Raw genomic sequence first — 57671 nt, 5'->3', positions numbered from 1 at the left:
TTCTACCTCATCGTCGTGTGCGGGATCACCGCAGGCGCCGTCACGCACGGCTTCGCCTATGCGCGCATCCCGATCGGCTTCATCACGCCGCCGCTTCTGTCGGCGGCGGGTTGCCTGTTCTACGCGGGCGGCTTCGACCGCATATGTTTGGGCGCGACGGTCGTGCTCTATCTCGCCGCCCTCATAAGGGCCTGCCGGGAGGGCGAAGGTCTCATGCGGGAGACCAGCCGGCTGAAGAACGAAGCGACCTCTCTTGCGACGTCGCTCGAAGGCGCGCACGTGGCGGCGACCGAGATCGCCGAGGAGATGACCCGCCGCGCCTCCCGCGACGCGCTGACGGGCCTGCTCAACCGCAGCGGCTTCCTCGAGGAGGCGGAACGCCGGGCGGCGATCGCGCAATCGCCGATGAGCCTGCTGCTGCTCGATCTCGACGGCTTCAAGGCGGTCAACGACACCTACGGCCACAAGGCAGGCGACAACGTGCTGATCGAGGTCGCCCGCCGCCTGCAATTGTCGCTTCCCAGTTCCTTCGCCGTGGCGCGCCTCGGCGGCGACGAGTTCGCCGTGCTGTTCGAGATGGGCCTCGTCGACGTCAATCCGACGCTCCTCGCGCACGAGCTGATCGCCGCCATCGCGATCCCCTTCGCGGCCTTCGACGCGGGCCGCATCGGCGTCAGCATCGGCGTTCATGTGTCGACGGCGCCGGCGATCGACGAGATGCTGATCTCGGCGGACGCCGCGCTCTACGCGGCGAAGCTCGCTGGCCGGAACCGGTGCTACGTGTTCGACGCGGAGCTTGCGCACCATCTCGCGATGCGCCGGGACATCGAGCGAGACCTAGGAAAGGCTCTGGCCGAGGGTGGTCTCGAAGTTTGGTATCAGCCGGTCATGATCGACGGGGGCGCGCGCTTCGGAGGCTTCGAAGCGCTCGCCCGCTGGCGCCACCCGCGCCACGGCTGGATCTCGCCTCCGGACCTGATCGCTTCGGCTTCGCTTGCGGGCTTCGGCGAGCAACTCCTGCGCTTCATCCTGAGCGACGTCTGCGTCACCATTCTCGCCATGCGTGAGATCGGCCTCGCGGACGCTCGCGTCGCCATGAACGTCTCGCCCCGGGAGATGTCGCAGATCGCCGTGGACGAGCTCGTGCTGAAGGGCCTGAAGGCGCGCGGCGTTCCGCCGGCCATGCTCGAGATCGAGATTACGGAGGAGACCGCCCTCGACATCCAGGCGGTGCGCGGCAAGCTCGCCGCCCTGTCGGAGGCCGGCGTCAGCGTGGCGATCGACGACTTCGGCGTGGGTTACTCCTCGCTCGGGGCGCTTCGGCGGCTACGGGTGGACCGGGTGAAGATCGACCGCATCTTCGTCGAGGGCGTCTCCCGGTCCGCCGAGAACCGCAGCCTGGTGCTGGCGATCCTCAGCCTCGCGGGGCCGCTGGGCTTCGAGGTCGTGGCCGAAGGCATCGAGCATCAGGACGATCTCGAGACGATGCGGGACCTGGGCTGCAAGGCGTTCCAGGGCTACCTCATCGCCCGCCCCATGCCACGCAACGAAGCTCTGCGGTGGGCGCGCACGCATGCGAGAGCCCTCCCCGGCCGTCCGGCGCCGCGCCGCTGACGGGGCGCGCCGCTCCCGCCAACTTTGGCGTTGACGGCGTGCGGCGGGGCGCCTAGCGTCGGATCAGGAGCAAAGGGAGCTCCCGCCGGTTCTGCCCGGCGGGAGCTCCCTTTTTTTGTGCTTGAGGCGGAAGAGCATGGCGTTCGACACCACCAAGCCGTTGATCGTCGGGGCGCTGTACTCGGCGACCGGCCCGACGGCCTATCTCGAGCGCACCCAGCTCAACGCGACGCTGCTCGCGCTCGAGGAGATCAACGCCGCCGGCGGCGTGGCGGGCCGGGAGGTCGTTCCTGTGACCTACGACGCCCAGTCCGACCCGGCCCGGTTCGCGAGCCTCGCAGAGCGGATGCTGGACGAGGACGGCGCCGGCCTGCTCGTGGGCTGCTACATGACCAACACGCGTCAGGCGGTGGTGCCGATCGTCGAGCGGCGCGCGGCGGTGCTGGCCTACGCCGCGCCCTACGAGGGCTTCGAATACTCGCCGAACGTGATCTACGGCGGGGCGGTGCCGAACCAGCACATCCTGCTGCTGGCGCGGCACCTGATCCTCAACGCCGGCAAGAGCTTCTACCTCGTCGGCACCCGCTACACCTTCCCGGTCGAATCCAACCGGGTGATGATGACCCTGGTCGCGGAGCAGAAGGGGCAGACGCTGGCCGAGCGCTACGTGCCGCTCGACGCCTCCCGCCGGGAACTCGACCAGATCGTCCAGGACATCAAGAAGAAGAGGCCCGACGTCGTGTTCTGCACGGTCGTCGGCGAAGCCGCCGTGCGCTTCTACGAGCTGTGCGCCGAAGCCGGGCTGACCGACAGCCTGACGATCGCGAGCCTGACCGTCACCGAGGCCGAGATCGCGTCGATGCCGGCCGGTCTCGCCGTCGGGCATCTCACGGGGGCGACCTACTTCCAGTCTATCGACAGCCCCGAAAACCGACGCTTCGTGCGCGCCTACCAGTCCCGCTTCGGCGTACACGAGCGCCTCAACGCTATGGCGGAGACCGCCTACAGCGTGACCCGCATGACGCTCGACGCCGTCGGACGCGCCCGGTCCGTCGACCCCCGGGACATTCGCTCGGCGCTTGGCGAGACCAGCTTTGCGGCGCCCCAGGGGGAAATCCGGATCGACGCCGAGAACGGCCATTCCTACCTCTGGCCGCGGATCGGTCGCGTCGAGGCCGACGGCCAGTTCAAGGTGCTCGAGCAGAGCTCGCAGGCGATCAAGCCCGACCCTTACCTGATCCACCACAGCCTGGCGGACTGGGACCCCGCGCCGAACCTCGTCACCGCCCGCGCGGCCGGGGGCTGACCGGCATGCTGAAGGCCCTCCGCGACCTTCGAAACGTCCGCGTGGTGGTCTACCACCCGAAGGATCGCGAACGCGACGAACTGGTGGATCAGATCCGCCGGATCGGCTGCAACGTCGAAGCCGTGTGGCCGCCGCGGGACGCGATCCCGGCGGACGCGGACATCGTGTTCATGCTGTTCCGGCAAGACGGCTTCACGCACGTCCTGCTGAAGGCGCTGGCGGAACGCGACGCGCGGGTGACCCTGGTCGCGATCGTGGAGTTCGAAAGCCCCGCCGTGATCGAGGCGATCGCCCGCGCCGGCGCCGCCGCGATCGTGACGAAGCCTATCCGCGCTTTCGGTCTTTTGACCAGCATCGTCATCGCCCACACAATTTCTTTAAAGGAGAAAATCCTTCTTGACAGAGTTCGCAAGCTTGAGGCACGGTTAGAGGGCTTCAGGAAGCTTGAGAAGGCGAAGCAGATACTGATGTCCCGCAAGGGATTATCAGAGCAGGAAGCGTATGAAACCATACGCGCTCGCGCAATGACTGCGCGAATTACGATGGATATCGTCTGCGAGACGATCATCAACGCTGAGGAATTAGTGGGTTTCTGACACGTCCGGCGCGGTGCGCGCCGACCTGAAACGCCACGCACAGATAGGTCCGCGCGCGCCAGAGATCGCCGCCAGCGGACGCCGGCCAAGGGAGCCGTCGCCAGCATCACCGCTGGCGGCGGCTTTTTTCGTTTTCACGGCCTGCGGAGCGCTCGGCGCCCGCGGCCCGCCATGAGGAGCCAGAGATGACTCAAGCCATTGACGCCGAGGACCGCCGGGTGCGCGTCGCCTGCGACGTGGGCGGCACGTTCACCGACATCTGCGTGCTGAGCGAGGCCACCGGCCTGATGCATGTGGCGAAGGTGCCGACCACCCCCGACCCGATTGACGGCGTGCTGGCCGGCATCGACGCCGGCGGCGTGAACCTGAACGACCTGCTGCTGTTCAAGCACGGCACCACGCTCGCCACCAACGCCCTGATCACGCGCCGCTTTCCGCCGGCCGTGATGGTCACCACCAAGGGCTTCCGCGACACCATCGAGATCCGCCGCGGCAACCGCGACGACTTGTGGGACACCTACAAGGAGATGGCGAAGCCCTACATCCGGCGTCGCGATCGCCTGGTGGTGACCGAGCGCACCGACTATTCGGGCCAGGTCGTCACGCCGCTCGACGAGGCGGAGGCCGCCGAGCTCGCCCGCGTGATCAAGAAGCGCGGCGTGAAGACCATCGCGATCTGCTTCGCCAACGCCTTCATCAATCCCGCGAACGAGCAGCGCATGCGGGACATCCTGGCGGAGGCCGTGCCCGAGGCCACGATCTCGATCTCCAGCGACATCATGCCGGAGATCTTCGAGCACGAGCGCTTCTCGACGACGGTCGCGAACGCGGTGTTGGCGCCGGTCGTCGGCCAGTACGCCAGCCGCCTCGAAAGCCGCATGAAGGCCGGCGGCTACAAGGAGGACGTGCTGCTTCTGCACTCCGGCGGCGGCGTGATGACCGCGAAGATGTCGGAGCGCTACGCGGCCCGTCTCTCCGCCTCCGGGATCGCGGCGGGCGCGATCGCCAGCCGCTTCGTCGCCGAGCAGGCCGGGTTCAGGAACTCGATCGGCCTCGATATGGGCGGCACCTCGACTGACGTCTCGCTGTGCGACGACGGTGAAATCAACGTCACAAAGGAATGGTTCGTCGAGTACGGCTACCCGATCTGCTTCCCATCGATCGAGGTGCTGACGATCGGCGCGGGCGGCGGGTCGCTGGCCTGGATGGACGCCGCCAACTCGCTGCGCAACGGCCCGCAGTCGGCCGGCTCCACGCCCGGACCCGCCTGCTACGGCCGCGGCGGAGAGAACCCGACGAACTGCGACGCCAACGTCGTGCTCGGCCGCCTCAGCGATCGGCTCGCCGGCGGCAAGGTCGCGCTGGATAAGGGTCTCGCGACAGAGGCTATCCGTAAGGGCGTCGCCGAGCCGCTCGGCATGTCGGTCGAAGAGGCCGCTCTCGCGATCCTGAAGGTCGCGAACGCCAACATGGCGGACGCCGTCCGCCTGCTCTCGATCCGCCGCGGCTACGACCCACGCGACTTCGCGCTGGTCGCCTTCGGCGGCGCGGGGCCTCTCCACGGCGCGGCGCTCGCCAAGGACTTGGCGATACCCGTCGTGCTGGTGCCGCCGAACCCGGGCGTCACCTCGGCGCTCGGCTGCCTGCTGGTGGACATCCAGCACGACATCTCGCGGATGTATCTCGCCAAGGCCGAGGAGGTGAACGTCGCCGACCTCGAGACCACCTTCCGCGAGTTGGAGATCGAAGGCCGGGAGCGCCTCGTCACCGAGGGCGTAACGCCAGAAAACATGGTGTTCCAGCGCAAGATCGACATGCGCTACCACGGCCAGTGGCGCGCGCTGTCGATCAACATCGCCTCGCCTGTCGTCTCGCTCGACGAGTCGATCGCCTACTTCCACGAAGAGCACGGTCGCGAGCACAACTATTCGCGCCCCGGCGCGCCCGTCGAGATCTACCGCGTCAGCGTGATCGCGACCGGCGTCACCTCGAAGGCGAAGTTCGCCGACTTCGACCCCATCGACGCGGAAGCTGCGCCCGTCGGGACCCGTCGCGTCCGCTTCGACGAGTTGCCGGAAGCGATCGACGCGCCGGTCTACGACCGCGCGGCGCTCCAGTCCGGGATGAGGGTGGCCGGCCCCGCTGTCATCGACCAGCTCGACTCCACGACGATCGTGCCGCCCGGCGTCACGGCGGAAGTCGACCGCTCGCTCACCCTCGTCATGCGCATCCCGCTGGCCTGACCGGCCCGGCCCTCACACCCTAGGAGCTGAACCATGTCCGCTAACATGGACCACGGCCTCGATCCGGTCACCTTCGAGGTCCTCAAGAACGCCTACGTCAACATCGTCGACCAGATGGCGGAGCAGATCTTCCGCACCTGCTACTCCTTCGTGATCTGGTCCCGCGACTTCTCCTCCGCGCTCTGCGACGCCAATGGCGACACGATCATGCAGGGCTCGGGCGACATCGCGGCCCACGTCGGCACGCTGCACTACACCGCGAAGGCCGTAATCAACGCCTTCAAGGGCGACATCCATCCCGGCGACGTGTTCGTGGTGAACGACGTCTACCAGGGCGGCACCCACTTCAACGACACCCGCATCGTGCGGCCGATGTTCTACCAGGGCGAGCTGCTCGGCTTCGCCCAGGCGAACGGTCACTGGGCGGACGTCGGCGGGGCGACGCCGGGCTCGTTCAACGTCAACGCCATCGACCACATGGCCGAAGGGCTGCGCATCACGCCCGTCCGGGTGTGGAGCAAGGGCCAGTGCCTGCACGACGTCTGCAACCTGATCGCGTCCAACACCCGAGCGCCAGCCGACATCATCGGCGACATGGAGGCACAGGCCGAGGCGACGAAGGTCGCCGAACAGGAGATTTGCCGCCTGATCGAGAAGTACGGCCTCGGCGTCATCAAGACCTCCTTCGGCGCGGTGCAGGACTACGTCGAGACGCTGACCCGCCAGCGGGTGTCGGCGCTGCCGGACGGCGTCTGGGAGACCGAGGACTACATCGACCTCGATCCGGGCGTCGGCGAAGGCCTAATCCCGATCCGCGTGCGGATGACGATCAAGGACGACACCGTCCACTACGACCTGTCGAAGTCGCACCCGACCAGCATCCGCTGCTTCCTCAACGCCTGCTTCGGCGGCTCCTTCGCCGCGATCGTCGCGGGCACGAAGATGCAGTTCCCCGAAATTCCGCTCAACTCCGGTTTCTACCGGGTCGTCACGGTGGATCTCGGGCCGGAGGGCTCGGTCGTGAACGCCGCCTGGCCGACCCCGGTGGCGGGCTTCTGCTCGGGTCCGTTCGAGAAGATCATGAACTCGATCTTCGAGCTCTGGGCGGAGGTGATGCCCGAGCGGGCCATGGCCTGCACCTTCAACCTCGACTACCTGCTGATCGGCGGCCAGGACAAGCGCGACGCCTCCGGCGGCCACAAGTACTTCATGTGGTACGACTGGATGGTCGGCGGCTGGGGCGCCCGCAACGGCCGCGACGGATGGGCGGCGACCGGCCCGGTGTTCGGCGTGCAGCTCGGCACCCAGCCGTTCGAGGGCCAGGAGCGGCTCGCACCCGTGCTCACCGCCTGCCACGAACTCCGCGTCGATAGCGGCGGCCCCGGCGAATCCCGCGGCGGCATGGGCGTCGACAAGGGCGTCATCCTCACCAAGGTCGACCGCACGGTCGTCTCCTATTGCTGCGACCGCGAGCGCTCCATCACCTGGGGGCTTTGGGGCGGCCTCCCCTCAATCCCCCACGGGGTGTGGGTGAACGAGGGGCTGGAGAACGAGCGCTACCTCGGCTCGATGTTCTCGAATGAGCCGCTGTCGCCTGGCGACCTCGTCAGCCGCCCGTCGGCCGGCGGCGGCGGTCTCGGCGACCCGCTGGAGCGCGACCCGCAGCTCGTCTGCGAGGACGTAGCGGACGGCTACGTCTCGATCGAGCGGGCCGCGATCGACTACGGCGTCGTGGTCAAGGAGGTCGACGCCGACCTCGCCGAATACGTCGTCGACCGCGAGGGCACGCTCGCCAAGCGCGCCTACATCCGCGCCAACCGCGCCAAATGGCTGGACGAGGACGCCGGCGCGATCGCCGCGAAGTACCGGGCGGGCGAGCTCGGCACGCTCGACCTCATCCGGCAGTATGGGGTGATCGTGAACTGGGGTTCGGGCGAGCTGCTGGAAAAGACCACCCAGCAGTTCCGCTCCATGCTGAAGCGTCGCGCCGCTCCCTACTGGAGCCAGCGCATGCAGCCCGGCCAGGACGCAACCGTCTCCCTCAAGGTGGCCTGACCACGCGGAGAGGAGCGGCCTCAAGCGCCGCTCCTCTCCGCGCCGTGCGTTCGAGGCGGCGAAGACCGCCCGGACTGCGAGAGGAACGCTTCCCAGCCAACGCGGTACGGCGCCGGCCGATCCCGGCGAGCGAAAACGTCACGTCGCGTCGCACGACGGTCTCAGGGGACGACCATGACCGATTTCAGCCGCAGAACGCTTCTCAAGACCGCCGCCGCGGGGGCGGCGCTGGGCCTTGCCCCCGCTTACCTCCGCCAAGCCTCGGCCGCCGAGCCGATACAGGTGGCCGGCATCCACGACGCCTCGGGCGGCATCGACATCTACGGCCGGCCGATGATCAACAGCCTCACCCTCGCGGTCGAGGAGATCAACGCGGCGGGCGGCGTGCTGGGCCGCCCGATCGCGCTGAAGAACTACGACCCGCAGTCCAACATGCAGCTCTACACGCAGTACGCCACCGAGGCGGCCACGAAGCAGAAGGCCTCGGTGGTGTTCGGCGGGATCATCTCAGCCTCGCGGGAGGCCATGCGCCCGACGCTCCGCAGGTTCCGCACGCCTTATTTCTACAACATGCTCTACGAGGGCGGCGTCTGCGACCGCAACGTGTTCTGCATGGGCTCGACCCCCGCGCAGACGCTCCAGAAGTTCACCCCTTTCGTGATGAAGCGCTTCAACGCCAAGACGATCTACGTGCTGGCGGCGGACTACAACTACGGCCAAATCACCACGAAGTGGATCCGCAAGTTCGCTTCCGAGAACGGCGGCGAGGTCGCGCAGGCCGACTTCTTCCCGCTCGACGTCAACGACTTCGGCCCGACGATCCGCAAGATCCAGGCGGCGAAGCCCGACATGATCATGTCGGTGCTCGTCGGCGCCGCGCACAACTCGTTCTACCGTCAATGGGTCGCCGCCGGCATGAAGGACAAGATCCCGATGGCCTCAACCACCTTCGGCATCGGCAACGAACAGGTCCTGACTTCGCCCGACGAGCACGACGGCATCGTGGTGTCCTACGCTTACTTCGACGGCCTCAAGACGCCCGAGAACGAAGCCTTCCTGAAGAAGTACACCGACCGCTTCGGCGACAAGGCGGACGCGGTGACCGAGGCTTCGGCGATGACCTACCACGCGGTCAACCTCTGGGCCGCCGCGGCCGCCAAGGCCGGCAGCGTGGACCGCGACAAGATCATCCCGGCGCTGGAGGGCGGCCTGTCGTTCACGGGCCCCGCGGGCAAGACCACGATCGATCCCAAGACCCACCACGACACGCTGGACACCTACATCGCCGAGGTGCGGGACCGCGCCTACCACGTGCTGGAAAGCTTCCCGCAACAGCCGCCGGCCGACACCGCCGCCGTCTGCGACCTGGCGGCGAACCCAAACGAGACCAAGCAGTTCGTCATAGACGTGAAGAGTTGAGACGAAGCCAGCGGCGGAAGCGGCTGCGCGTGTCGAGAGGGCTCTTAGGGCCTCCTCTGCATGAGGAGCCTTCGGTGGCGGAGAGGCTCCCCCTCCTCATGCTGAGACGCCTCGCGCACCGCGAGGCGTCTCGAAGCACGCATCAGGCTGACGCGGTTCGCCCCTGTCGCTTGCGTTGAAGTTCCGCCGCCTTCTGGAGACTACCCTTGGACTACGCGCTCATCGTCATCCTGCAGCTCGTCGTGACCATCGCCAACCTCGCGCTCATCAGCGCGGGGCTCGCGGTGATCTTCGGCATGATGCGGATCATCAACATGGCCCACGGCGAGTTCCTGATGCTCGGGGGCTACGCGGCGCTGGTCTCGCATCAGGCGGGCCTCAATCTTTGGCTCGCGATCTTCGTGGCGGCGCCGGTGACGGTCGGCCTGATCGGCGCCGTGCTGGAGCGCCTCGTCATCCGGCGGCTCTACGGCCGGATGATCGACACCATGCTCGCGACCTGGGGCGTTAGCCTTGCGCTGGTCGGCGTGGTCACGGTGATCTTCGGCAACCGCGTCTCCGGCATCTCGCCGCCGCTCGGAAGCGTCCCGATCGGCGGCTACGCTATCGGCCTCTACGAGCTGCTCACCGCCGGCGTGACCTCACTTCTGTTCCTCGGCGGGTGGTTCGTGCTGCGGCGAACCCCGGTGGGGCTGATCGCCCGCGGCGCCATGCAGAACCGCGACATGGCGGCGGCGCTCGGCGTCGATCCCGCCAAGGTCTACGCCACGACCTTCGTGACGGGGGCCGCCATCTCAGGGCTCGCGGGCGCGCTGATCGCGCCGATCACGGGCGTCGCCCCTTCCATCGGCGCGGTCTACATCGCCAAGGCCTTCATCACCGTGATCTCGGGCGGGACCGCGATCCTGACGGGCGCCCTCAGCGCCTCGGCGCTGCTCGGATCGGTCAACACCGCCTTCTCCTTCGTCATGACGCCGGTGCTCGGCGAGGTCGCGCTGCTCGCGGCCGCCGTCCTCCTGCTGCGAGTGCTGCCGCAGGGAATTACGGGCCGCTTTTTTCGGAGGTCGCTGTGACCCTTCGCGACGCTCTTGGCTGGCTGCTCGTGGGGGCCGCCGCCCTCTACGCCCTCGTGGCCGTTCCGGCGGGAGGCGAACTGACGACCATGATCAACGGCTCGATCTACGCGAGCTACGCGATCCTGGCGCTCTCGCTCGCGCTCATCTGGGGCTACGCCGGCATTCTTAGCTTCGGGCAGGCGGCGTTCTTCGGCCTCGCGGGCTACGTCTACGCGGTCGCCGGGCTGAACCTCGAAAGCACGCCGCTTGCGGCCGTGATCGCCGTCGCGGCCGCCGCGGGCTTCGCCGCCCTGCTCGGCTACTTCATGTTCTGGGGGCGGATCTCGGACGTCTATCTCGGGGTGATCACCCTCACCGTCTCGCTGATCCTCTACCGCTTCATCAACCAGACCGCGGGCGAGGAATGGACGATCGGCGCGGCCCCACTCGGCGGCTTCAACGGCATCCCCTCCACCCCGATCCTCGCGCCGCCGGGCCATCCCGACGAGCCCTTCCTGCCGGAGCAGATCTACATGCTCGCGGTCGCCGCGCTGTTCGCCTGTTACGTCATCTGCAAACTCGCGATGGCGACCCGCTTCGGCCGGGCGGTGATCGCGATCCGCGAAAACGAAGGCCGCGCCGAACTGCTCGGCTACGACACCCGCCTCTACAAGCTCGGGATCTTCACGCTTGGCGGCGCGATCGCGGGCGTTGGGGGGGTGCTGTTCGCCAACAGCGTCTTCGTCAGCCCCAACATGTTCAGCCTCCAGACCAACGGGCAGGTGATCATCTGGGTGATCGTCGGCGGGCTCGGCACCTTCGCAGGCCCCGTGATCGGATGCTTCCTGCTGATGGCGCTGTCGACCGGGCTCGGCTCGCTCGACGCGGGACCGAGTTTCGCCGTCCTCGATCCGAACCTGGTCATGGGCGTCGTCCTGACGCTCTGCGTGCTCGGTCTTCGTCAGGGCCTTCTGCCGACGGCGCTCGCCTTCGGAGGACGCTTGGTCGCCAAGGCTCGCGCGACGCGCGGGCGCGGCGCGGCGGAGCTTCGGCGCCCGGCGGAGGAACGGCCATGATCGGCGCTCCCCTCCTCGAAGCCGAGGGCCTCATCATGCGTTTCGGCGGCGTGACGGCCGTCGCCGGCGTCGATTTCTCGCTCGGCGAAGGCGAACTGCACTGCCTCGTCGGACCCAACGGAGCCGGCAAGAGCACCTTCTTCAAGATGCTCTGCGGCCAGTTGAAGCCAACCGCCGGGGACGTGCGGCTGCGCGGCCGCAGCATCGCGGGCCTGCCCGCCGCGCGCATCGCCCGGCTGGGCGTGGGCGTGAAGACGCAGGTGCCGAGCCTGTTCGACGGGCTGACGGCGATGGCGAGCGTCCGCGTGGCGACCGACGCCGTGCTGCCGCCGACCTTGTCGAGGCGGCGCGCGGAGGAGGCGCTGGAGCGCATGGGCGTCTCCCGCCTCGCCGGCCACGTCGTCGGCAGGCTCGCGCACGGCCAGCGGCAGCTCGTCGAGCTGGCGATGGTGATCGCCCAGAAGCCGGACCTGATCCTGCTCGACGAGCCGGCGGCGGGCATGACCGGCGCCGAGGTGGACCGCCTTGGCGATCTGATCGTCGAGCTGGCGCGGTCGAGCTCCGTGATCGTGGTGGAGCATGACATGGCCTTCATCCGCCGCATCGCCCGCACCGTGACGGTGTTTAGCCAGGGCCGCGTGCTGGCGCAGGGGCCAGCGGCCGAGGTGCTGGCCGACGCCCGCGTGCGGGATGTCTACCTCGGAAAGGAGGCGGCATGAGCCTGCTCACGGTCTCCGACCTCGCCGCCGGCTACGGCCAGATCGGCATCCTTCGCGACGTCGCCTTGACCGTCGACAAGGGCGAGATCCTCGGCGTGCTCGGCCACAACGGCATGGGCAAGAGCACGCTGCTCAAGGCGCTGAGCGGCGCGATCCCTGCGACTCGGGGGTCGATCGTGTTCGAGGGCGTCGACGTCGCGGGTGAGCCGCCGTTCCGCCGGGCCCGACGCGGCCTCGGCTACGTGTCCCAGGGGCGGCAGATCTTCCCGGCGCTGACCGCGCGGGAGAACATGGAGTACGCCGCGCGCGCCGCTGGTCAGCCGCTCGAGATCGTCGACGACATGATCGAGCGGTTTCCGCGCCTGACGCCGATCCTCGACCGCGCCGGCGGCGTGCTCTCGGGCGGCGAGCAGCAGATCCTCGCGCTCGCGCGCTGCCTGTGCGGACGGCCGTCGCTGATCCTGCTGGACGAGCCGACCGAGGGCATCCAGCCGTCGATCCGCGACGAGATCGTGGAGACGCTGCTGCGGCTGCGTCGATCGCTCGGGCTGTCGATCCTGCTCGTCGAGCAGAACGTCAAGTTCATGGGCGATCTCGCCGACCGCGTGCTGCACATGGAGAAGGGGCGGCTCTCCGCCGACGCGGCGCTCGAGACCGCGTCGATGGCCTGACCAGGCGGCCAAGCGGACGTTCGTCAGCGCGCGGCCTTGGCGTCGCCGATCGCCGAGACCCGGACGGTCGCGAAGCGGCCGAGACCGAGGCCATGCATCTCGCGGGCTCCAAGGTCGGCCTGCCGGGCGCCCGGCGCGCGCGGGCGAGGATCCACGTCGCGGGGGGCGCCGATGATCGCGGACTTCTGCGCCAGCAACCGTCGCAGCTCCTGGTTCTCCAGACTAAGCGCCCTCAGCCGCCGCACGCCCGCAGGCGCGAGGCCCGCGAACTTCTGCTTCCAGCGGTAGAACGTGCGGATCGAGACGTGGGCGCTTGCGCAGACGGCCTCGAGCGGAGCGCCGTTCTCGACCTCCTGCAACAGCCCGGCGATCTCTTCGTCGGTCAAACGCGAACGGCTCATGGTCTCAAGCCTCCGTTCCGGCGTCTCAGGGCGGCGGCGATGGTCATGCGCAGCCCTTGGGCCTGCTCAACTGAAAGGCAGCATGATCCTGCCGCCCGCGCGGCGCAATCCCGGATCGCACGAGTCCGGCGCCTTTCTCGATCTACGCGCACGGTCCGTATCTGGGGAAAACTGAGAGGGAGCGGAAGGCGGCGCCGCTCACGCCCACCTGCTCCGGACGCGACGCCGCATGTCACTTTTGACATCGGGCGCGGTCGGCCGCGCGGATGCTCATTTCGGCGGCGGACGCCGTTTTTATTTGATCTTGTCGATGCTTGCCTGACGTCGCCAAATTCACGGCGACCGGATCCATCCCGTCGTCGCGAGGCCAGTCCGATGAGCATCTTCACCCGCCGCACCTTCCTCCAGACCTCCGGCGCGCTCGCCGCGGGCGCGGCGCTGCCGCTCGGCGCCCCCGCGTTCATCCGCTCCGCCAACGCCGCCGACACCGTCAAGCTGGGCTGCCTGTTCTCCTCCTCCGGCACGATGGCGAACCTCGAGGGCCGGCTGAACTACGTGGCCAAGATGGCGGCCGCCGAAATCAACGCAGCCGGCGGCGTGAACGGCAAGACGGTCGAGGTCGTGGCGTCGGACCCCGCCTCCGACTGGCCGCTCTATGCGCAGGTCGGTCGTCAGATGCTGACGGAGACCAAGGTCGCGGCGCTGTTCGGCTGCTGGACCAGCGTGTCGCGCAAGACCGTGCTGCCGGTCGTCGAGCAGAACGACGGCCTTCTGTTCTACCCTCTGCACTTCGAGGGCGACGAGAACTCCAAGAACGTCGTCTACGTGAACTCGCCGCCGGCGAGCTCCGTGCTTCCCGCTGTTGACTACCTCATGAGCCCGGACGGCGTGGAGGCCAAGCGCTTCTTCATGATCGGCTCGGACTACGTCTGGCCGCGCACCATCAACAAGCAGCTCAAGGGCTACTGGAAGTCCAAGGGCATCGACGAGAGCGCGTGGAAGGAGGAGTACGTCCCGTTCTCCTTCTCGAACTTCCAGACCCTGGTGAACCAGGTGCGCGCCTTCGCCGACGCTCCGGGCGGCAAGTGCGTCGTGGTGCTGACCGTGGTCGGCTCCTCGATCCCCGACTTCCTCCGCGAGTTCGCGAACCAGGGCATCACCGCGACCGACGTGCCGATCCTCGGCCTCGACATGGTCGAGGCCGACCTCGAAGGCCTCGACACCAAGAAGCTCGTCGGCCACCTCAACTGCTGGGCCTACCTGCAGCAGGCGAAGGGCGAGGCCAACGTCAAGTTCCTGTCCGGCTGGAAGGACTTCGTCGCCAAGGAAAAGGTGCCCTTCTCTCCCGACGTCGCCATCGATCCGATGGTCTCGACCTACGACGCCGTCCACCTCTGGGCGATGGCCGCGAAAAAGGCGGGCTCCTTCGACGTGCCGGAGGTCCGCAAGGCCTTTGCCGGGCTCAGCTTCGACTGCCCCTCGGGCTACAAGATCGGGATGACCGCAGAGAACAACTACGTCTCGCGCGGGGTCTTCATCGGCTCGGTCAACGAAGCGCAGGGCTTCGACGTGCTGTGGCAGTCCAAGGACACGCCGAAGCCCGTGCCGATGAGCCCGTTCGGCTGAGCGAGGCCGTCCGCATGCGCATGGGCCGGCGCCTCGGTCTGCTGCTTCTGGCGCTCGCCGCGGCGTGGCACTCCCCCGCCCTCGCCCACGACCGGGCGCAGATCGCGACCCAGGCGTGCTCCGGCGCGGCGGGCCTGAGCGAAGCGGCGGCGACCCTCACCGCCGGCGCCTCTTCCGCAACGCCCGAAGACGCAGCCTGGGCGGCGACGCTGACCGGCGCCCTGCTCGACAAGACGATCCGGTGCGGGGCCCGCGCCTCGACGATCGAAAGCCCCTCCGGCTTCATCGACGCGGCCACGCTCGCCAAGGCCGCGCCGGCGGACGGCTCCGCGCCGGTGCTCAGCCTCAAGAACCGCCCCCTGGTCGAGACCGCCCGCGCCGCAGCGACCCTGTTCGCGGGCGCGACGGCGGGTGAACGTGCGGCCGCGCTGCGCGCCCTCGAACGCCGCGCCGCGAGCCTTCCGCCGGAGCTGTTCGAGACCGCAGCCGCCCGCGAGCCGGACGCAGGCCTGAAGGAGCAGATCCTCGGCGTCGGCCAGAGCGCGCTGCTCAATTCGTCCGACGTCGCCAAGCGGATCGCCGCGATCGAACGCATCGCCGCCCAGCCCAGCCGGCGCGCCGAGACCCAGATCGCGGCGCTCAAGAGCGATCCGGCCTACGCGAAGGAGCCTGTGTTCGCCGCGGCGGTCGACGCCGGCCTCGCCTCGATCGACCGCTGGCTGCGCGTCTCGTCCGTCGCGAACACGCTCTACAACGGCCTGTCCTTCGCCTCGATTTTGTTCATGGCGGCGGTCGGCCTAGCCATCATCTTCGGGCTCATGGGCGTGATCAACCTCGCCCAGGGCGAGTTCATCATGCTGGGCGCCTACGTCGCCTACGCCGTGCAGGAGACGCTGCGCGCGGTCGCCCCCGGTCTGCTCGACTGGTACCTGATCCTCGCCATCCCCGTCGTGTTCCTGGCAATCGCCGCGGTCGGCGTGGCGCTCGAGGCGACGCTCGTCCGGCGGCTCTACACTCGGCCGCTGATGACGCTGCTCGCGACCTGGGCGGTAAGCCTGCTGATCGTGAACCTCGTGCGGGTCGGCGTCGGCACGCAGAACCTTCAGTTCGTCACCCCGAGCTGGCTCGCCGGCGGCAAGCTGCTCGTCGGCGATTTCATCGTCACCTGGAACCGGCTGTTCGCAATCGTCTTCGCGGGCGTCACGCTGGTCGCCACCTGGGCCGTGCTGAAGCGCACGCCGCTTGGCCTGAACATCCGCGCCGTGACCCAGAACCGCGCCATGGCGGGCTGCATCGGCGTGCCGACGCGGCGGGTCGACATGATGGCCTTCGGCCTCGGTTCGGGGCTCGCCGGCCTGGCCGGCCTCGCGCTTTGCCCGATCTACAACGTGAACCCGCAGATGGGCTCCAACTTCGTCATCGACAGCTTCATGGTCGTAGTGCTCGGCGGCGTCGGCACGCTGGCCGGCACTGTGGTGGCCGCGCTCGGCGTCGGCCAGATCAACGTCCTGATCGAGCCGCTCTACGGCGCGGTCGCCGCCAAGGTCATCGTCCTGCTGATGATCGTCGGCTTCCTGCAGTGGCGCCCCGAGGGCCTCTACGCCGTGAAGGGGCGCCGCAAGTGAGCGCGGCGATCGCGCCAAAGCGCAGCCTCCTCGCCCGGGCGGCGGACGACCGGATGGTCGTCGCCGTGGCGCTGGCGCTCGTCGCGACCGCCGCGGTTGTGGCCGGGGGCGGCCTGTCCGGCTACCGCGTCAACACGATCGGCCAACTCGCCTGCTTCGCGCTGCTCGCGCTCGCGCTCGACCTGATCTGGGGCTACGCCGGCATCCTGAGCCTAGGTCATGGCCTGTTCTTCGCGATCGGCGGCTACGTCGTCGGCATGCACCTCCTGGAGCGCTCGGTCGCGGAGACCGGCGTCACGCCCGACATCGTGCAGTTCATGGGCTGGAAGGCGCTCCCCGGCTGGTGGGGGCCGCTCGAGAGCTTTCCCGTCGCGCTGCTCGCCGCAATGGGCGTCAGCTTCGCGGTCGCCTTCGTGTTCGGCTGGGCCTCGTTCCGCTCGCGGGTCAGCGGGGTCTACTTCGCGATCATCACGCAGGCGCTGGTCTACGTCGCGATGCTGCTGATGTTCCGCAATGACACCGGCTTTGGCGGCAACAACGGCATGACCGGGTTTCAGGTCGTGTTCGGAGTTCCCATCCAGGACCCGGCGGTGACGAAGGGCCTCGCGCTCGCTTCCGTTCTCGTGCTCCTCGCGGCGCTGGTCGCCTGCCGGCTGTTGATGATAGGCCGGTTCGGCCGCCTGCTGGTCGCGACGCGCGACGACGAGGTGCGGTTGCGGTCGCTCGGCTACGAGACGCTGCGGCTGAAGCTCAAGGTGTGGTGCCTCTCCGCCGTGCTGGCCGCGCTCGCGGGTCTCCTCTACGTGCCGCAGGTCGGCATCATCAATCCGCGGGTGCTCTCGCCGGAGCTCTCGATCGAGATCGCGGTCTGGTGCGCGATCGGAGGTCGCGGCCGCCTCGCCGGCGCGATCATCGGCGCGGTGCTGGTCAACGCGGTGAAGTTCGCGCTGTCGGCGAGCCTGCCGGAGCTCTGGCCCTTCGTGCTCGCGGCGCTTGTCGTCGTGGTCGCGTTGATCTTCCCCAACGGGCTGCTCGACCTCGGCAAATGGAAGCCCACGCTGCTGTCCCGCTCGCGGGCCCTCGAAGCGAGGGACGCGACGCCATGAGCATGACGCCATGACCGTAGCGGTGTTGATCGAGGGGCTCACCGTCGAGTTCGGGCGCTTCCGCGCGCTGAACGACCTGTCGCTCGCGATCGACTACGGCGAAGTGCGCGGCGTCGTAGGGCCGAACGGCGCGGGCAAGACCACGCTGCTCGACGTGATCTCGGGCGTGAGCCGCGCCAAGGCCGGCCGCGTGCTGTTCGACGAGACCATGGAGCTGACGCGCGCGAGCGAGGCGGAGATCGCCCGGTCCGGCGTCCGGCGCAAATTCCAGAAGCCCAGCGTGTTCGAGGCTTTGACCGTCCGCGACAACGTCGCGATTGGCCTCGGAGCCAAGCCCGCTCCCGACGGGCCGGAGAAGGTGGCTCGGATGCTGGAGACGGTGGGGCTCGCCGGCGACGCCGACCGGCTCGCAGGCGAACTCGCCCATGGCCAGAAGCAGTGGCTGGAGATCGCGATGGTGGTGGTCGCAGAGCCGAAGGTGCTGATGCTGGACGAGCCGGTGGCCGGCCTGACCGACGAGGAGACGGAGCGCACCGCGGCGCTCGTGAAGGCGCTGCGCAGCCCCGGGCGCGCGATCATCGTGGTCGAGCACGACATGGACTTCGTCGAGCGGATTTCGGATCGGGTGACGGTGCTGCACGAGGGCCGCACGCTGTTCGAGGGCTCCATGGCCCGCGCCCGCGCCGACGCCGCCGTCGTCGACGTCTATCTGGGGCGCTAGAGGGCGATGAAGCTCACCGTCGCCGGACTCGATCAGCATTACGGCAGCGCCCAGGCGCTGCGGGGCGTCTCCTTCGAGGTCGAGCCGGGCCAGTGCCTTGCGGTGCTCGGCCGCAACGGCGCGGGCAAGTCGACCTTGCTCAAGTGCCTCGCGGGGGTGCTGCCGGTCACGCGCGGGCGCATCGCGCTGGACGGGCTGGACGTGACGCGGGCCGCGAACCACCGCCGTTCCCTCGCGGGCGTCGCCTATGTTCCGCAAGGCCGCGAGATCTTCGCCGAGCTCACGGTGCGGGAGAACGTCCTGGTCGCCGCCCGCGCCCACGGTCGGCCGACGCAGGCCGCCTTCGACGAAATGGTCGCGCTCTTCCCCGTGCTCGGCGAAATGGCCGAGCGACGCGGGGGCGCCCTGTCCGGCGGCCAGCAGCAGCAGCTGGCGCTCGCCCGCGCGCTGGCGACGAAGCCGAAGCTCCTCATCCTCGACGAGCCGACCGAGGGCATTCAGCCCTCGATCGTCCAGCTCATCGAGGACGTGTTGAAGCGCCTCAAGGGCGCGCTCTCGATCCTGCTGGTTGAACAGTATCTCGATTTCGCCGCCGCGGTCGCCGACGGCTTCGTCGTGCTGTCGCGCGGCCAGGTCGTCGACCAGGGCCCCCAGTCCGCGATGAGCCGCGAGCGGCTCTCCCGCTTCATGTCCGTCTGATTTCAAGCATCCGAGGCACGCATGTCCAAGCACCACGTCATCTCGTCCGCGCCCGAAAACATGGTCTGGGGCTATCTCGACTCGGCGCTGAAGCCCGTCGTGAAGATCGCGTCGGGCGATACGGTGACGCTGACGTCGTTCCCGGCAGGCGGCAAGGAATGCCTCCCGCCCGACGCCTCGCGCGTGCCGGCCGACTACATGGCGGCGCTCGACACGCTGACCCAGGGCGGCGGACCGCACTTCATCACCGGGCCAGTCTATGTCGAAGGCGCTCAGCCCGGCGACACGCTGCAGGTGGAGATCCTCTCGGCGAAGCCGACGATGGACTGGGGCTTCGTCGCCATCCTGCCGCTGCTGGGCACGCTGCCGGACGAGTTCACCGACTATGAGACCATCCACCCGACGATCGACCCGGCGAAGAACGTCTGCACCCTGCCCTGGGGCGTGGACGTGCCGCTCGATCCGTTCTTCGGGATTCTGGGCGTCGCCCCGCCGCCGGCCTGGGGCCGCTGCGGCTCGCCCGTGCCGCGCGCCTTCGGCGGCAACATGGACAACAAGGAGCTGAAGGAGGGCACGACGCTCTACCTCCCCGTCTTCAACGAGGGCGCGCTGTTCTTCGCCGGCGACGGCCACGGCGTGCAGGGCGATGGCGAGGTCTGCATCACGGCGCTCGAAATGGGCATCGAGGGCACGTTCCGGCTCACCGTCCGGAAGGACATGGCGATCGACTTCCCCTTCGCCGAGACCGAGACCCACCTGATGTCGATCGGCCTCGACGAGGACCTGGACGACGCGGCCAAGCAGGCCGTGCGCGAGATGGTGCACCACGTCTGCCTGCGCTCGAACCTGTCCCGCAACCAGGCCTACATGCTGTGTTCGCTGGCCGGAAACCTGCGGGTGACGCAGCTCGTCGACGGCAACAAGGGCATACACATGATGCTCCCGAAATCCGTCATCTGAGGGCGCGGCCATGGACCTGAAGCTCAAGGGCCTCAACGCCTTGGTCTCCGGCGGCACCAAGGGCATCGGCCGCGCCATCGCCGAGACGCTCGCCGCCGAGGGCGCCAACGTCTCGATCTGCGCGCGCAACGCCGCCGAGGTCGAGACCGCCGCGGCGGAGCTCACCCGGACGGGCGTGAAGACGCTCGGCCGGGCGCTCGACGTCGCCGACGGCGCAGCGGTCGCCGCCTGGGTGGAGGCGACGGCGGCGGAATTCGGAGGGGTCGACATCGTGGTCGCGAACGTCAGCGCGCTCGCGATCGGGAACGACGAGGCGAGCTGGCAGGCGTCGTTCGCGACCGACATGATGGGGACGGTGCGGCTCGTGGACGCCGCCCTGCCCCATCTGGAGGCGAGCTCCGCCGCGGCGATCGTCACGATCTCGAGCGTTTCGGGCCGCGAAATCGACTTCGCGGCGGGTCCCTACGGCACGTTCAAGGCGGCGCTGATCCACTACACGCAAGGCGTCGCCTACCAGCTCGCGGCCAAGAACATCAGGGCGAACAGCGTCTCGCCGGGCAACACCTACTTCAAGGGCGGCGTCTGGGAGCAGATCGAGACCGGCAATCCGGAGCTGTTCGCGACCGCGCTTGCGCTGAACCCGACCGGCCGGATGGGAACTCCGCAGGAGATGGCGAACGCCGCGGTCTTCCTCGCGAGCCCCGCGGCGAGCTTCATCACCGGCTCCAACCTTGTGGTCGACGGCGCGTTGACGCGCGGCGTCCAGTTCTGACGCCGAGCCGAGCCGGCGGGTTAACGCCGGGGTAACCGCCGGTTGACGCGCCGGGCGTGATCACCCCTCCGCTCGGCGCCTGCCCGCCCAGCGGTCGATCGCCAGCGCCGCCAGCAGCGACCCGCCCGCCAGCGGGAACGCGACGCCGAGCGCGAGCGTGATCAGCGCGACCGTCCGCGTGCGGGCGGGCGCCAGCGGACGCGGCGCGCCGAGGCCGCCCGCCGGCCGGCGGCGCCACCACATGACGGGACCCGTGATCGAAAGCGCGGCCGCGCCGAGGCAGGCGAACAGCATCACGATCTGGTTCGCCCGGCCGAAGTAGTTCCCCATGTGCAGCTGGACGCCAAGCTCCACCGCCTTCGCCGCCAGCCCGTAATCCTGGAAGCCCACGTCGTTGAGGATGCGGCCGGAGTACTGGTCGATCTGGATCGTGCGCTGCCCCTCCGGCTGGTCGGGGTAGGTGTAGGCGGAGAACACGCCGGTCGGGCCGTTCGGCAGCGACAGCCGGTAGGGATGCGCCATGCCGGCCCCGGCCAGAACTTCCGCGGCGCGATCGACGCCGATCGGCCGCGCCCCAGGCTCCGTCGGCGCGGCATGGGCCGCGCCGTGGTGGGCGGCGTGGTCGCCGGAGGACGGCATTGGCGCGTTTTCGAGGGTCCAGGGCGTCTCGCCGGTCGCCTGCTTCAGGGTCTGGCCGGAGGCCGGCACGGAGCCGTGGCTGCGGTGGCTGGTGGGATAGCCCACGCCTGCGACGTCGGTCCCCGCCCTAAGCAGCGTTCCCCAGACGTTGGCCCAGGGCAGGCCGGTGAGGATGAGAAACAGGATCAGCCCCGCGGTCCAAACGCCGATCACCGCGTGCAGGCTCTTCCAGAACGGGCGGCCGCGCGCGCGGAGCCGCGGCGTCAGCGCCTCCGCGAAGCCGCGGACGCCCCGCGGCCACCAGAGGTAAAGGCCGGTCACGATCAGCACGACGCCCCAGCAGGCGGCGAGCTCCACCACGCCGTCGCCGACGGTCCCCAACATGAGCGAACCGTGGAAGCGGTCGGCGAAGCCGACGAGCGTGCGCTCGTAGACGTAGGACCCGAGCGCCGCTCCTGTCCCGGGATCGACGAAGACCCGCCGCTGGGGTCCCTCCGTGCCGGTCACGAAGACCTCGGCGCTCCGGTCAGGCGCGCTCCAGGTGTCGATGCGCGTCGCCTTCCCCCCCGGCACGCTCGCCTCGGCGGCTGCGATCAGGCGGCTCAGCGGCAAGGACGACGCATGTGGCGCCACGATGCGCTTCTCCGCATGGAGAACGTCGTTGATCTCGTCGTTGAAGAGGTAGATCGCGCCCGTCACGCTGAGGATCAGGAGGAACGGAGCGACGATGAGCCCCGCGTAGAAATGCCAGCGCCAGACGGCGCGGTAGGTCGCGGGGTGCGAGAGCCAGCCCATCGTCGCCTCCCTCAGAACTTCACGCTGTAGGTGACGTCGAAGCTGCGCGGCGCGCCGACGTAGACCTGGGTGGAGCTGTAGCCGGACCACTCGGCGTAGAACTTGTTGGTCAGGTTGCGGCCGCGCAGGGTGAGCGTGCCGCCGACGGGCACGTCGTAGGCGATCGAGGCGTCCAGCAACGTGCGGCCGTCCACGCGGATGGTGTTGGCGTTGTCGGTGTAGAAATCGCCGACATGCCGCACCCCGGCGCCGAAGGTGACGGGGATCGAGGCCAGCCGGTAGGTCGTCCAGAGGTTGAACGTCTGCTCCAACACGTTGAGCGGACGGTTGCCCTTGCGGTCCGCGCCGCCCTCTTCGAGCTTGGTGAACTCGGCCTGCAGGATCGAGGCGTTGGCGTTGACCCTCCACTGCTCGGTCACGGCGAAGGAGACGTCGAATTCGACGCCGCGGGAGCGCTGGTCGCCGCCCTGCTCGGTTCGTCCGCCGGCGTAGGTCCGAACGATGTCGTGCTGCTCGATCTGGTAGACAGATGCGGTCGCAACGAGCCGCCCCCCCAGCAGCGAGGTCTTCACGCCGGCCTCGATCGACTTGCCCGTCGTCAGGTCCAGCCCTGCGCGCGTGGCGTTGCTCAGCACCAGCGCGGAGGCCGGCGTGATGGCGGTGGTGTACTGCGCGAACAGGCTGACCTCCGGCGTCAGGTCGTACACCGTCCCGAGCCGCCATGTGGTGGACGAATAGTCGTTGCCGAAGTGGGTCGCATTCCCCGTTTTGAGATCGTCGACCTTCCGATGGAGATCGATCCAGTCGTGCCGCAGGCCGGCGACAACGATCCATTCCGGCGTGATGTTCAGCGCGTTTTCGAGGAACACCGCCGTGTTGTCGACCGTGCTGTCGAAATTCTGACGCGTGCCGAAGCCGACCGTGCTGTCAGGGAAGTCGCCCCGGTCCGGATCGTAGGGGTCGACCGGGGTCGTCGAGCCGAACCGGCGGCGGGAGCCGAACTCGGTCCGCATGTATTCAAAGCCTGCGGAGAAGCGGTTGCGCCGCCCGCCGATCTCGCCGTCGAAGTTCGCCGAGGTGCGGTTCGTCCAGGACTGCTGATCGTGGCTGATCAGCGTCAGCTCGCGGTTTATCTTTTTCGTGGTCGGGTCGTAGGTGTAATCCTCCGAGTTCCGCCACAGCCGGTTCGCGTTGTAGAAGGCGAAATCGTTCTTCAGCGTCCACTGGTCGGTGAGTTGGAACGCCGCGCCGGTCCGGGCCCAGATCGCGTCAGACTTCATGACGCCGTCGTCGACGTTGTAGTTCTTCTTCCAGATCGACTTGTCGAGGACGTACTCGACGTCGTCGACCTTCCCGGACACCACGCCGCTCGGGTTCTTGGCGTCGTCCCGCGGCACCAGCGGCGTGCCGAAGTAGGCGGTCGAGAAATCATCCCGGAAGTAGTCGAAGGCGGCGGTGATGGTCAGGCGGTCCGTCGGCGTCAGCGTAAGGCCGGTGGTGACCTGCACGTTCTCGCTGTCGGTGTCGTTCACGTAGCCGCCGGAGCGGCCGTAGAGCACGCTCGCGCTCGCGGCCGCATTCTGGGAAATCGGCGCATTGAACGAAGCGCCGGCGCGGAGGGTGTCGAACGAGCCGTAGCTCAGCAGGGCGTCGGCCTTGGTCACGCCCAGTTCCGGCTTGCGGGTGACGAGGTTGATCGTGCCGGCCAGCGCCCCGGAGCCGCTCACCACCGAGGCCGGCCCCTTCAGGATCTCGATGCGGTCGAAGCTGTAAGCGTCGTAGTTGCGCGAGGCGATCAGAGGGTCGATCGAGCGGACGCCATCGATCGAGTAGCCCACCGCGCCGCGGGAGAAGCCGCGGATGGCGGTGACGCCGGGCTCGCCCGGCAGGTTGCCGGCGACGACGCCCGGCGCCGACTGGTAGGCCTCGATCAGGGAGCGGCTGCCCTGCTCCTGCAGGCGGTCCTGGGTAATGACGCTCACGGTCGCGGGCGTCTCGCGCACGGTGAGGCCCAGCCGGCTCGCGGCCTCCGTGGTCCGTTTGAGGATCTGGGCGGGCGAGCCGTCGTCGACGGCGGCGCCTTGGCCTTGGACGCTGATTTCGTCGAGGGCGATCGTCCCGGCGTCTTCGGCGGAGGCGGCGGAGATCGAGGCGGCGCCGAGGGTTGCGAGCACAACCGCGCAGCAGGCGGTCGAGGACATGAAGGCGGGTCGCCGGGCGCCGAAGGGCGCCGGTGGGGACATGAGACAAGGCACGGGAAGCTCCACGCGAACACGAGGCCGCGGACGGTCGTGTCGCGCGGCTGGGCTGACGGCTGGCAGGAGACGCGGCGGAACCGCGCGTCAGGCCAGGGCCGGCGGGCCTCGCGTGCTGCGGGGGGAGCGTTCGGGGCTGACGGGCGCCGCGGCGCGAGCCTCGGCGGGCGTTCGGACGAGTTGGTCGTCGCCGGAGATCGGCGTCGCGGGGAAGGACGGCGGCGGCGCCATGGCGCCGCCCTGCATCAGGCAGCCGGCGACGCAGCACCCGGGGAGCGTGGCGTGGCCCTTCCCCGACCCTTCAATGGGTCCGCTGAAGGATCCGCAATGGACGTCCGTTCGGGGAGCGGCGACCACGGGCTGCGAGCCCAGGGCGAGACCGCCCAGCGCCGCCTGGAGGACGAGCAGATACGCGAGCAGCAGCCCGCGCAACGCGCCCCCCGTCTTCCGCCAAGCCGCCACGACTTCGCCCCCTGTCAGCCGTAATCCAGCCCTAGCACGAACGCGCGGCGAGGCCAAAAGCGAACGGCGCGGCTGCGGTTGGGCATGGCGACGCGGCGAAGACACTGCGCAGGAGGCGTGCGCGCCTCAGATCTCGCTGTGCGGCTCGACCCTATCCCGTCCGGTTTCCTTGGCGCGGAAAAGCGCGACGTCGGCCGCGTTGACGAGGTCCCTCGCCGATGTCCCGACGCTCGGAACCATGGCGGCGACCCCGACGCTGATCGTGACCAGACCCTCCACGTGAGGGATGCCGAGCGCGCGCACGCTCTCGACCAGACGCTCCGCCACCGCGCAGGCCCCCGCGATCGTCGCCCCCGGCAGCACCACGATAAACTCCTCGCCGCCGAAGCGCGCCGCGAGGTCGCTGGCGCGGCTCGCGCCGGTGTTGATGACGGCGGCGAGCCGCTTCAGGACCTCGTCGCCCGCGAGGTGGCCGTAGGCGTCATTGTAGCCCTTGAAGCGGTCGACATCGATCATCAGCACCGCGATCGACGTTTCGCTGCGCAGCGCGCGGCGCCATTCCGCCTGCATGTATTCGTTGAAGTAGCGCCGGTTGCCGAGGTTGGTCAGGCCGTCGATCTGGGTCAGCCTCTGAAGCTCCAGATTGGCGTTCATCAGCTGGCGCTGGCTCTCGCGCAGCGCGCTGTAGGCCGCGTCGCGCTGGACGTGGTCGAGGTAGGCCCGGGTCTGGTGACGGATGCGGGCGATCAGCTCGATCCGGTCGGGGAGCTTGACGAGATAGTCGTTCGCGCCGGCTCGGAACGCCTCGCTCTTGGTGCTCGCCTCGTCCTTCGCGGAGAGGACGATGACCGGCACGGCCTGCAGCGACGGCGTCGTGCGATAGGTTCGGAGCAGATCGAGCCCGTCGATTCCCGGCATGACGAGGTCCTGCAGGATCACCGTCGGCTTCAGGTCCTGGGCGGTGCGGACCGCGTCCCGGGAATTGGTGCAGTAGTGGAGATCCATGTCCGGCTCGTCGGCCAGCGCGCGCCGCACGGCTTCGCAGATGAGCACCTGGTCGTCCACCAGCAGCACCATCGAGAGATAGTTGTCCGCCGCCGGCGGCACGACCATCGCGATGGGATCTTGCTCCTGGGTCATACGGCGGCCTTTCAGGCTTTCAGCGCGCAGGCCGCAACCAGCCGCGGGGCGATCGCGCCGAGCGGCAGGATCTCGACGGCGGCCCCAAGCGCGACCGCGGCCTTCGGCATGCCGTAGACCGCGCTGGTGGCCTGATCCTGCGCAATAGTGAGATGATTTTTGTCACGGAGAGATTTCAGCCCGCGCGCCCCGTCCCGGCCCATGCCGGTAAGCAATACGCCAAACACTTGGCCTTGCCATTTGGTTGCAGCGCTTTCGAAGAACACGTCAACGGACGGTCGATACGGATAATCGCGCGGCTCTGCAACGTAGCTTAGTTCGGACGACGACTTGAATACAAGGTGGTCGCTTGTCGCGGCGACGAGCACAACTCCCGTTTTGGGACAATCGCCTTCCCGCGCCGGCCGGACCTTCAGCTTGGTGTGCAGCCCCAGCCAGTCGGCGAGCCCCGAGGCGAATTTGGCGTCGACGTGCTGCACCAGCACCAAGGCGGCAGGAAAATCTTCAGGCAAGCCTCCCAGGAGAGTCGCGACCGCGGCGGGGCCGCCGGCGGAGGCGCCGATGACGACGAGCTTGCGCGCCGAGCGCGCGGGGACGCCCTCGCCCTCCGTCCGCCGCTTCGGCCGGAGAGGCTCGCCCGTCAGCTTGCCGATCGTCGTGATCTTCGCCAGCAGCAGGGAGACCTGCGCCCCGAAGGCCTCGCCCGGCCCGATCGACGGCAGATCGACCGCGTCGAGAGCGCCGTGGCCCATGGCTTCGAACACGCCCGGCACATTGGCGTCGACGCTGGCGGTGACCAGGAGGATCGGGCACGGCGTCTCAGCCATGATCTGGCGCGTCGCCTCGACGCCGCCCATCTCCGGCATCGTCAGGTCCATCAGCACGAGGTCCGGTCGGTCGCGCCGGCAGGCCTCCACCGCCTCGCGTCCGTTGGCCGCGGTCCAGGCGAGCTGGAGGCTGGGCGCCGAGGCGACGATCCGGCGGAGAAGCTCCACCGCCATCGGCAGGTCGTTGACGACGCCGATCCTCATGCCCTGTCCTCTGAGACCACGGTCCCCCGTCCCCGCCGCGCGCTCACCCCGACGCCGGTCCGACCAGGTCGACCACGGCGTGGATCAGCGTGTCGTCGTGGAAGCTGCCTTTGGTGAGGTAGTAGTCCGCGCCCGCGTCCAGGCCGCGCCGGCGGTCCTCCTCGCGGTCCTTGTAGGAGACGATCATCACGGGCACGCTCCGCAGCCGCGCGTCGCGCTTGATCAGCGTGACGAGTTCGATGCCGTCCATGCGGGGCATGTCGATGTCGGTCACCACCAGATCGAACGGCTCGGAGCGCACGACGTTCCAGCCGTCCATGCCGTCGACCGCCACCTCCACCTCGTAGCCGTGGTGGTCGAGGATCTTCCGTTCGAGTTCGCGGACCGTGAGCGAGTCGTCCACGACCAGCACGCGCTTGCGCCGCGCGCGGTCCGTCGCGGTCGCGGCGCGCTGCAGCGTGCGGAGCCGGCCGGAGGACGCGATCTTCTCCGCCGAGCGCAGCAGGTCCTCGACGTCGATGATAAGCACCGGAGAGCCGTCCTCGATCAGCGCGGCCGCGCTGATGTCCTTGACCTTCGCGAGCCTCGGGTCGAGCGGCCGCACGACGAGCTCCCGCTCCCCAAGGAAGCGGTCCACGATCAGGCCATAGGAGGTCTCGCCGTCGCCGAGCACGACGACGGGCAATTCGGCTGCGTCCGATCGGGCCTCGCCGCGGCCCAGGATCTCGTGCGCGGTGATCAGCCCGACCTGCCGGTCCCCGAAGCGGAAATGCGGCCGGCCCTCCAGCAGCTCGATGTCCGCGCGGGGAAGCTTCAGCGTGCGGGTGATCCCCGCGAGCGGGAGCGCGTAGGGCTCGTCGGCGATCTCCACCAGAAGGGTCCGGATCACCGAAAGCGTCAGCGGAAGCTGCAGCTGAAACTGGGCGCCCTCGCCGGGAGTGGACGACACCGTGGTCAGTCCCCGGACCTGCTTGACCATGCTCTGCACGGCGTCGAGCCCTACGCCGCGGCCGGAGACGTCGCTGACCGTCGTCTTCATGGAGAAGCCGGGCAGGAACAGAAACTCGAGCAGCTCCGCTTCGCCGAGGTCGCCGACCGTCTCCTCGGTCACCAGGCTGTTCGCCAGAACGGCGGCCCTCACCCGCTCGACGTCGACGCCCTGGCCGTCGTCGGCGACGATCACCTGGAGCAGTCCGGCGTGGTGCCGGGCCTCGAGCCGGATCACGCCCTCCCGGGGCTTGCCCGCCGCGACGCGCTCCTCCGGAGTCTCGAGGCCGTGGTCGACGGCGTTGCGCAAGAGGTGGCCGAGAGGCGCGTCGAGCTGGTCGAGGATGTCGCGGTCGATGCCGGCGCCGCCGCCGACGATCTCCAGCCGCGCCTCCTTGCCCAGCGACCGCGCGAGGTCGCGTACGGCGCGCGAGAAGTGCCGAACTCCGTCCTCGAAGGGACGCATGCGGCTCGACAGGGTCTCGGTGTAGAGCCGGTTCGCGAGATCGGTCGCGCGCCGGTCGATGGAGTCGAGCTCGGCGAGGCGCTCGATGAAGAAGTCCTCGCTCTGCGCGAGCTTGTCCTGCACCTCGGCGAGCGCCCGTCCGGTCCGGTCGTCCGGATCGATCGGCCCGAGCGCCGCGCGCAGCCCGTCCACCGCCTTGGCGAGGTCGCGGTGACGGCGTTTCTGGCGCACCAGGCGGTCTGCGAAGGGGCGCAAACGGCGCGCCTCCATCAGCGATTCGCCCGCAAGCCCCAGCAGTCTGTTCATCGCCTGGGCGGTGATGCGGACCATGCGGTCCGAGCCGGCCGCGCTTTGCGCAGGCTCCAAGACGGAAAGCGCCGGCGGTGTCGGCGCCCTCTGACCTTGAGGCTCGCCGGAGGGCGCGGAGTCCGCCGCCGCTCCCCCGTTCGAGGCCTGCTCCAGCGCCTGCAAAAACAGGGCGATCTGCGGCTCCGCGCCCACTCCTCCGGCCGGCGGCTCGGAGGCTGCGACCGCGAGCACGTCGACGCCCTTCAGCAGCGCGTCGATGTGGTCGCGCGTGAGGCGCAGGCGGCCGTGCTGAGCCGCGACGAGGCATTCCTCCATGGCGTGGGCGACGCGGACGGCCGGATCGAGGTCGATGATGCGCGCGGCCCCCTTCAGCGAATGCGCGGCGCGCATGCAGCTTTCGAGATGATCGGGGGCGACCGGGTCGCGCTCGAGGGCGAGGAGGCCGGACGTCAGCGCCAGCGACTGCGAGTCGAGCTCGGCGCGGAAGAGGTCCAGCATGGAAAACTGGCTGAGATCCTCGCCGCTCACGACATGCTCCGATCGAGGGTCTCGAGGATCAGCGCGTCGTCCAATCGGCCGATCGCGCGGCCGTTCCAGGAGATCAGCTCCACGGCGTAGGAGGAGACGGCCTTGCCGATCGTCGCCGGCAAGGTGACGACGTCGCGCGCGACGTAGCGGTGGACGCCGTGGACCTCGTCCACCGGAAAGGCTACGCGGTGGCCGTCGCGCCCGATCACCACAAGCCGCGGCCCGGCCCTGGACCGTTCGCCGGCCTCGACGGCTCCGGCCGCGGAGATCCCCAACAGGGCCGCCAGCGACACGCAGACGAGCAGTTCGCCGCGAACATTGACGATGCCCAGCACCAGCTCGTCCCGCCGGTGCGGAAGCGAGTGCGTCCGCCGCGGCTGCGCGACCTCGTGAAGGTGATCGGTCGGCAGGGCCAGCCATTCGTCGCCGATGCGGAACAGCAGCGCCGCGCGGGCGTCGCCCTCCTCTTCCGCAGCGCCCTCGCTTGCGCCTTCGGCGAAATGGCGCGCCCATTCCTCGAGGTATCCCGTCGGAAGCGGACGCTCGAGCAGCCCGCCCGCCGTCTCGCCTCCGGCGGTCTTTGGAACGGCGTCTCGCTTGCCGGCTCCGCTCGCGCCGGTCATTGGCTCCGGCTCCTATCGCCAAGGCGGCCGAGGCGATCGGTCAGCACCTTCGCCCCCGCCGCGTCGCCCCGGCGCTCCAGCGCCAGCGCGAGGTGCGCCAGCGTTTCGCGGTGGTCTGGCGAAAGATAGAGCGCCTTTCGATAGTTCTCGATCGCCTCCGGCATCGCCTCGCTGGCGTCGTAGGCCAGTCCGAGGAGGTAGTAGGCGTCGGCGGAGGGTCCGAACGCCGCGAGATGCGCGACGGCCGCCCGCTTGGCTTCGTCCAGTCGACCGGCGTCCGCCGCGCGCTGGATCGCCGTCAGGCTCAGCTCGGCTGCGTCCTTCGCCGCGGCGGGCGTCGCCGCCGTGGCTCCGGGGTTTGAAGACGCTTCGCGTCGGGCCGCCGGCGCCCGAACGCCGCCGGGGCGCACGGCCGCGGCGGGGGGAGGCGCCGCGGGCCGCGGACGCGGCGGGCTGGGCCTCAGCTCCGCAGGGGGCGCTGGATGCTGCTTGTAGAAGGCGAAGGCGAGCGGCATGCGGGCGGACACGAAGCCATGAAGGGTCGGCAGGCTCGACTCCGCCGGGCCGACCAGCAGGAGACCGCCGGGAACCAGCATCTGCCGAAGCCGTCCGATCGAGCGCTGCTGCAGTTCGCGGTCGAAGTAGATCAGGAGGTTCCGGCAGAAGATGACGTCGTAGGCTTCGACCGGCGGCGTCACGGCGGGGTCGAACAGGTTTCCGGCCTTGAACTTGACCTGAGCGAGCACGGCGGCGCTGGGCCGGTGCCCGCCCTCGACCGCCTCGAAGTGGCGGTCCCGAAACGCGAGGTCGGCCCCGCGAAACGAGTTCCGGCCATAGACGGCGCGGGTCGCCGCGGCGATGTTGCGCGTCGAGATGTCGACGCCGTCGATCGTGAAGTCCGACGCCGAGAAGCCCGCGTCGAACATCGCCATCGCCAGCGAATAGGGTTCCTCGCCGGTCGAGCAGGGAAGGCTGAGCATGCGCAGCGGCGATCCCGCCCGGCGGTGCGCCCGCGCATGCCGAACCATGGCGACGAAGGCTTCGCGGTCCCGGAAGAACCAGGTCTCCGGGATGACGACCGCGTTGATCAGCTCCTGCATCTCCTGCCGCGAGCTCGAAAGCCGCTGCAGGTAGTCAAGCGGCTCGGGGGAGCCGCAGGCGGCCATGCGCGTCTTCACGGCATACTGCACCACCGAACCGCCGACGCTCGCGACGTGCAGTCCGATCTCCTCGCGAAGCAGCCGTCCGACCTCGTCCAGGATCATGCGGGCTCTCCCGCCCGTTGGAATAGGATGTCGCGGACCTCGTCCGCGAGCAGCGCTTCGACCCGGATCCACTGGATGAAGCCGTCGGCGTCGGAGGCGACCGGCCCGAGGTGGGCGGGCGAGCCGGCCTCGACGCCGGTGGCGACGAAGTCGGCGGGATCGCGCTGGATCGTCTTGATCACCCGCTCGGCGCAGAGCGCCAGCCGCTCATGGCCCTCCCCCCGCCCGAGATAGCGGGCCAGGATGATGCGCGTGCTCATCACCCGCTCCGACGGCCGCCCCAGCGCGAGCAGGCTGAGGTCGATCAAAGGCGTCGGCGCGCCGCGGTAGTTGATGATCCCGACCACCTCTGGAGGCGCGCCGGGCAGGCTCTTCGCCTCCATCAGCGGCAGCACCCGCTCGACCTGCTCTGCGTCGAGGACGAAGCGATCCCGGCCGATGTGGAACATCAGGAACAGCATCGGCCGGCCCGGGCGCTTACGCGCGCAGCTTGAAGCGGACGATCGAGCTGCGAAGCCCGGTCGAAACAAGATTAAGCTCGTCGATCGCGAGCGTGGACTGCTGCAGCGACTCGACCGTCTGCTGCGCCGCCTCCCCGAGCTGCGACAGCGCATCGCTGATCTGGCTCGCGCCGACCGCCTGGGCCTGCATGCCCTCGTTGGCGATCTCGAACCGCGGCACGAGCCCCTGCACCTGCTGGATGATCTCCGACAGCTGGTCGCCGACCTGCTGCACGTCGAGCATGCCGCGCCGCACCTCCTCCGAGAACTTGTCCATGCCCATCACGCCGCCGGCGACCGCGGACTGGATGTCCTTCACGATCTGCTCGATGTCGTAGGTCGACGCCGCGGTCTGATCCGCCAGCCGGCGGATCTCGGTCGCGACGACCGCGAAGCCGCGCCCATGCTGGCCCGCCTTTTCGGCCTCGATCGCGGCGTTCAGCGACAGCAGGTTGGTCTGGTCGGCGACCTTCGTGATGGTCGTCACCACCTGATTGATGTTGCTGGCCTTCTCGCTCAGCGCCGCGAGCTTGGCGTTGATGGCGCCGGCCGCCTCCATGACGTGGCGCATGGTGGCCTCCATCCGCGACAACCCGGCCTGGCCGCCGCCCGCGAGGTTTGCGGTCTGCTCGGCGACCGCCGAGACCTCGTCCATCGTCCGCACCAGCTCGTTCGAGGTGGCCGAAATCTCCTTCGCCGTCGCGCCGATCTCGGTGGTGGTCGCCGCGATCTCGCTCGCCGTGGCCTGCTGCTCCTTGGACGTGGCGGCGACCTCGGTGATCGAGGTGTTGACCTGGATGCTCGACCGTTGGACCTGGCCGATCAGCGTGGCCAGTTCGTCCGCCATGGCGTTGAAGCCGTCGGCGAGGGTCGCGAACTCGTCGCGGCGGGAGAGCGTCAGACGTTCGCTGAAGTCGCCCTCGCGCATGACGCCGACCATCCGCAGCAGCTTGCCGAGCGGGACCGTGATCGACCGGAAGAGGACATAGCCGCAGAGGATCGAGAGAACGAGCGCGATCAGGAAGCCCACGGCCAGGCCGAGCTCCGCGGCGGACACGGCCGACACGATTCGCCGCGTCTCGTGGTCGGCCTCGCTTTGGTTGAAGCTAATGGTGGTTTCGAGCGCGGCGCGGATCTTCGCGAGCGGCCCCTCCAGCTCCCTCGCGAAAGCCGCGCGCAGGTCCGCGTCCGAGCCGGCGGTCGCCGCCCGGGCCAGCGTCGCGTCCTCCAGCTGGAAGAACCGAGCGGTAAGGTCCCGCAGGGCCTCGTAGTTGCGGCGGTCCTGATCGCTGTCGATCGTCTCCTGATAGGTCGACATCAGGCGCTCGACGTTCGCGCGGTTCTCAAGGATGGCGTCGGCGACGCGGCTTCGCTCCGCAGGCGTCGTCTGCGACGCCAGATCACGCAGCAGCCCTTGCGCCTCCGTCCATGCGGCCATCATGCGAAGGCTTGAAGTGAGCGCGGGAACCGTGTTCCGCTCGACCGCAGTCGCCTGCCGCTTCGTCTCCTCCAGACCGACATAGCCGACAGCCGCCATGCAGGTGAGGACCACCAGCACGGCCAGGAAACTCATCACGATCCGCTGGCGTATGGTCAGATTCGTCATCGAGCGGTTCCGTCATCAAGAGGCGCGGGTCGCCGCGCGCCGCCGGGAGAGACCCAAAGCGCACGATGAAAAGCGATCCGTGAGACAGATTGGTTTCCGCTTCGTTGAGACATTGCCCACGGACAAGATCGCATTTGTGCTATCCGCGGCGTCGGCATGCACGGCGCGCCGACGGCCGCCGGGTCGCCGACGCCTCGCGTCACTCCACCGTGACGGACTTCGCGAGGTTGCGCGGCTGGTCGACGTCGGTGCCCATGAACGTCGCCGTGTGGTAGGCGAGCAGCTGGATCGGCAGCGCGTAGAGCATGGGGCTCACGAAGGCGTAGGCCTTGGGGCAGACCAGCGTGGCGAAGGTTTCGCCGGCGTGGGCCGCGCCCTCCTCGTCGGTCACCAGCACGATCTTGCCGCCGCGCGCCGCGACCTCCTGCATGTTGGAGGCCGTCTTCTCGAACAGGTGGTCGAACGGCGCGAGCACCACGACCGGCATGTTCTCGTCCACCAGCGCGATCGGCCCGTGCTTCAGCTCGCCCGCGGCGTAGCCCTCGGCATGGATGTAGGAAATCTCCTTCAGCTTCAGGGCGCCTTCCAGCGCGATCGGGAAGCTGGTGCCGCGGCCGAGGTAGAGCACGTCCTGGGCTTTCGCGAAGGCCGGCGCGAGCCGCTCGATCTCCGGCTCCAGCCTGAGCGCCTCGACCATCAGCCGCGGCAGCTCGACGAGGGAGGCGACGAGCTTGCTCTCGTCCTCCTCCGACAGCACGCCGCGGTCGCGCCCCGCCTTGACGACGAGCGCGGCGAGCACGCTGAGCTGGCAGGTGAAGGCCTTGGTGGAGGCGACGCCCACCTCGACGCCCGCGACGGTCGGAAACACCAGGTCCGCCTCGCGGGCGATCGTCGAGGTCGGCACGTTGACCACCGCGCCGATGCGCATGCCCTGCGCGCGGCAGTGCCGCAGCGTCGCGAGCGTGTCCGCCGTCTCGCCGGACTGGGAGATCAGGAGGGCGAGGCCGCCCGGCGACATCGGCGGCTCGCGGTAGCGGAACTCCGACGCGATGTCGATGTCGACGGGAAGCCGCGCGAACTTCTCGAACCAGTAGCGGGCCACGAGGCCGGCGTAATAGGCGGTGCCGCAGGCGGAGATCGCGAGACGGTCGAGCTTGGAGAAATCGACGTCGCCGCCTTCGGGCAGCCGGATGCGGCCGTTCGCCATGTCGAGATAGCGGGCGAGCGTGTGGCCGACGACCTCCGGCTGTTCGGCGATCTCCTTCGCCATGAAGTGCCGGTGGTTCCCCTTGTCGACGACGACGGCCGCGGCCGAGGCGCGCGTGCCCGCCCGGAGCACGGTCGCGCCGCTTTCGTCGAAGATCTCGACGGCGTTGCGCGTCAGCGCCACCCAGTCGCCGTCCTCGAGATAGGTCACGCTGTCGGTGAAGGGCGCGAGCGCGATGGCGTCGGAGCCGAGGTAGTTCTCGCCCTCGCCGTGGCCGATCGCGAGCGGGCTGCCGCGGCGCGCGCCGATGATCAGGTCGTCCTCGCCGGCGAAGATGAAGGCGAGCGCGAAGGCCCCCCGCAGCCGCCCGAGCGTCGCCCGCACCGCCTCGCGCGGGCTTGCGCCGGCCGCGAGCGCGCGCGAGGCGAGGTGGGCCACGACCTCGGTGTCGGTCTGGCTCTGGAAGGTCGCGCCTTCGGCCTCCAGCTCGGCGCGCAGCTCGCGAAAATTCTCGATGATGCCGTTGTGGACCACGGCGACGCGGTCGGTCGCATGCGGATGGGCGTTGGCCTCCGTCGGCGCGCCATGCGTCGCCCAGCGGGTGTGGCCGATGCCGACGCGGCCGGGAAGCGGCGTCGCCGTCAGCTTGGCCTCGAGGTTCCGGAGCTTGCCTTCCGCCCGCTCCCGCACGACCCGGCCGTCGTCAAGCGTCGCGACGCCGGCGCTGTCGTAGCCGCGGTACTCGAGCCGCTTGAGGCTGTCGACCAGAAGCGGGGCGACGTCGCCCTTGCCGAGAATTCCGACGATGCCGCACATGCCGTCCGCACGCTCCTTGAACCCGTCCCGCGCCCCGCTTCTATCAGCTTCTCGTTAGCGACGGCTGAAGGCCGCGCGAAATCACGGCTGGTTTCGGGATGTGGCGGAGCGTTTCATCCCGGACGGCCGCAGGCCGAGCTGGGATCGCTGTCCGGACGGCGCACGGAGCGCGCCTTGGTTGGATGACGATCCCGGCTCTTCGGCCGGGACGACGCGCTCTAAGCGCCAGCCTTCTTCTTCGCCTTCTGCGCCGCCCTGAGCGTCGCCGCGCGGCCCTCTTTGGTGACCTGCCGGCCGCGGCCGATGGCGAGGGCGCCGGCGGGCACCTCCTCCACGATCACGCTGCCGGCGCCGACATAGGCGCCGTCGCCGATCGTGACGGGCGCGACCAGCGTCGAGTTCGAGCCGACGAAGGCGTCGGCGCCGATCGCGGTCCGGAACTTGGACACCCCGTCGTAATTGCAGGTGATCGTGCCGGCGCCGAGGTTCGCGCGCGGGCCGACCTCCGCGTCGCCCACGTAGGTGAGGTGGTTGAGCTTGGCGCCCTCGCCGACCTCAGCGTTCTTCACCTCGACGAAGTTGCCGACGCGGGACTTCGCCGCCAGCCGCGCGCCGGGCCGGAGCCGCGCGAAGGGGCCGACGGAGACGCCGGCGCCGACCTCGGCGCCTTCCAGATGGCTGAAGGCGTGAATGACCGCGCCGTCGGCGACCGCCACGCCTGGTCCGAACACCACGTTCGGCTCCACCACCACGTCGCGGCCGAGCCGGGTGTCGTGGGCGAAGAACACGGTCTCGGGCGCGATCAGCGTGGCGCCGCCGGCGAGCGCCGCCGCGCGCAGCCGGCGCTGCAGCTCAGCCTCGACTGCCGCCAGCTGGGCGCGGTCGTTGACGCCCTGCACCTCGGCCTCCGGCGCCGCCTCGACCGCGACCGCGAGGCCGGAACGGACGGCGCCCTCCACCACGTCGGTCAGGTAGAACTCGCCCCTTGCGTTGGCGTTTCCAACGCCCTCGAGCAGCGCCAGCGCGTGGGCGCCGGAGATCGCCATCAGCCCGCCGTTGGAGAGCTTGATCGCGCGCTCCTCGTCGCTCGCGTCCTTCTCCTCGCGGATGGCGACCAGATTTGGTCCGTTGGAGATGAGGCGCCCGTAGCCGGTCGGGTCTCCGGCCTCGAAGCCGAGCACCACGACGCCCGCCCCGTGGGCGAGCGGCGCGCGCAGGCGCTTCAGCGTCTCGGCTCGCACCAGAGGCGTGTCGCCGTAGACGATGAGCACGTCGTCGAAGCCGCCCGCCAGCGCCTCGCGCGCCGCGAGCACCGCATGCGCCGTGCCGCGCCGCTCGGTCTGCACGAACACAGGCGCGCCGGGCGCGAGCGCCGCGACCTCGGCCGCGACGTCCTCGCGGCCGGGCCCCACCACGACGGCGAGCGCGTCGGAGCCGGCGGCGAGCGCCGTCGCGAGCACGTGGCCCAGCAGCGAGCGGCCGGCGACCTTGTGGAGCACCTTGGGGACGTCGGAGCGCATCCGCGTGCCCTCGCCCGCGGCGAGGACGATCGTGAGACAGCTACGGGCGGATGCGGTCATGGAAGGGCTCGGTCGGGCTTGGCGTTTCGGGATGCGCCGGAGATTGAGACGCGCACACATGGAGGGCGTGCTTTGAGACGCCGACCTGCGGTCGGCTGCCCAGCAAGAGAACGTTCTAGAACCGGCATCCTAGAACCGGAAACCCCGTCATGCTGAAGAGCCCGCGTCAGCGGGCGTCTCGAGGCGCGCGCGTCGCGGACGTTCCTATCCAAATCCCGCGCAAAGCTGAATCAGCGGCCGCCGTCTGAGAGTCGGCGCAGCGCGGCTGCAGAGTGGCGGCAAGGCTTCGACGCCGCAACCGGCTATTCCGCGGCGTCGGGCCGAAGATCCTCGTCCAGGGCCTCGACCGCCGGCCTCCGCGGCGCTGGCGCTTCCCCGGCTCCGGCGTCACCGCGCGATGGCCCGTCCTCGCCCATCCGCGCCAGCAGCTCGCGCGCCTGATCGGCCTCGCGCTGGCGGTTCCACAGGCTCGCGTAAAGACCGCCCTTCTCGAGCAGCTCCGCATGGGTCCCGCGTTCTGCGACCCGCCCCGCCTCCAGCACCAGGATCTCGTCGGCCGCGACCACGGTCGACAGCCGGTGCGCGATGACCAGCGTGGTACGCCCGCGGGCGACGCTCTCCAGCGCGTCCTGGATCTCCATCTCGGTTGCGCTGTCCAGCGCCGAGGTCGCCTCGTCGAGGATCAGGATCGGCGGCGCCTTGAGGATGGTGCGGGCGATCGCGACGCGCTGCTTCTCGCCGCCGGAAAGCTTCAGGCCGCGCTCGCCGACCTCCGTCTCGTAGCCCTTCGGCATGGTGCGGATGAAACCGTCGATCTGGGCGAGCCGGGCCGCCTCCTCGACCTCGGCGTCGCTCGCGTCCCAGCGGCCGTAGCGGACGTTGTAGCGGACGGTGTCGTTGAACAGCACCGTGTCCTGCGGGACCATGCCGATCGCGCCGCGCAGGCTCTCCTGCGTCACCCGGCGGATGTCCTGCCCGTCGATGGTGATGCGGCCGGACCCGACCTCGTAGAATCGGTAGAGCAATCGCGAGATCGTGGACTTGCCCGCGCCCGATGGCCCGACGATCGCGATCGTCTTGCCGGCCGGCGCCTCGAACGACACGTCCTTCAGGATCGGCCGTTCCGGATCGTAGGCGAAGGACACGTTCTCGAAGCGGATCGTCCCGCCGGAGACGGCGAGCGGGCGGGCGTCGGGATCGTCCGCGATCTCCGGGTCTTCGCCGAGCACCTTGAACATCTGCTCGAGGTCGGTGACCGACTGTTTGATCTCGCGGTAGATGAACCCCATGAAGTTCAGCGGCACGTAGAGTTGGATCATCATGGCGTTGATCAGCGCGAAGTCGCCGACCGTGTTGCGGCCCGCGCGGATGTCGCCCACCGCCATGACCATGCAGATCGTCAGTCCCGCGGTGAAGATCAGCGCCTGCCCGGTGTTGAGCCAGGCGAGCGAGGTGTAGGCGCGGATCGAGGCGGCCTCGTAGCGGCCCATCGCCCGGTCGTAGCGGGCGGCCTCGCGCTCCTCGTTGCCGAAGTACTTCACCGTCTCGTAATTGAGCAGGCTGTCGATCGCCTTGGCGCTGGCGTCGGTGTCGTTCTCGTTCAGCGCCCGGCGAATGCCCAGCCGCCACTCGGTCGCCATGTAGGTGAAGCCGATGTAGACGACGACCATCGCGCCCACGACCGCCGCGTAGACCCAGTCGAACTGGTAGGCGAGCACGCCCAGCACCAGCGCGAGCTCGAGGATCGTCGGGATGACGGTCAGCAGCGCGGTGCGGGTCAGCGTCTCGATGGCGTTGCGGCCGCGGTCGACGATGCGGCTGATGGCGCCGGTGCGCCGGCCGAGATGGAACCGCAGCGACAGGCGGTGGATGTGCCGGAACACCAGCAGCGCAAGCCTGCGAACGGCGTGCATGACGACCGCCCCGGTGATGCCGTCGCGGAGCTGCGCGAGGCCCACCATGGACACGCGGCCGATCCCGTAGGCCACCACCATCACGATCGGCGCGCCGAGCGCGAAGGCGGCGAAGCCATCGCCGGCCGGCGCGGCCTCGCCGTTCGCGATCCGCGTCAAGGCGTCGGTCGCCCATTTGAAGCCGTAGGGCACGATGACGGTGACGAGCTTCGTCAGCACCAGAAGCACGACCGCGAACGCGATGCGCCGTTTCAGGTCCGGCCGGTCGCCGGGCCACATGAAGGGCTGCAGGACGCGCATGGTCCGGAAGAAGGCGAAGCCTTCCGCGCGCACTTTCGTCCCGGCCGGATCCAGCCCGCTCATGCAGAGCGGCCGGAGCGCGACGGCGGCCGGGGGAAAGAGGCGTTTACGAAGGTCATGTGAGGCCGGAGTTAGGGCGCGCGACGCCGAACCGCAAGCGGCCGGTCCGTCTCGCGGTCAGCGGCCCGCCGCCGTCAGGGGCGCGCCGGCGGCGTCTGTCCGTCAGCGGATTCGTTCGGAAGTACGAAGACTTGGCCAGGATAGATCAAATTCGGATTGCGGATCTGGCCGTCGTTCGCCTGATAGATGACGGTGTAGCGCGCGCCGGCGCCGTAGTTCGAGCGCGAGATGCGCCAGAGGCTGTCGCCGCGCTCGACCTTCACCGCGCCAATGGCGCCGACCACTGGGTTCGCGGCGTCGGAGGCAGGGGGAGCCGGCGTCGCCGCCGCCGTCTGGGGAGCCTCCGAGGTCGCAGCGCCGGGGGCTGCGCCTGCTGACGGCTGGGCTTCAGAACGCTGGGCTCCCGAGGGCTGGCCCGCCGGGGCGGCGTTGGCGAGGGGCGCGCCCGCCGTGGGCGGTCCGGCGTAAGTGAAGGTCGCCTCGGCGCGGGCGACGACCCGCGCGCTCTTCGGATCGAGCTGGTCGGCGCGGACGACGTAGGAGCCTGGCGCCAGGCCGCGCTCGACGCGGAGCGACCAGCGGCCGTCGCCGCCGATGGTGGCCGACGCGACGGGCGCATTGTTGAGGTAGAGCCGCAGGCGGCCGTCCGCCGGCCCGGAGCCCTGCGCGAAGAACCGGCCGTTCTCGGTCTCGACCGCGATGATCGCGAGCTTGCCCCCGGCTGACGCGCGGGGGCCGTCCGTCAGCGCCGCGGACGGCGTCGAAGCCGGCGCGCGGGCGGGGTCGGCTGCGGCGGCCACCTTCGGTTCGGCCGGAGGCGCTTCCGGGCGTTGCAGGATCTGCGACGGCGCGCCGGGCTTGTTCAGCACCACCACGACGTCCTTCGACGGCGGCTTCGGCACCGACACGGTGAGGGTCTGATCCGAGACGATGGTCTTCCCGTCCGGCTGCGTCACCGTCAGGCCGATCTGGTAATCGCCGGGCGGCAAAGGCGCCGGCGTCATGGCGAACTGGCCCTGCGCGTCGGCCTTGGCGCTCTCGTGCGTCTTGCCGTTCGCGGTGAGCGCGACCGCGCAGTTCGCGACGCAGCGCCCGGCCACCACCATCTCGCCCGACGGCTCCACACGCACCACGTCGAACGAGGGCTTGGCGGGATCCGCCGGCGCGCGGGCCGCCGGAGCGGTCGGCGACGGGGCGGCCGCGGTCCCGCCCGGCGGCGTCACAAGCGCTGGAATCTCCGGAACCTTCGGCGCGGCGGCCGGCGCGTCAGGCTGCGGCTTGAGCGCGGCGGAGGGGGCGCCGGGCGCGGGCGCAGGACCGGGATCGGCCGGCCGCTCGGCCTGCCGGGCCGGAGGGGTCGGAGCGGAGGCGCGCTGCCAGCCATAGACGGCGACCGCCACCGCCACCACGACGAAGCCGGCCGCAAAGCCCCGTTTCACCGCCTGATCCATCGTCCCCACACGTCCCCGACGTCCCGCGGGCGGCCGCTGCACCCCGCCGGACCGTCACACAGACTTCAATCGCACTGTCCTACAACGGCTTAGTTCTGCGTGCACGACTCTTTGGTCTCGCTGATCAAGCGATGAAACAGCGGCGCGATCCTCGCCGGATCGTCTTGACCCCGCCATGGTCCAACCCCCAAATCCAAAGCATGAACCGAATCCAGACTGTCTGCGTCTATTGCGGCTCCAGCCCCGGCGCCCGCCCCGAACACATCGAAAACGCCACGGCGCTGGGGGTTGCGCTGGCCAAAGCCGGGGTCCGGCTGGTCTACGGCGGCGGAAACATCGGCCTGATGGGGGCCGTCGCGCGCGCCACGCTCGCCAATGGCGGCCACGTCACGGGGATCATTCCGCAGTTCCTGGTCGATCGCGAGGTGATGCTCGGCGACGTCCAGGAGCTCGTGGTGACGGCTGACATGCATGAGCGGAAGCGCCTGATGTTCGAGCGCTCCGACGCCTTTGTGGCGCTGCCCGGCGGCGTCGGCACGCTCGAGGAGCTGGTCGAGCAGCTCACCTGGGCGCAGCTCGGCCGCCACGACAAGCCGATCCTGATCGCCGACCTCGACGGCTTCTGGACGCCGCTGCTGACGCTGATCGAGCACATGCAGACCGAAGGCTTCATCCGCCAGGGCCTCGATGTGCCGTATGTCGTCGCGAGCAAGATCGAGGACATTCTCCCGATGCTCGAGGCCGCTGTTCCGGTGCTCGAGGCGCTCGGCCCGGAAGAGGACGAAGAAGCGCTCGAGCGGCTGTAAGGCGGTTCGTCAGAACGGCCGCGCGCGTTTGCTCGCCCGCCACAGGCGGAGCAGCCTGAGCCAGATCGCCGGCCGCGCGCGGGGGGCGAACGGCTGGTCGGCCCGGCGGTCGAGGGCTTTCAGATCGCCTTCGATCAGGGCGAGCGGGAGAAAGGCCGGCGCCGCGACGGGCTCCAGCGAGTCGAAGGCGGCCCGGGCGCTCGCGAGATGACCGCGGGCGAGGCTGGACAGCTCCCGGAGCAAGGCCGCGAGGCCAGGGCTTGCGCGCCAGGCGATCACGTCCTCCCGCCGCACGCCATGCGCCGCCATGCGGTCGGTCGGCAGCAGCAGCTGTCCGCGCGCGGCCTGCGCCGGGAGCCCCGACAGCAGCCGCGTGAGGCCGAGCGCCACCCCGCCATGGCCGGCGACGTCGGCGCCGCCGGGGTCCTTGCCGCCCGCGAGGATCAACGTCGCGAGGCGAAGCGGGACGGAGTGGGTCTCGCCGAGGCGGGCGGTCAGTTCGTCGACCGAAGCGATCGGATCGTCGTAGAGATCCGCGATGCGGGCTTCGGCCAGCCCGTCCAAAGCCTGCCGCGGCAGGGCGCCGTGGCGGATGGCGGCTTCGAGCGCGCGCATGACCGGGTCCGCCATGGCGTCGGCGCGCTCAGGTTCGGCCAGCGCGTCGCGCCGCCACTGCAGACGGATTTCGCCCGGCATAGGATCGGAGACGACGTCGCGCACCCGGGCGAGTTCGAGGTCGTAGGCCGCAAGCGCGACGAGATGCGGCCGGGCGGCGGCGGGCGCGAACAGGCTCGCCGCGTAGCGGTCGAAGTCCAGATCGCGGACGAGGCTCCCCACCGGGTCCTTCGACAGGTCTTGGGACGGCTCGGTCAAAGGCGGCTCTCCGGCCCCAGCCCGCGTCAGGCGACGGCGATCAGCGCCGCGGCCACGCGGCGCTTCTCCGCGATCAGGATGTTCCAGGTCCGCGCCGCGGCGCCGGTCGCCATGGTCTCGACCACCAGCCCGGCGGCGCGCAGCGCCTCGCGCACGGGCTTACGCAACGGCGCGATGTCGCCCCCGGTTCCGACGAGCAGCGTGTCGATCCCATCGGCCTCCGCGATGACCCGCGCGAAGGCCGCCTCGTCGAGCTCGGACGCGTGGGCGACGGGCCAAGCCCACATGCCGGACGGCAGCGCCAGCAGCGAGCCCCGATGGGACAGGTCGGCGAACCGGAAGCCGCCGCCGCCGTAGGCGTCGATCAGATGCGCGCCAGGCAGATGGCGACCGTCGTCGGAGGCCGCCATCGACTCAGGCGCGAACCTGCGCCGCCTTGGCGTCGGCCTCCGCCTTTGCGTCCGCGGCTGCGCGCGCCGAGGTCTTCACCCCGAGATAGATCAGCATCGGGGTCGAGACGAAGATCGCCGAGTAGGTGCAGATCAGGACGCCGAACAGCATCACGTTGGCGAAGCCCTGGATCGCCTGGCCGCCGAACAGCACCAGCGCGAGCAGCGACAGCGCCGTCGTCGTTGCGGTCATCACGGTGCGCGACATGGTCGAGTTGATCGACAGGTCGAGCAGCTCCTCCGTCGGGATGTTCTTGTACTTCCGCAGCAGCTCGCGCGTGCGGTCGAACACCACCACCGTCTCGTTCAGCGAGTAGCCCACGATGGTGAGGATCGCCGCGATCGAGGTCATGTTGAACTCTTCCCGCGTGATCAGGAAGAAGCCCACCGTGAGCACGATGTCGTGCAGCGTGCCGATGACCGCGCCGATGGCGAGGTTCAGCTCGAACCGGAACCAGAGGTAGACCAGCACCGAGACGATCGAGAGCACCACGCCGAGCGTGCCGGACTGCACCAGCTCGCCCGACACGCGGGGGCCGACGGTCTCGACCCGGCGGATCTCGTAGTCGTTCTGGAACGCCGCGCGGGCCTTCTGGACGAGCGCGCTTTGCGCTCCCTCGCCGCCAGGCTGGGTGCGAAAGCGCACCGAGACCTGCCCGCCCTGGCCGAACTCCTGCACCTCGACTTCGCCGACCTCGAACGAATGCGCGGTGGAGCGCACGGCCGCCAGGTCGGCCTGGCCGGACTTCGCCTGCATCTCCATCAGCGTGCCGCCGGTGAAGTCGATGCCGAAGTTGAGGCCGACGGTCAGGAACAGGACCACCGTCGTGACGGTGATGAAGGCCGAGAACGGGAAGCTCAGCACCCGCCAGCGGACGAAGCGGAACTTGCTGTCGTCGGGGAACAGTCGGATCAAACGCATGACCGGGCGCCCCTCAGAACGGCATCGTGGTGGGACGGGTGCGGCGGTACCACAGCGCGATCATCAGGCGCGTCATGGTGACGGCGGTGATCACGGTCGTGAGGATACCGAGCAGGAACACCACCGCGAAGCCGCGGACGGGGCCCGATCCCAGCAGGAACAGGATGATGGCCGCGATCGCCATGGTGGAGTTCGAGTCCACGATGACCGCGAAGGCGTGCTTGAAGCCGCTCTCGATCGCCGAGACCATGCTGCGCCCGGCGCGGAACTCCTCGCGGATGCGCTCGTAGATCAGCACGTTGGAATCGACCGCCGTGCCGATGGTCAGCACGATGCCGGCGATGCCGGGCAGGGTCAGCGTGGCCCCGAGCAGCGACATCAGCGCGAAGATGAACACCACGTGCACGACGAGCGCGATGTTCGCGAAGAAGCCGAACACGCCGTAGGTCGCGAACATGAACACGATCACAAAGATCGCGGCGACCCAGGTGGCGCGGGTGCCCGCGGTGATCGAGTCCTGGCCGAGGCCGGGGCCGACGGTGCGCTCCTCGACCACGTTCAGCGGAGCCGGCAGCGCGCCGGCGCGCAGCAGCACCGCGAGGTCGTTCGCGCTCTCCACGGTGAAGTTGCCCGAGATCTGCCCGGAGCCGCCGGTGATCGGCTCGTTGATCCGCGGCGCGGAGATCACCTTGTTGTCCAGCACGATCGCGAAGGGTCGCCCGACGTTCTCGCGCGTCACCTGGGCGAAGGCCTGGGCGCCGCGGGTGTTGAACTTGAAGGAGACGATCGGCTGCCGGTTGTTCTGGTCGAAGCCCGGCTGGGCGTCGGTCAGGTCCTCGCCGGAGACGATGACGCGGCGCTCGACCACCACGGGGATTCCCGGATTGCCCTCGCTCCCGCCCTCGTACATCAGCTCCGAACCCGCCGGCAGCGGTCCCGACGGCGGCTGGCCGATGGGGAAGTTCGGGTCGACGAGCCGGAACTCGAGCTTGGCGGTCTGGCCGAGGATGTCCTTCAGCCGCTGGGGATCGGCGAGGCCCGGCACCTGCACGAGCACGCGGTCGGCGCCCTGGCGCTGGATCGAAGGCTCGACCGTGCCGAGTTGGTCGACGCGGCGGCGGATGACCTCGAGCGACTGGTCGACCGCCTGACGGACGCGGGCTTGGAGCCCCTGATCGGTCAGCGTCGCGGTCGCGACGTTCGCGTTGCGCTGTCCGACCTCGAGGTCGAGCTGACCGGTCCCCGGCGAGAACGCCGAGCTTCCGATCGGCTGGGCGAGCGTGCGGAGCCGCTCCTGCGCCTTCGCCAGATCGTTGGGATCGCGCAGCGTGACGGCGACCGTCATGCCGTTGAGGTCGATCCCGGTCGTGCCGATGCGGGCTTCCCGCATCACGCGCCGCGCCTCTTCCTGGAGGCCGATCGCGCGGCTCTTCCTCAGAGCTTCGCCGTCGACTTCGAGAAGCAGTTGCGAGCCGCCCTGCAGGTCCAGGCCCAGCACGATGGTGCGGGCCGGGAACCAGCTGGGGTAGCTATCGCGCACGGACTGCGGCAGCACGTTCGGCAGCGCGAAGATGACGCCGAGCAGGCAGAGGGCGCCGATGGCGGCCGTCTTCCAGGTGGAGAAGTGGAGCATGCTGTCGCGCGGCCTCGCCGTCTCAAGCCCGATCGATGACGATCAGGCCGCGTCGGTCTTCACGGGTTCGCCCTTGGCGCGGACTTCGGCGATCATCGCGCGGGACAAGCGGACGCGCACGTTGTCGGCGATCTCGACCTGCACCTCGGAATCGTCAGTGACCTTAATCACTTTTCCGATCAGCCCGCCGGAGGTCACGATCGTATCGCCGCGGCGAACGTTCTTGATCATCTCCTGATGCGCCTTCACCCGCTTCTGCTGCGGACGCAGAATCAGGAAGTACATGATCACGAAGATCAGCAGGAAGGGCAGGATCTGGATCAGGAAGTCCGTGCCGCCGGGAGCCCCCGTGGCGGCCTGGGCGAAAGCGGGAGTGCTGAACATCTTAGGCTCCGGTGGCGGGGTTTTGCGCCTCGCTCAGGGGAGCCGGCTTCAACCTTCGCGGAAAAGCCGGAGCGCGCGCCCCGGCGAAAGCGCGCGGACTATAGCCACGGGCCTTACGAAATCAAATCACGGGTCGGATGGGACGCGCCTGCGCCCTTCGTCGAACAGGCGGCGGCCGGGGAGCCGCCATGCCCGCGCCGTTGTGGACGCGTCTCCCGCCCCGCGATAACGACGGCCGCAGGCTTCGCGCCCCGTAACCCAGAGGCAAGCTCCGTGTCCGATCCGTTCTACTCCATGCCCGCGACCGACACCCGCGACGCGCTGCTGCTGCGCATCGCCGAGGCGCTCGACCGGCTGTCGCCGCCGAAGGCGCAGACGCCGGACTTCGACGCCGCGGACGCCTTCGTGTGGAACGCAGGCGAAACGCGGCTGCAGCCGGTGCCGGCGGTCTCGCGCGTCGACCTCGTGCTGCTGAAGGGCATCGACCGGGTCCGCGACCAGCTTCTCGACAACACCCTGCGCTTCGCGCGGGGGCGGCCGGCGAACAACGCCCTGCTGTGGGGCGCGCGCGGCATGGGCAAGAGCTCGCTGGTGAAGGCCGCGCATGCGACCGTCTCCGCCACGCTGGTCGCCGAGGGCAAGGCGCCGCTGAAGCTCGTCGAGATCCACCGCGAGGACATCGAATCGCTCCCGGTCCTGATGGGCCTGCTGCGGCCGGCGCCCTACCCCTTTCTTCTGTTCTGCGACGACCTGTCGTTCGACGCCGAGGACACCTCCTACAAGTCGCTGAAGGCCGTGCTCGACGGCGGCGTCGAGGGCCGGCCGGCGAACGTGCTGCTCTACGCGACCTCGAACCGCCGCCACCTGCTGGCGCGCGAGATGATCGAGAACGAGCGCTCGACCGCGATCAACCCGGGCGAGGCGGTGGAGGAGAAGGTCTCTCTCTCGGACCGCTTCGGCCTCTGGCTCGGCTTCCACCGCTGCAGCCAGGACGAGTACCTCTCCATGGTGAAGGGCTACGTCGACCATCTCGGGCTGACCGCCGATCCGGAGCAGCTCAGGCGCGAGGCGCTGGAATGGTCCACCACCCGCGGCTCCCGCTCCGGCCGCGTGGCGTGGCAGTTCGTCCAGGATCTTGCGGGGCGGCTGGGGGACTGACGCGCGGGGCCACCGGGACTCCCGGCGGAGCGGGGTATCCACGATCGGGCCCTCTAGCGCGCCGCGAGCGCGTCATGGCCACACAAAAGCGCGGGCATGACGGCGCGATCTGAATCAATCCGCGGGCCTGGGCCTTGAAAACGCGAAAACCCGGAGGGCCTCTCGGCCGCCCGGGTTCGCAATGTCGGATCGGAGCGCGGCGTTAGATGCCGGCGAGGTGCTGCATCGGGTCGACCGCCTGGGCGCCCTTGCGGACTTCGAAGTGGAGCTGGGGCGAGGTCACGTTGCCCGTCGAGCCGGACTTCGCGATGACCTGGCCGCGGCGGATGGTTTCGCCGCGCTTCACTTCCAGCGCGCTGTTGTGCGCGTACGCCGTGACCCAGCCGTTGGAGTGGCGGATCAGCACGAGATTGCCGAAGCCTTTCAGCTCGTTGCCGGCGTAGGCCACCACGCCGTCGTCGGAGGCCTTCACGTCGGTGCCTTCCGGCACCGCGAGGTTGATGCCGTCGTTGGTCGCGCCGCTCGCCTTCGAGCCGTAGCCGGAAATCACGCGGCCGCGGACCGGCCAGCGGAAGGACGGGCCCGAGGGCGCCGCTTCGGGGGTGGCGTCGACCTTGATCGACGCGGTCTTGACCTGCTCGGACGGCTCAGGCGCGGCGCTCGGCTTGGTCGGCGCGCCGGCGAAGGCGCGGGCCTGCGGCTCGGCGCCGGGGACGCTCGGCTTCAGCGCCGGCGCGGCCTGGGCCGTGCGGGCCGCCGGGGCCGCGACGGGCGCGACCGGGGCGGCGACGGGAGCCGCGCCCTTGGGCTGGGCGCCCTGGACGAACTGCATCTTCGGCTCGCGGCCGTTGACGGCTGCCGGCGGAGCGACCGGCGCCACCGGCTTCACGGCCGCCATCTGCTGCCCGGCGCCCGGCACCGAGAGCTTCTGGCCGCTGCGGACCATGGTGTCCGAGGAGATGTTGTTGGCCTCGGCCAGAGCCGTGCGGCTGACGTTGTACTGGCGGGCGACGGAGGACAGGGTTTCGCCGGGGGCGACCGTGTGAACGCCGCCGCGGGCCGGAGCCTGCGCCGCCGCCATGCGGGGAGCCTCGACGGTCTGAGGGGCCGCGGCGACGCGGGGAGCCTCGACGACCGGGGCCGATGCGCCCATGCGGGAGCCGCCGCTGGAGTAGACCGGGATCACGACGCGGGAGCCGGGGCCGACGGCGCTGGCGCTCGACAGGCCGTTCGCCTGCATGATGGCGCTCGCCGGCACGCCATAGCGCTGCGACAGGGTGTGGACGCTCTCGCCCTGTGCGAGCGTGACGGTCGATCCGCCCTCGGCGCTCCAGTTGGAGGACGCCGCGGAGACGGACGGCGCCGGGCGGGCGATCGCGGTGCGGGACACCGACGGGATGGAGCCGGTGCTCTGCGGCTCATAGGAGCCGGAGCGGGGCTGGTTGTGGCTCTGCTGGCCGCCGAAGCCGCGCATCGGCGCGGACTGGGCGGGGCTCGGCGCGCCGAGCGGCGCCCGCTCGATGCGGCTGGTGGGAGCCGCCTGGACCGTGCCGGTGTAGCGCGGCTCGGCCGGGGCCCGGTACGTCGGCTCCGAGGACGAGGCCGACGCGAACGGGTTGGAGAACGGGGACTCCCCGAAGCGGCTGGAGTCCGAGCTGCAGGCGGCCACGCCGCTGGCGGCGAAGGCGATGAGAGCGGCCCGCGCCAGCAGCTTGGCGCGGAGGCACGGAACGACATTACGCATGTGGGACACTCGCAACGACTTCGACCAACATGAACGTAGTAAAGAGCCGTTGAGGTAAACATACGGTTAGCTTCAAGGCGAAAAGCCACGAAGGCGCCGCAAGTCTTTTCACAATGGGGCGAGCGATGGAGGGCGGGCGACGGCGCGACGCTCCGCGATGCCGATCGCAGCGCGCCGTCGCGGTCCCCGGCTCCCCCTGCGGAAGAGGGCAAGGGTGGGGTCGTCTGGGACGCCCTCGTCGATGTTTAGGACGCCCCCTCGCCCAGCGCTTCGCGCCGCCTTCTTCCGCAACGGAGAAGGGACGGCGCAAGCTGGCGGATCGCCTTTCAGAGAGCCGCAGCTCGGCCGGGAGTCATGGGAGACGCCCGGACGAAGCCGATGAGGCTGTCCTCGACGTCCCCGTTCGGGCCCTTGCGGAAGCGGGTGAGGCGCAGGCGGGCGCCCTGCCCGATCGGCGCGACCATCACGCCGCCGGGCTTCAACTGGTTGAGCAGCGCCGACGGCGGGGCGAGCACCGCGCCCGAGATCAGGATGCGGTCGAACGGCGCTTCGGGCGCGCGGCCCTGGAGGCCGTCAGCGGCGACGAAGGCCACGTTCGGCGCGCCTCCGAGCCGCTCGAGGCGCTTCTCCGCCGCCTCGACGAGCCCGCGCCAGCGGTCGATCGCGACGACGCGGCTCGCGAGGCTGGCGAGGATCGCCGTCTGGTAGCCGGTGCCGCAGCCGACCTCGAGCACGACGTCGGCCTCCCCGACGCCGAGCGCCTCGGTCGTCGCCGCGATCTGGAACGGCGATTCGAGCGTCTGCCCGCAGGCGATCGGGAGCGCGCGGTCGGCGTAGGCGACGTCGGCGTGCTCGGCCCGCACGAACAGCGTCCGCGGGATCATTTCGATCGCGCGCAGGAGGCGCATGTCGCGGACGCCGCGCGAGCGCAGCTTGAGCACGAGCTCGGCGCGGCGGGTGCGTTCGGCCTCGTCGCGCCCCTCGGTCATCGACTGCTCAAGCGTCGGCGAAGGCGGCGCGCAGGCCGTCGAAGGTGTCGTGGTCCGTCAGATCGATCTTCAGCGGCGTCACCGAAATCCGGCGGTCGCGGATCGCGGCGAGGTCCGTGCCCTCTCCGGCCTCCACCGGCGCCCGGCCGAAGGCGATCCAGAAGTAAGGCTGCCCGCGCCCGTCCTCGCGCTTCTCGATCCGCAGAAGCTCCTGGTTGCGCTTGCCCTGGGACGAGACGGCGACGCCCTGGACCTCCTCCGGCGCGCAGCCGGGGAAGTTGACGTTGACCAGCCGGTCGGGCGCGAAGCCCGCCTTGATGACGCGGCGGACGACCTCGGCGCCGTGGACCCGCGCCGAGGCGTACATGTCCTCGAGGTCGCGGGTGCGGTCGTAGTTCTGCGACAGAGCGATCGACGGCACGCCGAGCAGCGTGCCCTCGATGGCGCCGGCGATGGTGCCGGAATAGGTGACGTCCTCGGCGACGTTCTGGCCGCGGTTGACGCCGGAGAGGATCAGGTCCGGCCGCGCGTCGTAGAGCACGTGCCGCACGCCCATGATCACGCAGTCGCTCGGCGTGCCGCGCACGGCGAAGCGCTTCTCGCCGATCTGGCGCAGCCGCAGCGGGTCGCTGAGCGAGATCGAATGCGAGGCGCCGGACTGGTCGGTCTCCGGCGCGACGACCCAGACGTCGTCGGTCAGCTCGCGCGCGATCTGCTCCAGCGCCTCGAGGCCCTCGGCGTGGATGCCGTCGTCGTTGGTGAGGAGAATTCTCATGCGCAGGCGGCTCTCCGGTCGGTGCGTGCGTCGGCGAGCGCCATCACGCCCGCCCGATCGTCGTCAGCCCGCCCATATAGGGCTGCAGCGCGGCGGGCACGGCGATCGAACCGTCCTCCTGCTGGTAGTTCTCCAGCACCGCGACCAGCGCGCGACCGACGGCGACGCCGGAGCCGTTCAGCGTGTGAACGAAGCGGGGCCCCTTGCTGTCCGCGGGGCGGTAGCGCGCGTTCATGCGCCGCGCCTGGAAGTCGCCGCAGACCGAGCAGCTCGAAATCTCGCGGTAGGTCTTCTGCGCCGGCAGCCAGACCTCGATGTCGTATGTCTTGCGCGAGGAGAAGCCCATGTCGCCGGTGCAGAGCGTGATGGTGCGGAACGGCAGCTCCAGACGCTTCAGCACCTCCTCGGCGCAGGCGAGCATGCGCTCGTGCTCCTCGAGGCTCTTCTCCGGCGTGGTGACCGAGACCAGTTCGACCTTGGTGAACTGGTGCTGGCGGATCAGCCCGCGCGTGTCGCGGCCCGCGGCCCCCGCCTCTGCGCGGAAGCAGGGCGTGCCGGCCGTGACCCGCAGTGGCAGTTCCTCCTCCGACAGGATCTGCTCGCGCACGAGGTTCGTCAGCGAGACCTCGGCGGTCGGGATCAGCCAGAAATCGAAGCTCGTACGGAACTGGTCGTCGGCGAACTTAGGCAGTTGCGCCGTGCCGAACATCGCCTCATCGCGCACCAGCAGCGGCGGCGCGATCTCCGTATAGCCGTGCTCCGTCGTGTGGAGGTCGAGCATGAAGCCCGCGAGCGCCCTCTCGAGCCGCGCCACCTGGCCCTTGAGCACGGCGAAGCGCGCCCCGGACATGCGCGAGGCGGCCTCGAAGTCGATCAGGCCGAGCGCCTCGCCGAGATCGTAGTGCGCCTTGGGGTCGTGGATCTCGCGCGGGGTCCCGACACGACGGAGCTCGACGTTCGCGGTCTCGTCGGGGCCGTCCGGCACCTCGTCGAACGGGATGTTCGGGATTTCGGCCAGCGTCGCCTCGAGCTCCAGCTCGACCGCCTTCTGCTCGGCCTCCGCCGCGGGCGCGTCCAGCTTGAGCTTCGCCACCTCCTCGATCAGCGCGGCGGCGCGAGCTTCGTCCTTCTGCGCCTTGGCCTGGCCGACCTCCTTGGAGGCGGCGTTGCGGCGCTCCTGGATCGCCTGCAGGCGGCCGATGACCTCGCGGCGGCGTTCGTCGAGCGCGATCAGCCGGCCGCTCAGCGGCGTCAGCCCGCGCCGCGCGAGCCCCCGGTCGAAGCTCTCGGGATCGTCGCGGATCAGGCGGATGTCGTGCATGGAGAAACGGACCTAAGGGTTTGAAATCTCAACCAACCGGCGTCATCGCGTCGGAGGCGAGAACGCCCCCGGCCTAGTCCGGCGAACCTTCGGCCTTCTCAGCCTCCGCCCGCTTCTTCTCGACCATTTTCACGACGACGATCGAGGCCTCGTACAAAAGGATCGTCGGCACGGCAAGCGCGACCTGGCTGATCACGTCGGGCGGCGTCAGCACCGCGGCGATCGCGAACACCGCCACGATGGCGTAGCGCCGCTTGTCCTTCAGCCACTGCGAGTCGATGAAGCCGGCGCGGGCGAGCAACGTCAGGATCACCGGCGTCTGGAAGCAGATGCCGAAGGCGAAGATCAGCGTCATGACCAGCGAGAGGTACTCGCTGGTACGGGCGATCAGCTCGATCGAGGCGTGGCCGTCGCCGCCCGCCTGCTGCATCGACAGGAAGAACCGCATCGCAAGCGGCATCGCGGCGAAATACACGAAAGCCGCGCCCATCAGGAACAGCACGGGCGTCGCCACGAGATACGGCAGGAAGGCCGAGCGCTCGTTCTTGTAGAGGCCGGGCGCCACGAACTTGTAGATCTGGTTCGCGACGATCGGGAACGAGATGAAGCCCGCGCCGAACATGGCGAGCTTGATCTGCGTGATGAAGTACTCCTGCGGCGCCGTGTACTGCAGCCGGATCGCCTCGGCCGAGCCGGCGGCGATCTCGTAGGGCACGAGCAGCAGGTTGAAGATGTGCCCTGCGACGGCGAAGCAGACGCCGAAAGCGATCGCGAAGGCGAGAATCGAGCGAATGAGCCGCGAGCGCAGCTCGATCAGGTGCTCGATCAGCGGCGCCTTGGTGGAGTCAATGTCGGCTTGGCTCACGAAGCGGCGCTCGAAGAATGAGGAGGTTCGGCTGGCGCGGGGGACGGCGCGTGAGCAGGCTCGGCGTCCACAGGCCCTGCAGCGTCGGGTCCGGGAGTATGCGGCCCAGCGCCATTCGGCCCGGCGGGGGTCTCGATCCCCGACAGGCCGGACGCGACGACGTCCGGGCCGGTCTCGGCGTCGTCGTTCGTCGGAGCCGGCGCGAGCGCGGAGGGAATCGGCTGATCGTCGACCAGGGAGGACGCGGCCGCCTCGCCCGCCAGCGCCGAGGGCGCGGCCGGCTTTGCGTCGACCGCCTTGCGGATCTCGTCGCGGGCGATCTGGAACGGGTTCGGCGAGGACGTCGCCTTGGACGCAATGTCCTTCAGGCCGCTCACCTCGCGCTTGAGGTCGTCCAGTTCGGCCTCGCGCATGGCGTCGTTGAACTGGGTCTGGAACTCGCCGGCCATGCGCCGCACGGTCGCGACCATGCGCCCGACGTTGCGCAGCAACGCAGGAAGGTCTTTCGGCCCCACGACGACGAGCGCCACGACCGCGACGACCAGAAACTCGGACCAGGCGATGTCGAACATGAGGCTCAGCCCCCGTCAGGGGCGCTCAGCCGAGGCACAGCGCGCGGTGGACGCCGCCGCGGAGACCTCGACGTCAGGACTTGGACGTCAGGACTTGCTGCCGTCGACGCTGCCGACGCCGGGACGAACCTGGGCGTCCGCGCGATGCTCGATCGGCTGCGCCGGCCGGGACTGGGACATGCCCTCGGCGACGTCGTCGTCCTCGGCGAGGCCCTTCTTGAAGCTCTTGATGCCCTTGGCCATGTCGCCCATGAGCTCAGAAATCTTGCCGCGACCGAACAGCAGCATCACCAGCACGGCGACGACCAACCAATGCGTGAGACTCATGACATTTCCTTTCGAAGCGGCAGTCAGGACCTCGCCCGCACGCGAGCGTCCGGCGGCGCGCCGCCTGTCGTGTTCCGGAAACTAGGCGCCGCGTGCAACGAACACAAGACTTTCCGACGTATCGAATGTCACGCCGACGTCAGTTCCCGGCGATGCGTCTCCGCCGGGACGCGCCCGCGCCCTGAGCGGCTTCGTTAGACCATCGACTAAGAGATCGATCTGCTCCGCTTCGCCCAGGAATCGGCGCGCGACGATTCGCGCAGGCGTCCCCTCGCCTCGGACGCCGATGCGCAGACCGTGCGGCCGCACCGCGACCACCGCCGGGCCGTCCGGCACGCCGGCCGCGGGGAGGTCGCCCAGCGCGCAGGCGGCGCGGCCCGCGCGCACGACCGCGGGCAGTTCGTTGAGCTCCGAGAAGAAGCGCGCGACGAAGAGATCCGCGGGCGTCCGGTAAAGCGCCTCCGGGGCGCCGGCCTGCGCCACGCGCCCTTCCCGCATCAGCACGATCTCGTCGGCCATGCGCATCGCCTCCTCCGGATCGTGGGTGACGATCATCGCCGTCGCGCCGGTCTCGCGCAGCACGGCGACGGTCTCGTCGCGCACCGCGTCGCGCAGGCGCTTGTCGAGGCCGGAGAATGGCTCGTCCATCAGCAGCACCCGCGGCCGCGGGGCGATGGCGCGCGCGAGCGCAACGCGCTGCTGCTGCCCGCCGGACAGCTCCGTGGGATAACGGCCGAGATGGGCCGACATCCCGACGCGCGCGAGCGCCGCCCTCGCCCGCGCGTCTCCCTCGGCGCGCGGCAGGGTCTTGAGCCCGAACAGCACGTTGGCAAGCACGGTCATATGGGGGAACAGGGCGTAGTCCTGGAACATCAGCCCGACGCCGCGCCTCTCCGGCGGCAGGTAGTCCGGCCCGGCCGAGACCACCCGCCCGTCCAGCCGCACCGCGCCCCCGCCCGGCCGCTCGACGCCCGCCGCGATGCGCAGCAGCGTGGTCTTGCCGCAGCCGGATTCCCCGAGCAGCGCCACCACCGCGCCGGGTCGGACTTCGAGCGACACGTGGTCGACGGCGACGGCGCGGCCATAGGCGTGGAAGACGTCGTCGAAGGCGAGCGCCGCGGGATCGGCCCGGGGAACGAGCGGACGCGCGGCGGACGCAACGGCGTTCATCGCAGGACCGGCGCCGGTCGCCGCCGCTCGGTCGCCGCGCGTCGTTCGCTTGGGGCCTGCATCGGTCATTCCTCCCCGTCGCCGATCTCGAGCGCGGCGAACGGATCGTCCGCGCCCAGCGGCTCCTCGTCCGGCGCAAGGCCGGGATCGTCCGACGGCTGCGGCATGGCGAGCCCCGGCGGGAGCCGGGCGTCGAGAAGCCCCGCCGCCTTCAGTTCGTCAAGGCCGGGGAGGTCGGAGACCTGTTCAAGGCCGAAGTGATCGAGGAAGCCCGGGGTGGTGCCGAAGGTGACCGGGCGTCCCGGAGAGCGGCGTCGCCCGCGCAGGCGCACGAAGCCGGCCTCCAGCAGCGCGTCGAGCGTGCCCTTGGAGGTCGCGACGCCGCGGATCTCCTCGATCTCGGCCCGCGTCGTCGGCTGGTGGTAGGCGATGATGGCGAGGGTCTCGATCGCGGCGCGCGAGAGCTTCTTCGGCTCGACGATCGCCTCAGACAGCGACGCCGCCACATCCGGCGCGGTGCGGAAGGCCCAGGCCCGATCGACTCTCCTGAGGTTCACGCCGCGGCTGGCGTAGCGATGGGCCAGCACCCGCAGCGCGGCGCGCACGTCCGCGCCCTCGGGGAGACGCGCGGCGAGCGCCGTCTCCTCCACCGGGGCGCGCGCGGCGAACAGCACCGCTTCCAGGATCCGCAGGTGCAGCTCCGGCGCGCGGGCGACGTCGTCCGGGCTCAACGTGCCGCCGAATCCCTCAAGCGGCAGCGGCGGCTCGTTCGCGCCCCTCGGCGCGAAGCGGCTGTTCGGGTCGCGCTCTGTCACGACCGTTCCGGGGGCGTGGGAGCGAGCGGCTTGGCGGAGCGCACGAACAGCGGACCGAAGGCGCGCTCCTGGCGGAGGTCCATGCGTCCCTCCCGCGCCAGCTCGAGCGACGCGCCGAGGCCGGAGGCCAGCACCGAGGCGCGCAGTTCCGGCGTCATGAAGCCAAGCAGCAAGCCGTCGAGACGCGCCCAGTCAGCCGCGGGCCCGACGAGGCGCTCGAGCGCGGCGCGGGCTTCGGCCAGCGTCCAGTGCGGCCGCCGGGCGATGGTGACCGGCGCGGAGAAGGTGCGGGCGCGCTGGCGGGCGTAGGCCGACAGCAGGTCGTAGAGGCTTGCGGTCCACTGCGGGCGGCGCCCGTCGCGCTCCTCCGGCTCCTCCCCGCGTACGAAGACGTCGCGGCCGAGCAGAGGCCGGTCGACCAGCGCCGCGCCCGCCGCGCGCATCGCCTCCAGGCGTCGCAGCCGAAAGGCGAGCGCCGCGGCCACGATCTCCGCGGGAGGCTCGTCGTCATCGGCCGGCGGCTCGGGCAGCAGAAGCCGGGACTTGAGATAGGCGAGCCACGCCGCCATCACGAGGTAGTCGGCCGCGAGATCGAGCCGCTCCGCGCGCGCCGCCTCCACGAAGGCGAGGTACTGCTCGGCGAGGTCCAGGATCGACAGGCGCGCGAGGTCCACCTTCTGCCGGCGCGCGAGATCGAGCAGCAGATCGAGCGGGCCTTCGAAGCCGTCGAGGTCGACCACGAAGGCCGCGCGCGGCGCGTCGGGCCGCTCGTCGGCCTCGAACATGGGGTCAGGCCCTTCCACGCCGGGAACGGCCATGGATCTCGGTCTCCGGCGGCGTCAGGCCGTGGCGCGCTCGAGCAAGCGGTCGCGCTGGTCCGCGAGCGCCACAAGGTCGGTGCCGGCCGGTGTCGCGATCAGGGCGAGCGCCGCCGCCGCCCGTTCGGCCGAGCGGCCTTCGAGCCGCGGCGCCGCAGCCGCGACCTCCCGCATTTCGCCCATGTCCCCGTTGCAATGCAAGGCGAGGTCGCAGCCGGCCGCGAGCGCGCCCGCGGCGCTCTCGCCCACCGGGCCGGACAGGGCCTTCATGGAGAGGTCGTCGCTCATAAGGAGCCCGTCGAAGCCGATATGGCCGCGCACGATCTCGGACAGCACGACCGGGGACAGCGTCGCCGGGCGCTCGGGGTCGATGGCCTCGAACACGAGATGGCCGGTCATCCCCACCGGCGCGTGCTTCAGCGCCCGGAATGGCGCGAAGTCGCGGGCCTCGAGCGTCGCCCGATCCGCCTGAACGCGCGGCAGGTGGTAGTGGCTATCGACGGTGGCGCGGCCGTGGCCGGGCATGTGCTTAATCACCGGCAGCACGCCGGCGGCCAGCATGCCCTCGACCACCGCCTGCCCGAGGGCCGCGACCGTCTCGGGCGAGTCCGCGTAGGCGCGGTCGCCGATCGCCTGGGTCATGCCGTCGACCGGCAGGTCGAGCACGGGCAGGCAGTCGATGGTGATGCCCATGGAAAGGAGCTCGCCGGCCATCAGCTCCGCCCCGATGCGGGCGGCGGCGACGCCGGCCTCCGGATCGCGGGCGTAGAGTTCGCCGTAGCGCGCCGCGGGCGGGTGGGACAGCGCGAGCGGCGGCCGAATGCGCTGGACGCGGCCGCCCTCCTGGTCGATCAGCACCGGCGCGTCGGCGCGGCCGACGGCGTCGCGGAACTCGGCGACGAGAGCGCGGATCTGTCCGGGGGCGCCGACGTTGCGGCCGAACAGGATCAGCCCCCAAGGCTCGGCGTCGCGCAGGAAGGCGCGCTCGTCGGCGGTGAGGGCGAGGCCGGTGCATCCGACGATGAAGGCGCGCGCGGGCATCAGCGGTTCCGCCGTTCAGGCCGCGCGCTAAGCGCGGCCTCCAAAATCCTCCGCACGGGAGGCGTCAGTTGCGGGAGACGACGCAGTCGCCGCCGGCGGAGCGGAGGTTGTTGCAGACGGTCGAGGCCTGGCCGCCGTCGGCGAAGGGCCCGACCCGGACGCGGTAGTACGTGCCACGGTCGCCGACGTTCGCCGACTGGATGTTGGCGCCGTACTGGCCGAGCACGCCGGGGAACTTGCGCTGGAGCGCGGCGTAGGCGGCGCGGGCTTCGGCTTCGGACCGCTGCGAGGTGACCTGCACCACGAAGCCACCGGAGGCCGAGGGACGCGGCGCCGCCGCCGGGACCTGGGC

General features: G+C 69.9%; 51 protein-coding genes (1 of these 51 running past the window's edge). 19 read left to right on the top strand and 32 right to left on the bottom strand.

Going from position 1 to position 57671, the window contains the following annotated elements; translation table 11 throughout:
- The 10 genes from METY_RS06100 to METY_RS06055 all read left to right on the top strand — a co-directional run.
- Nucleotides 1-1614 carry the 3' portion of a putative bifunctional diguanylate cyclase/phosphodiesterase gene (locus tag METY_RS06100; RefSeq protein ID WP_103120503.1) on the top strand. It extends 375 nt beyond the left edge of the window, so only the last 1614 of its 1989 coding nucleotides appear in the window; its start codon lies off the left edge, out of view; the stop codon is at nt 1612-1614.
- A 136-nt stretch (nt 1615-1750) separates the two neighbouring features.
- The gene (locus tag METY_RS06095) at nt 1751-2920 is read left to right on the top strand and encodes a transporter substrate-binding domain-containing protein (RefSeq protein ID WP_103120502.1); all 1170 of its coding nucleotides are present in this window, start codon (nt 1751-1753) and stop codon (nt 2918-2920) included.
- 5 nt (nt 2921-2925) lie between these two features.
- The gene (locus METY_RS06090) at nt 2926-3516 is read left to right on the top strand and encodes an ANTAR domain-containing response regulator (RefSeq protein ID WP_103120501.1); all 591 of its coding nucleotides are present in this window, start codon (nt 2926-2928) and stop codon (nt 3514-3516) included.
- 185 nt (nt 3517-3701) lie between these two features.
- Nucleotides 3702-5759 (top strand): hydantoinase/oxoprolinase family protein, encoded by a 2058-nt coding sequence (locus METY_RS06085; protein ID WP_103120500.1) that lies wholly within the window; start codon nt 3702-3704, stop codon nt 5757-5759.
- Between the two features lie 33 nt (nt 5760-5792).
- Nucleotides 5793-7814, top strand: a complete 2022-nt coding sequence (locus tag METY_RS06080; RefSeq protein WP_244593537.1) for a hydantoinase B/oxoprolinase family protein — start codon at nt 5793-5795, stop codon at nt 7812-7814.
- A 174-nt stretch (nt 7815-7988) separates the two neighbouring features.
- The gene (locus tag METY_RS06075) at nt 7989-9233 is read left to right on the top strand and encodes an urea ABC transporter substrate-binding protein (RefSeq protein ID WP_103120498.1); all 1245 of its coding nucleotides are present in this window, start codon (nt 7989-7991) and stop codon (nt 9231-9233) included.
- Nucleotides 9234-9439: 206 nt separating this feature from the next.
- Complete coding sequence (locus METY_RS06070; protein ID WP_103120497.1) at nt 9440-10306, top strand: branched-chain amino acid ABC transporter permease; 867 nt, start codon at nt 9440-9442, stop codon at nt 10304-10306.
- The gene (locus METY_RS06065) at nt 10303-11364 is read left to right on the top strand and encodes a branched-chain amino acid ABC transporter permease (protein ID WP_103120496.1); all 1062 of its coding nucleotides are present in this window, start codon (nt 10303-10305) and stop codon (nt 11362-11364) included. The genes METY_RS06070 and METY_RS06065 overlap by 4 nt, the downstream gene beginning before the upstream one ends.
- Nucleotides 11361-12083 carry an ABC transporter ATP-binding protein gene (locus tag METY_RS06060; RefSeq protein WP_103120495.1) on the top strand — a complete coding sequence of 241 codons (723 nt, stop codon included), beginning with the start codon at nt 11361-11363 and terminating at the stop codon, nt 12081-12083. The genes METY_RS06065 and METY_RS06060 overlap by 4 nt, the downstream gene beginning before the upstream one ends.
- Entirely contained in the window at nt 12080-12754 is a 675-nt protein-coding gene (locus METY_RS06055; RefSeq protein WP_103120494.1) for an ABC transporter ATP-binding protein, read from the top strand. The genes METY_RS06060 and METY_RS06055 overlap by 4 nt, the downstream gene beginning before the upstream one ends.
- 23 nt (nt 12755-12777) lie before the next feature.
- Here the strand turns inward: METY_RS06055 and METY_RS06050 are convergent, their stop codons facing one another.
- Nucleotides 12778-13155: a transposase gene (locus tag METY_RS06050; RefSeq protein ID WP_103120493.1), complete on the bottom strand. Its 378-nt coding sequence runs from the start codon at nt 13153-13155 to the stop codon at nt 12778-12780.
- A 375-nt stretch (nt 13156-13530) separates the two neighbouring features.
- Here METY_RS06050 and METY_RS06045 point away from each other — a divergent pair, with 375 nt between their 5' ends.
- Genes METY_RS06045 through METY_RS06015 form a run of 7 tightly spaced genes read left to right on the top strand, consistent with a single transcriptional unit; the run spans nt 13531 to nt 20664 of the window.
- Nucleotides 13531-14781 carry a transporter substrate-binding protein gene (locus METY_RS06045; protein ID WP_103120492.1) on the top strand — a complete coding sequence of 417 codons (1251 nt, stop codon included), beginning with the start codon at nt 13531-13533 and terminating at the stop codon, nt 14779-14781.
- Between the two features lie 14 nt (nt 14782-14795).
- Nucleotides 14796-16406, top strand: coding sequence for an urea ABC transporter permease subunit UrtB (gene urtB, locus METY_RS06040; RefSeq protein ID WP_103120491.1), 1611 nt, complete (start codon nt 14796-14798; stop codon nt 16404-16406).
- Entirely contained in the window at nt 16403-17512 is a 1110-nt protein-coding gene (gene urtC, locus METY_RS06035) for an urea ABC transporter permease subunit UrtC (RefSeq protein WP_346433152.1), read from the top strand. Before urtB ends, urtC begins: the two co-directional genes overlap by 4 nt.
- 10 nt (nt 17513-17522) lie before the next feature.
- The gene (locus METY_RS06030) at nt 17523-18233 is read left to right on the top strand and encodes an ATP-binding cassette domain-containing protein (protein ID WP_103120490.1); all 711 of its coding nucleotides are present in this window, start codon (nt 17523-17525) and stop codon (nt 18231-18233) included.
- A gap of 6 nt (nt 18234-18239) precedes the next feature.
- Nucleotides 18240-18932 (top strand): urea ABC transporter ATP-binding subunit UrtE, encoded by a 693-nt coding sequence (urtE, locus tag METY_RS06025; protein ID WP_103120489.1) that lies wholly within the window; start codon nt 18240-18242, stop codon nt 18930-18932.
- Nucleotides 18933-18953: 21 nt separating this feature from the next.
- Entirely contained in the window at nt 18954-19892 is a 939-nt protein-coding gene (locus tag METY_RS06020) for an acetamidase/formamidase family protein (protein ID WP_103120488.1), read from the top strand.
- A gap of 10 nt (nt 19893-19902) precedes the next feature.
- On the top strand, nt 19903-20664 hold the full coding sequence (locus tag METY_RS06015; RefSeq protein WP_103120487.1) for an SDR family NAD(P)-dependent oxidoreductase: 762 nt from the start codon (nt 19903-19905) through the stop codon (nt 20662-20664).
- A 60-nt stretch (nt 20665-20724) separates the two neighbouring features.
- Here the strand turns inward: METY_RS06015 and METY_RS06010 are convergent, their stop codons facing one another.
- The 14 genes from METY_RS06010 to METY_RS05945 form a co-directional block, all read right to left on the bottom strand.
- Nucleotides 20725-22098, bottom strand: coding sequence for a PepSY-associated TM helix domain-containing protein (locus METY_RS06010; protein ID WP_103120486.1), 1374 nt, complete (start codon nt 22096-22098; stop codon nt 20725-20727).
- 11 nt (nt 22099-22109) lie between these two features.
- A complete protein-coding gene (locus METY_RS06005; protein WP_103120485.1) occupies nt 22110-24299 on the bottom strand; it encodes a TonB-dependent receptor in 2190 nt (729 codons plus the stop codon).
- 141 nt (nt 24300-24440) lie between these two features.
- Nucleotides 24441-24815 (bottom strand): hypothetical protein, encoded by a 375-nt coding sequence (locus METY_RS06000; protein WP_146035663.1) that lies wholly within the window; start codon nt 24813-24815, stop codon nt 24441-24443.
- Between the two features lie 126 nt (nt 24816-24941).
- Nucleotides 24942-25955 carry a diguanylate cyclase gene (locus tag METY_RS05995; protein WP_103120483.1) on the bottom strand — a complete coding sequence of 338 codons (1014 nt, stop codon included), beginning with the start codon at nt 25953-25955 and terminating at the stop codon, nt 24942-24944.
- A gap of 11 nt (nt 25956-25966) precedes the next feature.
- Nucleotides 25967-26986, bottom strand: a complete 1020-nt coding sequence (locus tag METY_RS05990) for a chemotaxis response regulator protein-glutamate methylesterase (RefSeq protein ID WP_103120482.1) — start codon at nt 26984-26986, stop codon at nt 25967-25969.
- Between the two features lie 43 nt (nt 26987-27029).
- Nucleotides 27030-29276, bottom strand: a complete 2247-nt coding sequence (locus METY_RS05985; protein ID WP_103120481.1) for a hybrid sensor histidine kinase/response regulator — start codon at nt 29274-29276, stop codon at nt 27030-27032.
- On the bottom strand, nt 29273-29899 hold the full coding sequence (locus METY_RS05980; protein ID WP_103120480.1) for a chemotaxis protein CheW: 627 nt from the start codon (nt 29897-29899) through the stop codon (nt 29273-29275). The genes METY_RS05985 and METY_RS05980 overlap by 4 nt, the downstream gene beginning before the upstream one ends.
- Complete coding sequence (locus METY_RS05975; protein ID WP_103120479.1) at nt 29896-31164, bottom strand: CheR family methyltransferase; 1269 nt, start codon at nt 31162-31164, stop codon at nt 29896-29898. Before METY_RS05975 ends, METY_RS05980 begins: the two co-directional genes overlap by 4 nt.
- Nucleotides 31161-31625, bottom strand: a complete 465-nt coding sequence (locus METY_RS05970; RefSeq protein WP_103120478.1) for a chemotaxis protein CheW — start codon at nt 31623-31625, stop codon at nt 31161-31163. The genes METY_RS05975 and METY_RS05970 overlap by 4 nt, the downstream gene beginning before the upstream one ends.
- Before the next feature lie 16 nt (nt 31626-31641).
- On the bottom strand, nt 31642-33270 hold the full coding sequence (locus METY_RS05965; RefSeq protein WP_103120477.1) for a methyl-accepting chemotaxis protein: 1629 nt from the start codon (nt 33268-33270) through the stop codon (nt 31642-31644).
- A 199-nt stretch (nt 33271-33469) separates the two neighbouring features.
- Nucleotides 33470-35293: a glutamine--fructose-6-phosphate transaminase (isomerizing) gene (gene glmS / locus METY_RS05960; RefSeq protein WP_103120476.1), complete on the bottom strand. Its 1824-nt coding sequence runs from the start codon at nt 35291-35293 to the stop codon at nt 33470-33472.
- A gap of 218 nt (nt 35294-35511) precedes the next feature.
- Nucleotides 35512-36873 (bottom strand): bifunctional UDP-N-acetylglucosamine diphosphorylase/glucosamine-1-phosphate N-acetyltransferase GlmU, encoded by a 1362-nt coding sequence (gene glmU, locus METY_RS05955; protein WP_103120475.1) that lies wholly within the window; start codon nt 36871-36873, stop codon nt 35512-35514.
- Between the two features lie 302 nt (nt 36874-37175).
- Nucleotides 37176-39149 (bottom strand): ABCB family ABC transporter ATP-binding protein/permease, encoded by a 1974-nt coding sequence (locus METY_RS05950; RefSeq protein ID WP_103120474.1) that lies wholly within the window; start codon nt 39147-39149, stop codon nt 37176-37178.
- Nucleotides 39150-39280: 131 nt separating this feature from the next.
- Nucleotides 39281-40645 carry a LysM peptidoglycan-binding domain-containing protein gene (locus tag METY_RS05945; protein ID WP_146035662.1) on the bottom strand — a complete coding sequence of 455 codons (1365 nt, stop codon included), beginning with the start codon at nt 40643-40645 and terminating at the stop codon, nt 39281-39283.
- A gap of 212 nt (nt 40646-40857) precedes the next feature.
- Between METY_RS05945 and METY_RS05940 the strand changes: the two genes are divergently transcribed.
- The gene (locus METY_RS05940) at nt 40858-41463 is read left to right on the top strand and encodes an LOG family protein (RefSeq protein WP_103120472.1); all 606 of its coding nucleotides are present in this window, start codon (nt 40858-40860) and stop codon (nt 41461-41463) included.
- Nucleotides 41464-41472: 9 nt separating this feature from the next.
- On the opposite strand, the gene METY_RS05935 is transcribed toward METY_RS05940, so the two are convergent.
- Genes METY_RS05935 through yajC form a run of 5 tightly spaced genes read right to left on the bottom strand, consistent with a single transcriptional unit; the run spans nt 41473 to nt 45724 of the window.
- Entirely contained in the window at nt 41473-42336 is an 864-nt protein-coding gene (locus METY_RS05935; protein ID WP_103120471.1) for a phytoene/squalene synthase family protein, read from the bottom strand.
- A gap of 26 nt (nt 42337-42362) precedes the next feature.
- A complete protein-coding gene (locus METY_RS05930; RefSeq protein WP_103120470.1) occupies nt 42363-42746 on the bottom strand; it encodes an Mth938-like domain-containing protein in 384 nt (127 codons plus the stop codon).
- A 4-nt stretch (nt 42747-42750) separates the two neighbouring features.
- Nucleotides 42751-43707 (bottom strand): protein translocase subunit SecF, encoded by a 957-nt coding sequence (gene secF, locus METY_RS05925; protein ID WP_103120469.1) that lies wholly within the window; start codon nt 43705-43707, stop codon nt 42751-42753.
- A gap of 13 nt (nt 43708-43720) precedes the next feature.
- Nucleotides 43721-45340: a protein translocase subunit SecD gene (secD, locus tag METY_RS05920; RefSeq protein ID WP_103120468.1), complete on the bottom strand. Its 1620-nt coding sequence runs from the start codon at nt 45338-45340 to the stop codon at nt 43721-43723.
- A gap of 42 nt (nt 45341-45382) precedes the next feature.
- Nucleotides 45383-45724 (bottom strand): preprotein translocase subunit YajC, encoded by a 342-nt coding sequence (gene yajC / locus METY_RS05915; protein ID WP_103120467.1) that lies wholly within the window; start codon nt 45722-45724, stop codon nt 45383-45385.
- Between the two features lie 294 nt (nt 45725-46018).
- Between yajC and METY_RS05910 the strand changes: the two genes are divergently transcribed.
- On the top strand, nt 46019-46882 hold the full coding sequence (locus METY_RS05910; protein ID WP_103120690.1) for an ATP-binding protein: 864 nt from the start codon (nt 46019-46021) through the stop codon (nt 46880-46882).
- A gap of 202 nt (nt 46883-47084) precedes the next feature.
- On the opposite strand, the gene METY_RS05905 is transcribed toward METY_RS05910, so the two are convergent.
- From METY_RS05905 to METY_RS05850, 12 genes are all read right to left on the bottom strand, one after another.
- Nucleotides 47085-48626 carry a peptidoglycan DD-metalloendopeptidase family protein gene (locus METY_RS05905; protein ID WP_244593536.1) on the bottom strand — a complete coding sequence of 514 codons (1542 nt, stop codon included), beginning with the start codon at nt 48624-48626 and terminating at the stop codon, nt 47085-47087.
- Between the two features lie 326 nt (nt 48627-48952).
- Nucleotides 48953-49615, bottom strand: a complete 663-nt coding sequence (locus METY_RS05900; RefSeq protein WP_103120466.1) for a protein-L-isoaspartate(D-aspartate) O-methyltransferase — start codon at nt 49613-49615, stop codon at nt 48953-48955.
- Nucleotides 49616-49622: 7 nt separating this feature from the next.
- A complete protein-coding gene (surE, locus tag METY_RS05895) occupies nt 49623-50390 on the bottom strand; it encodes a 5'/3'-nucleotidase SurE (protein WP_103120465.1) in 768 nt (255 codons plus the stop codon).
- Between the two features lie 43 nt (nt 50391-50433).
- A complete protein-coding gene (serS, locus tag METY_RS05890; RefSeq protein ID WP_103120464.1) occupies nt 50434-51711 on the bottom strand; it encodes a serine--tRNA ligase in 1278 nt (425 codons plus the stop codon).
- Between the two features lie 73 nt (nt 51712-51784).
- Nucleotides 51785-52576 carry a twin-arginine translocase subunit TatC gene (tatC, locus tag METY_RS05885; protein WP_103120463.1) on the bottom strand — a complete coding sequence of 264 codons (792 nt, stop codon included), beginning with the start codon at nt 52574-52576 and terminating at the stop codon, nt 51785-51787.
- Complete coding sequence (tatB, locus tag METY_RS05880) at nt 52573-53148, bottom strand: Sec-independent protein translocase protein TatB (RefSeq protein WP_103120462.1); 576 nt, start codon at nt 53146-53148, stop codon at nt 52573-52575. The genes tatC and tatB overlap by 4 nt, the downstream gene beginning before the upstream one ends.
- An 87-nt stretch (nt 53149-53235) precedes the next feature.
- Nucleotides 53236-53475 carry a twin-arginine translocase TatA/TatE family subunit gene (locus METY_RS05875; protein ID WP_020184702.1) on the bottom strand — a complete coding sequence of 80 codons (240 nt, stop codon included), beginning with the start codon at nt 53473-53475 and terminating at the stop codon, nt 53236-53238.
- An 81-nt stretch (nt 53476-53556) separates the two neighbouring features.
- On the bottom strand, nt 53557-54645 hold the full coding sequence (locus tag METY_RS05870) for an ABC transporter ATP-binding protein (protein ID WP_103120688.1): 1089 nt from the start codon (nt 54643-54645) through the stop codon (nt 53557-53559).
- A gap of 65 nt (nt 54646-54710) precedes the next feature.
- Complete coding sequence (gene scpB / locus METY_RS05865) at nt 54711-55460, bottom strand: SMC-Scp complex subunit ScpB (RefSeq protein ID WP_103120461.1); 750 nt, start codon at nt 55458-55460, stop codon at nt 54711-54713.
- Nucleotides 55457-56278, bottom strand: a complete 822-nt coding sequence (locus tag METY_RS05860; RefSeq protein ID WP_444849068.1) for a segregation and condensation protein A — start codon at nt 56276-56278, stop codon at nt 55457-55459. The genes scpB and METY_RS05860 overlap by 4 nt, the downstream gene beginning before the upstream one ends.
- Before the next feature lie 21 nt (nt 56279-56299).
- Nucleotides 56300-57319 (bottom strand): beta-N-acetylhexosaminidase, encoded by a 1020-nt coding sequence (gene nagZ, locus METY_RS05855; RefSeq protein ID WP_103120460.1) that lies wholly within the window; start codon nt 57317-57319, stop codon nt 56300-56302.
- 64 nt (nt 57320-57383) lie between these two features.
- Nucleotides 57384-57671, bottom strand: a 288-nt coding sequence (locus METY_RS05850; RefSeq protein WP_146035661.1) for an SPOR domain-containing protein, incomplete at its 5' end; no start/stop codon positions are given.

Source organism: Methylopila sp. Yamaguchi (genome assembly GCF_002897035.1).
In the GTDB taxonomy this organism is placed as follows: Bacteria; Pseudomonadota; Alphaproteobacteria; order Rhizobiales; family Methylopilaceae; genus Methylopila.
This window is presented reverse-complemented; position numbering and strand designations above follow the sequence as displayed.

Coding starts and splice junctions, on each gene's coding strand:
- METY_RS05995 (WP_103120483.1), bottom strand. CDS start 25,955: ATGACCCAGGAGCAAGATCCCATCGCGATGGTCGTGCCGCCGGCGGCG.
- METY_RS06055 (WP_103120494.1), top strand. CDS start 12,080: ATGAGCCTGCTCACGGTCTCCGACCTCGCCGCCGGCTACGGCCAGATC.
- METY_RS05930 (WP_103120470.1), bottom strand. CDS start 42,746: ATGGCGGCCTCCGACGACGGTCGCCATCTGCCTGGCGCGCATCTGATC.
- METY_RS05980 (WP_103120480.1), bottom strand. CDS start 29,899: ATGACCGGCGCGAGCGGAGCCGGCAAGCGAGACGCCGTTCCAAAGACC.
- METY_RS05900 (WP_103120466.1), bottom strand. CDS start 49,615: ATGACCGAGGGGCGCGACGAGGCCGAACGCACCCGCCGCGCCGAGCTC.
- METY_RS05875 (WP_020184702.1), bottom strand. CDS start 53,475: ATGAGTCTCACGCATTGGTTGGTCGTCGCCGTGCTGGTGATGCTGCTG.
- METY_RS05990 (WP_103120482.1), bottom strand. CDS start 26,986: ATGAGGATCGGCGTCGTCAACGACCTGCCGATGGCGGTGGAGCTTCTC.
- METY_RS06090 (WP_103120501.1), top strand. CDS start 2,926: ATGCTGAAGGCCCTCCGCGACCTTCGAAACGTCCGCGTGGTGGTCTAC.
- METY_RS06010 (WP_103120486.1), bottom strand. CDS start 22,098: ATGGGCTGGCTCTCGCACCCCGCGACCTACCGCGCCGTCTGGCGCTGG.
- METY_RS06075 (WP_103120498.1), top strand. CDS start 7,989: ATGACCGATTTCAGCCGCAGAACGCTTCTCAAGACCGCCGCCGCGGGG.
- METY_RS05970 (WP_103120478.1), bottom strand. CDS start 31,625: ATGCTGTTCCTGATGTTCCACATCGGCCGGGATCGCTTCGTCCTCGAC.
- surE (WP_103120465.1), bottom strand. CDS start 50,390: ATGAGAATTCTCCTCACCAACGACGACGGCATCCACGCCGAGGGCCTC.
- glmS (WP_103120476.1), bottom strand. CDS start 35,293: ATGTGCGGCATCGTCGGAATTCTCGGCAAGGGCGACGTCGCCCCGCTT.
- METY_RS05965 (WP_103120477.1), bottom strand. CDS start 33,270: ATGACGAATCTGACCATACGCCAGCGGATCGTGATGAGTTTCCTGGCC.
- METY_RS05910 (WP_103120690.1), top strand. CDS start 46,019: ATGCCCGCGACCGACACCCGCGACGCGCTGCTGCTGCGCATCGCCGAG.
- METY_RS05950 (WP_103120474.1), bottom strand. CDS start 39,149: ATGAGCGGGCTGGATCCGGCCGGGACGAAAGTGCGCGCGGAAGGCTTC.
- METY_RS05870 (WP_103120688.1), bottom strand. CDS start 54,645: ATGAACGCCGTTGCGTCCGCCGCGCGTCCGCTCGTTCCCCGGGCCGAT.
- tatB (WP_103120462.1), bottom strand. CDS start 53,148: ATGTTCGACATCGCCTGGTCCGAGTTTCTGGTCGTCGCGGTCGTGGCG.
- glmU (WP_103120475.1), bottom strand. CDS start 36,873: ATGACCGCATCCGCCCGTAGCTGTCTCACGATCGTCCTCGCCGCGGGC.
- METY_RS05940 (WP_103120472.1), top strand. CDS start 40,858: ATGAACCGAATCCAGACTGTCTGCGTCTATTGCGGCTCCAGCCCCGGC.
- METY_RS06005 (WP_103120485.1), bottom strand. CDS start 24,299: ATGTCCTCGACCGCCTGCTGCGCGGTTGTGCTCGCAACCCTCGGCGCC.
- METY_RS06095 (WP_103120502.1), top strand. CDS start 1,751: ATGGCGTTCGACACCACCAAGCCGTTGATCGTCGGGGCGCTGTACTCG.
- METY_RS06030 (WP_103120490.1), top strand. CDS start 17,523: ATGACCGTAGCGGTGTTGATCGAGGGGCTCACCGTCGAGTTCGGGCGC.
- METY_RS06015 (WP_103120487.1), top strand. CDS start 19,903: ATGGACCTGAAGCTCAAGGGCCTCAACGCCTTGGTCTCCGGCGGCACC.
- nagZ (WP_103120460.1), bottom strand. CDS start 57,319: ATGCCCGCGCGCGCCTTCATCGTCGGATGCACCGGCCTCGCCCTCACC.
- METY_RS05905 (WP_244593536.1), bottom strand. CDS start 48,626: ATGCGTAATGTCGTTCCGTGCCTCCGCGCCAAGCTGCTGGCGCGGGCC.
- METY_RS06045 (WP_103120492.1), top strand. CDS start 13,531: ATGAGCATCTTCACCCGCCGCACCTTCCTCCAGACCTCCGGCGCGCTC.
- METY_RS06050 (WP_103120493.1), bottom strand. CDS start 13,155: ATGAGCCGTTCGCGTTTGACCGACGAAGAGATCGCCGGGCTGTTGCAG.
- METY_RS05975 (WP_103120479.1), bottom strand. CDS start 31,164: ATGATCCTGGACGAGGTCGGACGGCTGCTTCGCGAGGAGATCGGACTG.
- urtB (WP_103120491.1), top strand. CDS start 14,796: ATGCGCATGGGCCGGCGCCTCGGTCTGCTGCTTCTGGCGCTCGCCGCG.
- secF (WP_103120469.1), bottom strand. CDS start 43,707: ATGCGTTTGATCCGACTGTTCCCCGACGACAGCAAGTTCCGCTTCGTC.
- METY_RS05860 (WP_444849068.1), bottom strand. CDS start 56,278: ATGGCCGTTCCCGGCGTGGAAGGGCCTGACCCCATGTTCGAGGCCGAC.
- METY_RS06020 (WP_103120488.1), top strand. CDS start 18,954: ATGTCCAAGCACCACGTCATCTCGTCCGCGCCCGAAAACATGGTCTGG.
- urtE (WP_103120489.1), top strand. CDS start 18,240: ATGAAGCTCACCGTCGCCGGACTCGATCAGCATTACGGCAGCGCCCAG.
- yajC (WP_103120467.1), bottom strand. CDS start 45,724: ATGTTCAGCACTCCCGCTTTCGCCCAGGCCGCCACGGGGGCTCCCGGC.
- secD (WP_103120468.1), bottom strand. CDS start 45,340: ATGCTCCACTTCTCCACCTGGAAGACGGCCGCCATCGGCGCCCTCTGC.
- METY_RS06080 (WP_244593537.1), top strand. CDS start 5,793: ATGTCCGCTAACATGGACCACGGCCTCGATCCGGTCACCTTCGAGGTC.
- METY_RS06060 (WP_103120495.1), top strand. CDS start 11,361: ATGATCGGCGCTCCCCTCCTCGAAGCCGAGGGCCTCATCATGCGTTTC.
- serS (WP_103120464.1), bottom strand. CDS start 51,711: ATGCACGACATCCGCCTGATCCGCGACGATCCCGAGAGCTTCGACCGG.
- METY_RS06085 (WP_103120500.1), top strand. CDS start 3,702: ATGACTCAAGCCATTGACGCCGAGGACCGCCGGGTGCGCGTCGCCTGC.